57 protein-coding genes and 1 pseudogene (1 of these 58 running past the window's edge) are annotated in these 55688 nt (G+C 64.8%); 33 read left to right on the top strand and 25 right to left on the bottom strand.

From position 1 onward, the window contains the following. Both AC1DKD_RS05655 and AC1DKD_RS05650 read left to right on the top strand, forming a co-directional pair. Positions 1–798: pseudogene (locus AC1DKD_RS05655) on the top strand (aminotransferase class V-fold PLP-dependent enzyme); it begins 44 nt to the left of the window's first position. Positions 799–919: 121 nt separating this feature from the next. Continuing rightward, complete coding sequence (locus AC1DKD_RS05650) at positions 920–1594, top strand: MlaC/ttg2D family ABC transporter substrate-binding protein (protein WP_441627683.1); 675 nt, start codon at positions 920–922, stop codon at positions 1592–1594. A 40-nt stretch (positions 1595–1634) separates the two neighbouring features. Here AC1DKD_RS05650 and AC1DKD_RS05645 read toward each other — a convergent pair whose 3' ends face one another. The 5 genes from AC1DKD_RS05645 to AC1DKD_RS05625 form a co-directional block, all read right to left on the bottom strand. Beyond that, entirely contained in the window at positions 1635–3719 is a 2085-nt protein-coding gene (locus tag AC1DKD_RS05645; protein WP_441627681.1) for a putative bifunctional diguanylate cyclase/phosphodiesterase, read from the bottom strand. Between the two features lie 228 nt (positions 3720–3947). Beyond that, positions 3948–5273, bottom strand: a complete 1326-nt coding sequence (locus tag AC1DKD_RS05640) for an MFS transporter (RefSeq protein ID WP_441627679.1) — start codon at positions 5271–5273, stop codon at positions 3948–3950. Positions 5274–5377: 104 nt separating this feature from the next. Next, the gene (locus AC1DKD_RS05635; RefSeq protein WP_441627677.1) at positions 5378–5593 is read right to left on the bottom strand and encodes a DUF2783 domain-containing protein; all 216 of its coding nucleotides are present in this window, start codon (positions 5591–5593) and stop codon (positions 5378–5380) included. Positions 5594–5628: 35 nt separating this feature from the next. After that, positions 5629–7359, bottom strand: coding sequence for an FAD-dependent oxidoreductase (locus AC1DKD_RS05630; protein ID WP_441627675.1), 1731 nt, complete (start codon positions 7357–7359; stop codon positions 5629–5631). A gap of 54 nt (positions 7360–7413) precedes the next feature. Next, positions 7414–8373 carry an MBL fold metallo-hydrolase gene (locus AC1DKD_RS05625; protein WP_441627673.1) on the bottom strand — a complete coding sequence of 320 codons (960 nt, stop codon included), beginning with the start codon at positions 8371–8373 and terminating at the stop codon, positions 7414–7416. A gap of 293 nt (positions 8374–8666) precedes the next feature. On the opposite strand from AC1DKD_RS05625, the gene AC1DKD_RS05620 reads away from it, so the two are divergent. Further along, positions 8667–9461: an IclR family transcriptional regulator gene (locus AC1DKD_RS05620; RefSeq protein ID WP_441627671.1), complete on the top strand. Its 795-nt coding sequence runs from the start codon at positions 8667–8669 to the stop codon at positions 9459–9461. Further along, positions 9458–10318, top strand: a complete 861-nt coding sequence (locus AC1DKD_RS05615) for an IclR family transcriptional regulator (RefSeq protein ID WP_441627669.1) — start codon at positions 9458–9460, stop codon at positions 10316–10318. The genes AC1DKD_RS05620 and AC1DKD_RS05615 overlap by 4 nt, the downstream gene beginning before the upstream one ends. A gap of 24 nt (positions 10319–10342) precedes the next feature. On the opposite strand, the gene AC1DKD_RS05610 is transcribed toward AC1DKD_RS05615, so the two are convergent. Next, positions 10343–11332 (bottom strand): LysR family transcriptional regulator, encoded by a 990-nt coding sequence (locus AC1DKD_RS05610; protein WP_441627667.1) that lies wholly within the window; start codon positions 11330–11332, stop codon positions 10343–10345. A gap of 323 nt (positions 11333–11655) precedes the next feature. On the opposite strand from AC1DKD_RS05610, the gene AC1DKD_RS05605 reads away from it, so the two are divergent. From AC1DKD_RS05605 to AC1DKD_RS05580, 6 genes are all read left to right on the top strand, one after another. Beyond that, entirely contained in the window at positions 11656–12723 is a 1068-nt protein-coding gene (locus AC1DKD_RS05605; protein WP_477143059.1) for an aromatic ring-hydroxylating dioxygenase subunit alpha, read from the top strand. A 6-nt stretch (positions 12724–12729) separates the two neighbouring features. Continuing rightward, entirely contained in the window at positions 12730–13683 is a 954-nt protein-coding gene (locus AC1DKD_RS05600) for a PDR/VanB family oxidoreductase (RefSeq protein WP_477111327.1), read from the top strand. An 83-nt stretch (positions 13684–13766) separates the two neighbouring features. Then, the gene (locus tag AC1DKD_RS05595; RefSeq protein ID WP_441627661.1) at positions 13767–14924 is read left to right on the top strand and encodes an ABC transporter substrate-binding protein; all 1158 of its coding nucleotides are present in this window, start codon (positions 13767–13769) and stop codon (positions 14922–14924) included. 161 nt (positions 14925–15085) lie between these two features. Then, positions 15086–15898 (top strand): MetQ/NlpA family ABC transporter substrate-binding protein, encoded by an 813-nt coding sequence (locus tag AC1DKD_RS05590; protein WP_441627659.1) that lies wholly within the window; start codon positions 15086–15088, stop codon positions 15896–15898. Between the two features lie 61 nt (positions 15899–15959). Beyond that, positions 15960–16835: a methionine ABC transporter ATP-binding protein gene (locus tag AC1DKD_RS05585; protein ID WP_441627724.1), complete on the top strand. Its 876-nt coding sequence runs from the start codon at positions 15960–15962 to the stop codon at positions 16833–16835. Next, entirely contained in the window at positions 16828–17472 is a 645-nt protein-coding gene (locus AC1DKD_RS05580; RefSeq protein ID WP_441627722.1) for a methionine ABC transporter permease, read from the top strand. Before AC1DKD_RS05585 ends, AC1DKD_RS05580 begins: the two co-directional genes overlap by 8 nt. A 21-nt stretch (positions 17473–17493) precedes the next feature. Here AC1DKD_RS05580 and AC1DKD_RS05575 read toward each other — a convergent pair whose 3' ends face one another. The 3 genes from AC1DKD_RS05575 to AC1DKD_RS05565 all read right to left on the bottom strand — a co-directional run bounded on the left by AC1DKD_RS05575 (position 17494) and on the right by AC1DKD_RS05565 (position 19354). Next, positions 17494–18195, bottom strand: coding sequence for a glutathione binding-like protein (locus AC1DKD_RS05575; protein WP_441627657.1), 702 nt, complete (start codon positions 18193–18195; stop codon positions 17494–17496). A 175-nt stretch (positions 18196–18370) separates the two neighbouring features. Next, complete coding sequence (locus tag AC1DKD_RS05570; RefSeq protein ID WP_441627655.1) at positions 18371–18508, bottom strand: hypothetical protein; 138 nt, start codon at positions 18506–18508, stop codon at positions 18371–18373. A 24-nt stretch (positions 18509–18532) separates the two neighbouring features. Continuing rightward, on the bottom strand, positions 18533–19354 hold the full coding sequence (locus AC1DKD_RS05565; protein ID WP_441627653.1) for a class II aldolase/adducin family protein: 822 nt from the start codon (positions 19352–19354) through the stop codon (positions 18533–18535). Between the two features lie 185 nt (positions 19355–19539). Here AC1DKD_RS05565 and AC1DKD_RS05560 point away from each other — a divergent pair, with 185 nt between their 5' ends. Beyond that, entirely contained in the window at positions 19540–20502 is a 963-nt protein-coding gene (locus AC1DKD_RS05560) for a tripartite tricarboxylate transporter substrate binding protein (RefSeq protein WP_441627651.1), read from the top strand. Positions 20503–20602: 100 nt separating this feature from the next. After that, positions 20603–21232, top strand: coding sequence for a cysteine hydrolase family protein (locus AC1DKD_RS05555; RefSeq protein ID WP_441627649.1), 630 nt, complete (start codon positions 20603–20605; stop codon positions 21230–21232). 173 nt (positions 21233–21405) lie between these two features. Here the strand turns inward: AC1DKD_RS05555 and AC1DKD_RS05550 are convergent, their stop codons facing one another. The 3 genes from AC1DKD_RS05550 to AC1DKD_RS05540 form a co-directional block, all read right to left on the bottom strand. Further along, a complete protein-coding gene (locus tag AC1DKD_RS05550) occupies positions 21406–22413 on the bottom strand; it encodes an AraC family transcriptional regulator (RefSeq protein WP_441627647.1) in 1008 nt (335 codons plus the stop codon). Between the two features lie 164 nt (positions 22414–22577). Next, entirely contained in the window at positions 22578–23633 is a 1056-nt protein-coding gene (locus tag AC1DKD_RS05545; protein WP_441627645.1) for an alkene reductase, read from the bottom strand. Positions 23634–23721: 88 nt separating this feature from the next. Next, positions 23722–24018 carry an ArsR/SmtB family transcription factor gene (locus AC1DKD_RS05540; RefSeq protein ID WP_276291090.1) on the bottom strand — a complete coding sequence of 99 codons (297 nt, stop codon included), beginning with the start codon at positions 24016–24018 and terminating at the stop codon, positions 23722–23724. Positions 24019–24295: 277 nt separating this feature from the next. Here AC1DKD_RS05540 and AC1DKD_RS05535 point away from each other — a divergent pair, with 277 nt between their 5' ends. From AC1DKD_RS05535 to AC1DKD_RS05525, 3 genes are all read left to right on the top strand, one after another. Further along, positions 24296–25519: an MFS transporter gene (locus tag AC1DKD_RS05535; protein ID WP_441627643.1), complete on the top strand. Its 1224-nt coding sequence runs from the start codon at positions 24296–24298 to the stop codon at positions 25517–25519. A 150-nt stretch (positions 25520–25669) separates the two neighbouring features. Next, positions 25670–27247 (top strand): DUF1800 domain-containing protein, encoded by a 1578-nt coding sequence (locus AC1DKD_RS05530; RefSeq protein WP_441627641.1) that lies wholly within the window; start codon positions 25670–25672, stop codon positions 27245–27247. A gap of 30 nt (positions 27248–27277) precedes the next feature. Further along, entirely contained in the window at positions 27278–28630 is a 1353-nt protein-coding gene (locus AC1DKD_RS05525; protein WP_441627639.1) for a DUF1501 domain-containing protein, read from the top strand. 58 nt (positions 28631–28688) lie between these two features. On the opposite strand, the gene AC1DKD_RS05520 is transcribed toward AC1DKD_RS05525, so the two are convergent. Next, a complete protein-coding gene (locus tag AC1DKD_RS05520; RefSeq protein WP_441627637.1) occupies positions 28689–29273 on the bottom strand; it encodes a gamma carbonic anhydrase family protein in 585 nt (194 codons plus the stop codon). A gap of 269 nt (positions 29274–29542) precedes the next feature. On the opposite strand from AC1DKD_RS05520, the gene AC1DKD_RS05515 reads away from it, so the two are divergent. From AC1DKD_RS05515 to AC1DKD_RS05505, 3 genes are all read left to right on the top strand, one after another. Next, positions 29543–30061, top strand: a complete 519-nt coding sequence (locus AC1DKD_RS05515; protein ID WP_441627719.1) for a BON domain-containing protein — start codon at positions 29543–29545, stop codon at positions 30059–30061. A 161-nt stretch (positions 30062–30222) separates the two neighbouring features. Further along, on the top strand, positions 30223–31101 hold the full coding sequence (locus AC1DKD_RS05510) for a hypothetical protein (RefSeq protein WP_477102700.1): 879 nt from the start codon (positions 30223–30225) through the stop codon (positions 31099–31101). Between the two features lie 38 nt (positions 31102–31139). Beyond that, positions 31140–31526: a nuclear transport factor 2 family protein gene (locus AC1DKD_RS05505; protein ID WP_477143058.1), complete on the top strand. Its 387-nt coding sequence runs from the start codon at positions 31140–31142 to the stop codon at positions 31524–31526. Here the strand turns inward: AC1DKD_RS05505 and AC1DKD_RS05500 are convergent. Then, on the bottom strand, positions 31519–31914 hold the full coding sequence (locus AC1DKD_RS05500; RefSeq protein WP_477143057.1) for a PIN domain-containing protein: 396 nt from the start codon (positions 31912–31914) through the stop codon (positions 31519–31521). The two genes, AC1DKD_RS05505 and AC1DKD_RS05500, sit on opposite strands and share 8 nt — an antisense overlap. Continuing rightward, a complete protein-coding gene (locus AC1DKD_RS05495; RefSeq protein WP_276291057.1) occupies positions 31911–32156 on the bottom strand; it encodes an AbrB/MazE/SpoVT family DNA-binding domain-containing protein in 246 nt (81 codons plus the stop codon). The genes AC1DKD_RS05500 and AC1DKD_RS05495 overlap by 4 nt, the downstream gene beginning before the upstream one ends. Before the next feature lie 138 nt (positions 32157–32294). Between AC1DKD_RS05495 and AC1DKD_RS05490 the strand changes: the two genes are divergently transcribed. From AC1DKD_RS05490 to AC1DKD_RS05480, 3 genes are all read left to right on the top strand, one after another. Then, positions 32295–32789 (top strand): MarR family winged helix-turn-helix transcriptional regulator, encoded by a 495-nt coding sequence (locus AC1DKD_RS05490; RefSeq protein ID WP_441627630.1) that lies wholly within the window; start codon positions 32295–32297, stop codon positions 32787–32789. Positions 32790–32977: 188 nt separating this feature from the next. Then, positions 32978–33403: an organic hydroperoxide resistance protein gene (locus AC1DKD_RS05485; RefSeq protein ID WP_441627628.1), complete on the top strand. Its 426-nt coding sequence runs from the start codon at positions 32978–32980 to the stop codon at positions 33401–33403. A 259-nt stretch (positions 33404–33662) separates the two neighbouring features. Further along, positions 33663–34037, top strand: coding sequence for a CzcE family metal-binding protein (locus tag AC1DKD_RS05480; protein WP_441627626.1), 375 nt, complete (start codon positions 33663–33665; stop codon positions 34035–34037). Positions 34038–34175: 138 nt separating this feature from the next. On the opposite strand, the gene AC1DKD_RS05475 is transcribed toward AC1DKD_RS05480, so the two are convergent. Next, positions 34176–35252 carry a porin gene (locus tag AC1DKD_RS05475; RefSeq protein WP_441627624.1) on the bottom strand — a complete coding sequence of 359 codons (1077 nt, stop codon included), beginning with the start codon at positions 35250–35252 and terminating at the stop codon, positions 34176–34178. A 377-nt stretch (positions 35253–35629) separates the two neighbouring features. Here AC1DKD_RS05475 and AC1DKD_RS05470 point away from each other — a divergent pair, with 377 nt between their 5' ends. From AC1DKD_RS05470 to AC1DKD_RS05460, 3 genes are all read left to right on the top strand, one after another. Continuing rightward, on the top strand, positions 35630–36055 hold the full coding sequence (locus AC1DKD_RS05470; protein WP_441627622.1) for a hypothetical protein: 426 nt from the start codon (positions 35630–35632) through the stop codon (positions 36053–36055). Continuing rightward, positions 36052–37122 (top strand): FUSC family protein, encoded by a 1071-nt coding sequence (locus AC1DKD_RS05465; RefSeq protein ID WP_441627620.1) that lies wholly within the window; start codon positions 36052–36054, stop codon positions 37120–37122. The genes AC1DKD_RS05470 and AC1DKD_RS05465 overlap by 4 nt, the downstream gene beginning before the upstream one ends. Before the next feature lie 135 nt (positions 37123–37257). After that, on the top strand, positions 37258–38121 hold the full coding sequence (locus tag AC1DKD_RS05460; RefSeq protein ID WP_441627618.1) for a c-type cytochrome: 864 nt from the start codon (positions 37258–37260) through the stop codon (positions 38119–38121). A gap of 97 nt (positions 38122–38218) precedes the next feature. Here AC1DKD_RS05460 and AC1DKD_RS05455 read toward each other — a convergent pair whose 3' ends face one another. Then, a complete protein-coding gene (locus AC1DKD_RS05455; protein ID WP_441627616.1) occupies positions 38219–39754 on the bottom strand; it encodes a glucan biosynthesis protein G in 1536 nt (511 codons plus the stop codon). Positions 39755–40018: 264 nt separating this feature from the next. Between AC1DKD_RS05455 and bglX the strand changes: the two genes are divergently transcribed. Further along, on the top strand, positions 40019–42307 hold the full coding sequence (bglX, locus tag AC1DKD_RS05450; protein WP_441627717.1) for a beta-glucosidase BglX: 2289 nt from the start codon (positions 40019–40021) through the stop codon (positions 42305–42307). Between the two features lie 99 nt (positions 42308–42406). Beyond that, positions 42407–42898 carry a flavodoxin family protein gene (locus AC1DKD_RS05445; protein WP_441627614.1) on the top strand — a complete coding sequence of 164 codons (492 nt, stop codon included), beginning with the start codon at positions 42407–42409 and terminating at the stop codon, positions 42896–42898. A 268-nt stretch (positions 42899–43166) separates the two neighbouring features. On the opposite strand, the gene AC1DKD_RS05440 is transcribed toward AC1DKD_RS05445, so the two are convergent. Then, positions 43167–43970: a GntR family transcriptional regulator gene (locus AC1DKD_RS05440; RefSeq protein ID WP_477143056.1), complete on the bottom strand. Its 804-nt coding sequence runs from the start codon at positions 43968–43970 to the stop codon at positions 43167–43169. 418 nt (positions 43971–44388) lie between these two features. Here AC1DKD_RS05440 and AC1DKD_RS05435 point away from each other — a divergent pair, with 418 nt between their 5' ends. Beyond that, the gene (locus AC1DKD_RS05435; RefSeq protein WP_441627610.1) at positions 44389–44868 is read left to right on the top strand and encodes a DUF4440 domain-containing protein; all 480 of its coding nucleotides are present in this window, start codon (positions 44389–44391) and stop codon (positions 44866–44868) included. 133 nt (positions 44869–45001) lie between these two features. Here AC1DKD_RS05435 and AC1DKD_RS05430 read toward each other — a convergent pair whose 3' ends face one another. Together AC1DKD_RS05430 and AC1DKD_RS05425 are read right to left on the bottom strand one after the other, a co-directional pair. Then, entirely contained in the window at positions 45002–46093 is a 1092-nt protein-coding gene (locus AC1DKD_RS05430; RefSeq protein WP_441627608.1) for a porin, read from the bottom strand. A gap of 157 nt (positions 46094–46250) precedes the next feature. Next, positions 46251–47027: an enoyl-CoA hydratase gene (locus AC1DKD_RS05425; RefSeq protein ID WP_441627606.1), complete on the bottom strand. Its 777-nt coding sequence runs from the start codon at positions 47025–47027 to the stop codon at positions 46251–46253. A gap of 31 nt (positions 47028–47058) precedes the next feature. Between AC1DKD_RS05425 and AC1DKD_RS05420 the strand changes: the two genes are divergently transcribed. The 3 genes from AC1DKD_RS05420 to AC1DKD_RS05410 all read left to right on the top strand — a co-directional run bounded on the left by AC1DKD_RS05420 (position 47059) and on the right by AC1DKD_RS05410 (position 48125). Further along, positions 47059–47481: a hypothetical protein gene (locus AC1DKD_RS05420; protein WP_477102693.1), complete on the top strand. Its 423-nt coding sequence runs from the start codon at positions 47059–47061 to the stop codon at positions 47479–47481. Next, complete coding sequence (locus AC1DKD_RS05415) at positions 47435–47860, top strand: phasin family protein (RefSeq protein WP_045236975.1); 426 nt, start codon at positions 47435–47437, stop codon at positions 47858–47860. The genes AC1DKD_RS05420 and AC1DKD_RS05415 overlap by 47 nt, the downstream gene beginning before the upstream one ends. Positions 47861–47978: 118 nt before the next feature. Then, positions 47979–48125 carry a DUF3096 domain-containing protein gene (locus AC1DKD_RS05410; protein WP_082094789.1) on the top strand — a complete coding sequence of 49 codons (147 nt, stop codon included), beginning with the start codon at positions 47979–47981 and terminating at the stop codon, positions 48123–48125. Between the two features lie 184 nt (positions 48126–48309). Here AC1DKD_RS05410 and phaP read toward each other — a convergent pair whose 3' ends face one another. Next, on the bottom strand, positions 48310–48867 hold the full coding sequence (gene phaP / locus AC1DKD_RS05405; RefSeq protein WP_441627603.1) for a TIGR01841 family phasin: 558 nt from the start codon (positions 48865–48867) through the stop codon (positions 48310–48312). Between the two features lie 454 nt (positions 48868–49321). On the opposite strand from phaP, the gene AC1DKD_RS05400 reads away from it, so the two are divergent. Next, a complete protein-coding gene (locus tag AC1DKD_RS05400; RefSeq protein ID WP_477143055.1) occupies positions 49322–50482 on the top strand; it encodes a GNAT family N-acetyltransferase in 1161 nt (386 codons plus the stop codon). Positions 50483–50540: 58 nt separating this feature from the next. On the opposite strand, the gene AC1DKD_RS05395 is transcribed toward AC1DKD_RS05400, so the two are convergent. The 4 genes from AC1DKD_RS05395 to AC1DKD_RS05380 all read right to left on the bottom strand — a co-directional run bounded on the left by AC1DKD_RS05395 (position 50541) and on the right by AC1DKD_RS05380 (position 54243). After that, entirely contained in the window at positions 50541–50864 is a 324-nt protein-coding gene (locus tag AC1DKD_RS05395) for a putative quinol monooxygenase (protein ID WP_441627599.1), read from the bottom strand. A 44-nt stretch (positions 50865–50908) separates the two neighbouring features. After that, positions 50909–51658 (bottom strand): SDR family oxidoreductase, encoded by a 750-nt coding sequence (locus tag AC1DKD_RS05390; RefSeq protein ID WP_441627597.1) that lies wholly within the window; start codon positions 51656–51658, stop codon positions 50909–50911. Between the two features lie 252 nt (positions 51659–51910). Beyond that, positions 51911–53566 (bottom strand): acyl-CoA synthetase, encoded by a 1656-nt coding sequence (locus AC1DKD_RS05385; RefSeq protein ID WP_477143054.1) that lies wholly within the window; start codon positions 53564–53566, stop codon positions 51911–51913. Between the two features lie 509 nt (positions 53567–54075). Continuing rightward, positions 54076–54243 carry a hypothetical protein gene (locus AC1DKD_RS05380; protein ID WP_441627593.1) on the bottom strand — a complete coding sequence of 56 codons (168 nt, stop codon included), beginning with the start codon at positions 54241–54243 and terminating at the stop codon, positions 54076–54078. A gap of 209 nt (positions 54244–54452) precedes the next feature. Here AC1DKD_RS05380 and AC1DKD_RS05375 point away from each other — a divergent pair, with 209 nt between their 5' ends. Both AC1DKD_RS05375 and AC1DKD_RS05370 read left to right on the top strand, forming a co-directional pair. Then, the gene (locus AC1DKD_RS05375) at positions 54453–55007 is read left to right on the top strand and encodes a YbhB/YbcL family Raf kinase inhibitor-like protein (RefSeq protein WP_477143053.1); all 555 of its coding nucleotides are present in this window, start codon (positions 54453–54455) and stop codon (positions 55005–55007) included. A gap of 11 nt (positions 55008–55018) precedes the next feature. Continuing rightward, the gene (locus tag AC1DKD_RS05370; protein WP_477143052.1) at positions 55019–55432 is read left to right on the top strand and encodes a GNAT family N-acetyltransferase; all 414 of its coding nucleotides are present in this window, start codon (positions 55019–55021) and stop codon (positions 55430–55432) included. Positions 55433–55688: the final 256 nt, after the last annotated feature.

Raw genomic sequence — 55688 nt, 5'->3', positions numbered from 1 at the left:
GCGCCAGAGCCTGTTGCAGCCGGACCTGTGCCATCGCGAAAGCGAGTTCTTCGACCTGCAGGACGAGGCGCGCGCGCGGCTGCTCGATATCTATGAACTGGATCCGGCCGAATGGGCCGCGGTGCTGATGACGGGTTCCGGCACGGCGGCGGTGGAAAGCATGATCGCCGCGCTGGTGCCCTCGACGCACTGTGCAGCGCGCGCGATGTGAGGCTGCTGGTCGATGGCGTGAGCAGCTTCGGCGCCGAAGCGATCGATTTTGGCGGCAGCATTGCGGCGGTGGCGGCCACGGCCAACAAATGCCTGCATGGCGTGCCCGGCGCGTCTTTCGTCATTGTGCGGCGCAACGCGCTGGAGCAAGCCGCCAGCCGGACTTACTACCTGGATCTGGGGCGGCTGGCGCGGCTGCAGGACCAGCGCAATACGCCGTTCACGCCCTCCGTGCATGCCTATTACGCACTGGTGGAAGCCTTGCGCGAACTGGCGGACGAGGGCGGCTGGCGCGCCCGCCACGCGCGCTATGCGGCGCTGGCGGAACGCGCGCGCGCCGGGCTGGAGGCCCTGGGCATGCCGGCCCTGTGGGCGTCGGAGCAGTCCTCCGTGGTGCTGCGTGCCTACCGTTTGCCGGCCGGCCTGACGTACGCGCAGTTGCATGATGGCCTGAAGGAACGCGGTTTTGTCATTTACGCGGGGCAGGGCGGGCTCTCGGCGGAGCTGTTCCGTATTTCCACGATGGGGAATATCCAGCTGGATGACATCGATCGCTTGCTGCAGGGCTTTAAGGACCTGACGCAGTAATCGCGCCCCCGGCGTCATCGTCATTTGTGATCGCCATTTTGTTTTTGCGGGCAAAGCACTAGCATGGGGTAATGGATGCGGCGCAGCCGCATCCAGCCAATCCTTGCGGAGGAGCATTGCGATGCATCGCCATTTCCGCCTTGCCCTTGCCAGTTCCGGTGGCACAGCCGTTGCAGTCCTGGCTGTGCTTGTCCTCGGCGCAGCCGTGCCGGGGAGCGCCTCGGCGGCCGGCCCCGACGCGGCGCCCGCCGCCGCCGGCGTCGACCGCTCCTCGCCGGACCGCATGGTCCGCGCCGCCGTCGAAGGCGTGCTGGGCACCATCCAGGCCAATCCCGACACCCGCAGCGGCGATCTCGACAAGATCACGGCCGTGGTGCGCAAGCAGTTCCTGCCTTATACCGATTTCCGGCGCACCACGCGGCTTGCCGTGGGAAACGCTTGGCGTAACGCCTCGCCTGAGCAGCAAAAGCAACTTTACGAGCAGTTCGAGACGTTGCTCGTACGCAGCTACGCCTTGTCCCTGTCGCAAGTGCGTGATCAGGCGCTGAAGTTCCGCTATAAGCCGCCACGTACCAGCGGCAATGACGTGGTGGTGGAGACCAGCATGATCAACAAAGGGGACGAGGTGCAGATCGATTACCGCCTGCAGCGCGGCCCCGCGGGCTGGGCCATCTACGACATCAATATGAGCGGTGCCTGGCTGATCGAGATCTACCGGCAGCAGTTCGCCGACATCGTGGCGCGCAGCGGCATCGATGGCCTGGTCAAGTACCTGACGAGCCACAACGCGGCCTGAGGCTTGCTGCTGGCCTCTATGTGGTTATGCGCTTTGGCGGCTACGCGGCGTCCGCCAGCTTATCGTCGCCGGCGAGCGATGCGATCAGCGTCTCCGCCGACATCGGCCGTCCCAGCAGGAAGCCCTGTAGCGAATCGCAGCCCAGCCGCGTCAGGAATTCCTGCTGCTTGGCCGTCTCCACCCCTTCCGCGACGATGTCCAGGTTCAGCGTGCGGCCAAGCGCCACGATGGCCGAGACGATCGCCGCATCTTCCGTATCGCGGGCGAGATCCCGGATAAAGCCGCGATCGATCTTCAGCTCGCTGGCCGGGAGCCGCTTGAGGTAAAGCAGGCTGGAATAACCGGTGCCGAAGTCGTCGATCGAGATGCGCACGCCCATGTCGTGAAGCTGCTTTAGGATCTGCAGGCTGGCATCGGCGTCGCGCATCGCTGTCGATTCGGTGACTTCGAGCGTCAGACAGCCTGGCTCCAGCCCGTGCCGCGCCAGGGTATCCCGCACTGTCTTGATCAGGCTGGCATGCCGGAACTGCAGGGCCGACAGGTTGACTGCCACGCTCCAATGCGGATGGCCCGCATCGCGCCACTCCCGCATCTGCCGGCAGGCTTCGTCCAGGACCCAGTTCCCCATCGGCACGATCAGGCCGGTCTTTTCGGCCTGGGGAATGAACTGGTCCGGAGCAATCAGGCCGCGGGTGGGATGCGCCCAGCGCACCAGCGCTTCCACGCCGACCACCGGCCCGCTGGGCGCGGTGAGCTTGGGCTGGTATTGCAGGATCAGCTCCCTACGCTCCAGTGCCAGGCGCAGGTCCTGCACCAGTTGCAGCTGCTCGTGCACGTTGGCGTTCATCGACGCTTCGAAAAAGCAGATGGTATTGCGGCCCAGCGCTTTCGCGTGATACATCGCCGCGTCGGCGTTGGTCAGCAAGTCGTGCTGTAGGGTGCCGTCGCCGGGGTACATGGCAATGCCGATGCTGGTGGAGACGCGCAACTCGCGGCCGGCAACCTGGAAGGGTTCGCGAATGACCGTCAACACCTTTTCGGCGAGGGTTGCCGCGTCCGCCGGCTCGCCGACGCTGGCCAGCAGCACGAACTCGTCGCCGCCCAGCCTGGCAATGGTGTCCTGCGCGCCCACGGCGGCCCCGATGCGCCGCGCAACTTCGACCAGCAACTGGTCGCCAACGGGATGGCCATAGGCGTCGTTCACCGCCTTGAAGCCGTCCAGGTCCATGAACATCAGGGCGAAGCGGGTGGTCTTCTGCTCGGCTTCCTGGATCGCCCGGTCGAGCCGGTCTTCCAGCAGCACCCGGTTGGGCAGTTTTGTCAGGTTGTCGTGCAGCGCCAGGTAGGTCAGTTCCTGGTTGGCCTCAGCCAGCGATAGCGCCAGCATTGCGGTGCGGGCCTCCATGCGCACGTCGAGCACCGAGGTGATCAGGGCGATGGCAAGCACCGCCAGCGTGACGATGATGATCACCACTGCCAGCCATCCCGAATCCATCCCGTCGCGCGCCGCGCCGCAAACGCTGCCGAGCGGGAACTCCGCCGCCGCCATGCCGGTGTAATGCATCCCGACGATGGCAAAGCCCATGATCACCGCCGCACCCGCGCGCAGGGGCCGCACCCAGATCGACTCGCGCCGCAGGTTGAATGCGATCCACAGTGCCGCGCCGGAGGCCAGGATCGCGACCACGATGGACAGGATGAACAAGGACGGGATGTAGCGGATGCCCGGCGACATCTGCAGCGCGGCCATGCCCGTGTAGTGCATGCCGGCGATGCCCGCGCCGATGAGCAAGGCGCCACCGGCCAGGCGCCGCCACGGCAAGGTTTCCCGGCCCACGAGCCAGAGCGCAAGCGCCGACGACGCGATGGCGATCAGCAGCGAGACCCCGGTGATCGGCAGGTCGTATCCGAGCGGGATCGGCAGGTGGAATGCCAGCATGGCGATAAAGTGCATCGACCAGATGCCGATTCCCATCGCGCATGCGCCGCCGGCCAGCCACCAATATGCCGCGCGGCCCTGAGCCGTGGCAATGCGCCCTGCCATGTCAAGAGCGGTGTATGAGGCCAGGATCGCGACAAGCAGCGAGATCAGTACGAGCGAACTGTTGTGGCTGCCGGCAAGCATTGAGGCCCTTTCTCTTTCTAGACGTTGACTTTGATTTGCCTGGATTTCGCCTGATTTGCACCCGCACGGGTGCATGGTAGAGAAAGCGCCAGTTCGCCGCTCATAACGACATGTTAACTGGCAAATTTAGGTAGGGCTTGAAAAATGGGTCGCCGGGCCTGCCCGGCAGGCCCGGCGACCGGCCGGGCGCTACGCCTGCGTTGGTTTTTGTCCCGCGCCGGCCGGCGATCAGTGCCGCGGCTCGCCCCTGGGCACACCGGCCCACATGGCGACGCCGCTGGCCACCAGCAAGCCTGCCAGCAGGTACAACGCATTGTCCATGCTGCCGGTGTGCGTCTTGATCTGCCCGATGACCCAGGGGCTGACGATACCGCTCGTAATGCCGATGCTGCTGATAAAGGCAATTCCGGTGGCCGCCGTATGCGCAGGCAGGTGGCTGGGCGGCAACGACCAGAAGATCGGCAGCGCGGCAAAGATCAGCACGGCCGCGACCGACAGCAAGGCGAGCATTGCCGCGAAGCTGGGCAGATGCAGGGTCAGCAGCGCCAGTGCCAGCGCGCCACCCGACGTGCAGGCCAGGAAATGGCGATGCCGCTCGCCGCGCCGGTCGGAGTTGCGGGCGATCAGGATCAGGCCGACGGCGCCGATCGCGTTCGGGATGACGGAGTACAGGCTGATGGACATCACATCGGTAATGCCGAAATCCCGGATCATCAGGGGCATCCAGAAGCTCAGGGTGAGCGAGCCGCATGTCAGCGAAAAGTAGATGAACGCGAACAGGTAGATGCGCGGATTGCGCAGCGCCTGCATCAGCGCGCTGAAGGAGTGCGCATGCGCGGCGCTCCCGGACGGGCCGTTGTGCGCGGCGAGGAAGGCTTTTTCCTTGTCGGTGAGCCAGCTGGCCTGCTGCGGGCCATCGACCAGGCAGACCGCGGCGATGAGCCCGAGGATGATGGCGGGCGCGCCTTCGATGGCGAACATCCACTTCCAGCCGTAGAGGCCGAGCACGCCTGCCATGTCGCGCATGATCCAGCCCGAGATCAGCCCGCCCAGCACGCCCGCCACGGCAACCCCGGCAAAGAAGATGGCCATCACCGCCGCGCGCCGCCGCGCCGGGAACCAGTAGGTGAGATACAGGACGATGCCAGGGAAGAAACCCGCCTCGAATACGCCGAGCAGGAAGCGCAGCGTATAGAAATGCGTTGGGGTGGACACCATCATCATGCCGACCGAGGCGGCTCCCCACAGCAGCATGATGCGGGTGAAGGTGCGGCGCGCGCCGAAGCGGGCCAGCAGCATATTGCTGGGCACTTCGCACAGGACGTAGCCAACGTAGAAGACGGCGGCGCCCAGCCCGTACATCGCATCGCTGAAGCCCAGGTCCTGCTTCATCTGCAACTGGGCAAAGCCGATATTGATGCGGTCCAGGAAGGAGATGACGTAACAGACAAACAGGAAGGGGATGATGCGCAGCCAGATCTTTCGATAGAGCGCGTCTTCGTCGCGCACGGCAGTAGCCTGGGGCGCGATGGCCCCTGCAGAGGGATAAGTCATGGATTGTCTCCGGGAACGCGGGCGTCGATACGCCCTGGATGCCGGCGTCTTGCGCGCCTGGGCAACGAGTTGGGAGCGGCGGGCGCAGGATGCGCCCGCCGCGGTCAGGCTTGCGCGCTGCGGTCCTGCACAGCGCCTGCCCGCGCCAGTTGCATGGCCGAGAGCAGCGTGCCGTGGTCGCCGATATGATTCGCGAGCAACAGGATCAACTGCGCATTGACCGCCTGGCTCTGGCCGTCGTCGAGATCGCGGTGCATGTCGATCAGGGCTTCGTAGAAGTCGTCGGGGCGCGTCAGGTTGGGGTGTGTATTGAGTGCCATCGCTCTGTCTCCGATTCGGGATGTCGCCGGAATGCCTACGCCGCGACGGAGGCAGGGGCTTGCGCCTTTACCGCCGCCTGCATGCACGGCGCGTTGCCGGTTGCGCGGGCCAACGCCTGCCCGACGCCGGCGATGTCGGCCTGCCGCCAGCGCGCGCAGACATGCTGGTCCGGGCGGATCAGGTACAGCGTGCCGGGCCGCGCGTCGTAGCGCTGTGCGGCCAGGCCCTCGGTGTCGCGCAGTACCGTCACGCCAGGCTGCCCGGTGCAGGCTTCACCCGCGTCGACCACGACCAGCTTGAGCGGCAGCGTGCCCTGGCGCAGGCTTTGCAGGGCCCGCAGGTCGCCGGCATCGGGCGCGCCGAATACCAGCGCGGTGAACTGCCCGCCGAGTTGCGGCAGCAACCAGACCGGGCCTTGTTCCCCGGATACGGGCGCATCCACGCAGGCCGCGCCCGGCACCATGCCGCCGGCAAATTCGCCGGTGTCGGGCGTGTTGAGCGGCGAGTCGTGCAATACCGACGGCAGGGAGAGCCGTCCGCTATTGACCAGCTGCCGCGCAAACGCATGCTGCTTCGACAGGTTCAGCACGGCATCGCGGAACACTTTGCTGACGGCGCTCTTCGGCGTGATGAAATCGGTGGAGCGCGTCGAGTTGCGGATGTTCTCGTCGGCGGCGTACTCGCGCTCGCTCGCATACGTATCGAGCAGGCTGTCCGGCGCCTGGCCCTGGAGCACGAAGGCCAGCTTCCAGGCGAGGTTCTCCGCATCCTGCACGCCGCTGTTGGCGCCGCGCGCGCCGAACGGCGAGACGCCATGCGCGGAGTCGCCGGCAAACAGCACGTTGCCGTGGCGGAAGCTGTCCATGCGCAGGCAGGAGAAGGTGTAGACGCTGACCCATTCCAGCTCGAACTTTGCATCGGGCCCGAGCAGTGCCTGCACGCGCGGAATCACGCGCTCCGGCGTTTTCTCCAGCACCGGATCGGCATCCCAGCCGAGCTGGAAGTCGATGCGCCAGACGTTGTCGGGCTGGCGGTGCAGCAGTACGGACTGGTTCGGATGGAAGGGCGGATCGAACCAGAACCAGCGCTCGGTGGGGAATTCGGCTTCCATTTTCACGTCGGCGATCAGGAAGCGATCCTTGAAGGTGCGGCCCTTGCTGTCCAGGCCGAGCAGGTTGCGCAGCGGGCTGCGCGAGCCATCGGCCGCCACCACGTAGCGGCCGGTGAGCGCATAGGGGCCGTCCGGCGTATCGACGGTCAGCACCACGGCTGCATCCGGCGTGCCGGCATGGCGCTGCTCGATGCCCACCACCTTGTGCTTCCAGCGGATCTCAAGGTTGGGCAACTGGCGCGCGCGGTCGAGCAGGAAGCCCTCGACGTAGTATTGCTGCAGGTTGATGAAGGCCGGCCGTTGGTGGCCGGCTTCCGGCAGCAGGTCGAAGGTGTAGACCTGCTCGTCGCGCACGAAGACCTTGCCGACGTTCCAGCAAACGCCCTTTTCCACCATGCGCTCGCCGCAGCCGAGCCGGTCGAAGACGTCCAGCGTGCGCTTGGCGAAGCAGATTGCGCGCGACCCGTTCGACAGGGTGCAGTCATCGTCCACCAGCACGACCGGCACGCCATGCTGGGCGAGGTCGATCGCGGTGGCCAGCCCGATGGGGCCGGCGCCGACGACGATGACGGGGTGAGGATTGCCTGCCTGCTCCTGCCGTTGCTCGGGGCACGGCTGGTAATCAAATGACAGGTTCTGGTAGTCGTTGCTCATGCCTGTGTCTCCATCCACTCTACTCGGCCGTTCCATCTTTGCGGCGGCTGGTCTTCAATCCTGCAGCGCGGCCCACATTTCCTTGTCGCGCTGCGCGGTCCAGATGCGCGGGTGCTTGATGCCGCTGGCTTCGTCGAAGGCGCGCGACACGTCGAACGGCAGGCAGTGCTCGTAGATGAAGACATGGCCGAACTTCGGGTCCATCGATTTGCGCGTATGGGCCATCGCGCTCTTCAGGTCGAGGCGGTCCACCACGGCCTCCTTGCCAGCCTGGAACAGCGTGGTGACGAAGTCCTTGGTGTACTCGATGCCCTTCCTGACCTCCTCCGTGTTGGTGAGGGCAGGGCCACGGCCGGGAACCAGTTTCTCGGCGCCCAGTGCATGCAAGGCATCCAGCGTGGCCGGCCATTGCTCAAGCTGTGCATCGCCGCAGTAGCACGCGGCGTCGTATTCCACCAGGTCGCCGGAGAACAGCACCTTTTGCGAAGGCAGCCAGACCACCGTGTCGCCCTTGGTATGGCCGGAGCCCAGATGCGCGATGCGGACTTCGAGCTTGCCGAGGTACAGCGTGATTTCCCTCTCGAACACCAGCGTCGGCCAGGTCAGGCCCGGCACGGTCTCGACGCCGGCGAACAGGCGCGGGAAGCGCTCGATCTCGGACTTCATATCCGCTTCGCCGCGCTCGACGATCATTTCGTAAGTGCCGCGGCTGGCGATGACCTGCTGCGCGCCCTCGGCGAAATAGGCCGACGCGCCAAGCACGCGCACCGCGTGGTAGTGCGAGAGCACGACGTACTTGATGGGCTTGTCGGTGACCGAGCGGATCCTGGCGATCAGGTCCTGCGCCATGGCGGGCGTGGCGGTGGTGTCGACGATCAGCACGCCGTCGTCGCCGATGATCACGCCGGAGTTGGGGTCTCCCTCGGCCGTGTACGCGTAGGCGTTCTCGGAGAGTTGGGTGAAGGTGACTTTCTTGGCTTCCAGGTCGGCCTGGGATGCGAATGCCTTGCTCATGCTTGCCTCTTTCTTTTCTGCTGCGTGGGGAAAAGACGAGACAGCAGGCGCCGGGGCGGATCACTGCATAGCGGGGGACTGTCTCGCCCCGTTTTTCACTCTGTAGCTGCACCGGTATCGGGGTAAGGCCATCTTAGGAATCTCAGCGAAATTAGTCAATAACAAATAGAGTTGTTTTTGACTAATAGAATGCGAGAGCCGAATGCCGCACAGAAAACCAAGGGGAAACCCTCGGTGATGCGGGAGGCGGGGCGTCTGGTCGATTACTATCTGGGTTTTCAAGCGAGAGGCGAATGGCAAGATCAGCGGACAACACGTCGGATGCCGGTGGCGCGGAGAAAGCGCAGCGCGGCATACAGAGCGTCGAGGTCGGCGGCCGTTTCCTGCGGGCGCTGGCCGATGTCCGTGCCCCGATGACCCTGGCCGACCTCGCGGCTGCCGTGCAGATCGCGCCCGCGCAAGCACACACTTACCTCGTCAGCCTGGTGCGGCTTGGATTGATCAAGCGCGATCACTTGTCCGGGCGCTACGAGCCCGGCCCGCTGGCGCTGCAGCTCGGGATGCTGTTTCTCGACCATGATCCCGCCTACCGGGCAGCGGTGCCGCGCGTGGCCGCGCTCGCCGCGTCGTGCGGATTCAGCGTGGCGATCTGCGCCAGCGGGCCGCAGGGCCCAACCATCGTCCGCTATGCGCACGCCGGTTCGCCCTTGCACGTGAACCTGCACGTGGGCTCGGTCATGTCGCTGTCGGCAACCGCGACCGGCCGCGTGTTCTGCGCGTTTCTCCCGCCTGGGCAATGGCAGGCAATCTGGCAACAGCAGCAGCCTGGCGGCACGCCCGACGCCGCCTTCGGCGCTACCCTTGCCGCCATCCGCGAGCGTGGCATCGAGCGCAGCATCGATGCGCCGAGCCCGGCGGTCAGCAGTCTCAGCGTGCCGGTGCTCGACACCAGCGGCCGCTTGCGCCTGGCGCTGACCGTGGTCGGCTCGACCGGCGCCATCGATGTGGACTGGCGCGGCCCCGTGGCACTTGCCCTGCTCGGCACTGCGGCAGCCATCCGTGACGCCATCGCCGGTACTCCCGAATGACCCCAGCACCCACGCCAACCGACGACAGCCAGGGCGAAGCCGCCAAACCGCAGCGCGGTATCCAGTCGCTGGACAACACCGGCCAGTTGCTCGCCGCGTTGGTGGCGGCAGGGCGGCCCTTGCCGTTGCGCGATCTCGCGCGCGCGGCCGGCATGCCGCCCGCCAAGGCGTTCCCGCATCTGGTCAGCCTGCAGAAGATCGGCCTGCTGGCGCGCGATGCGGCGGGCAATTTCCTGTCCGGCCCGCTGGGCCTCGAACTCGGGCTGATCGCCTTGCAGCGGCTCTCGCCAACCCGCGAAGCCGAGCCGGAAGTGATCGAACTGGCGGGCGCGACCAGCCTGAGCGTGGCAATGGCAGTGCTCGGCCCGCTGGGGCCGACGGTAGTCCGCCTGGAAGAAGCCGCGCGGCCGCAGCACGTCAGCCTGCGGGTGGGTACTGTGCTCTCGCTGGTCAATACGGCGATCGGCCGGCTGTTCGCGGCGCACTTGCCGGAGCACGCGCTGATTGGCCTGATGGGTCAGGACGAGCTTCGGCTGGCCGGTGTGCGGAAATCGGAAGTCGTCGAAGCGGATGGCGGCGCGGGCGAAGCGCTTGCGCTAGCGTACGCGGCCCGGCTGGCGCAAATTCGCGCGCAGCGGATCGACAACGCGCTGAGCCGGCCCGTGCCCGGCATCGACACACTTGCGGCGGCCGTGTTCGACCACACCGGCAGCGTTGCGCTCGTCATCGCCCTGATTGGCACGTCGGGCAGCTTCGACAGCGGTATAGATGGCGCCACGGCCAGGACCCTGTTGCAAGCGGCGCGGCGGCTGTCGTGGCGGTTCGGCGCGATGGAACCGGCTGAGGCGGACGGCTAGGCGCCTGCGCGTTCAGGCGCGTTCTCATTGTCCCTTTGCCACGCGCCGCGACCGCTTCACCGGCGGTGGCGATGCCGCCGGTTCATCCTCCCCGACGAACACCTTGGGATAGTGTTCAAAGGTCCGCTTCACCAGCTCGCGCAGCCAGATGATTGCCGGGTCATGGTGGAAACGCGGGTGCCAATGCTGCTTGATGGCAAATTTCGGCAGCGCCACCGGCGGCTGCATGACGCGCACCGTGCCGTATCTTGCAAAGACGTTGGCGAGTTCCAGCGGCACGGTGGCAATCAGATCCGGATGCTGTTCGATCAGTAGCGGCACAACCAGGAAGTGGGGCGTGGACAGGTAGATGTTCCGCTTGATGCCGTGATCGTCGAAGGCGCTGTCGTAGGCCGCGCTGGCTCGCCCTGACAGCGTGACCACAATCTGCGGCATGCGCTGAAATTGCTCCAGCGTCAGGGCTTCGCCGATCTCGCGGTTGCGCGCGCTTACGATCGTCACGAAGGAATGCATGAACAGGCGCTGCTGGAACAGGCCCTCCGGCGCGGCGCGGATGGAGCCAAGCGCCAGGTCGGCTTCCCCGGAACCGAGCAGGCCTTCGATCTGCTGCAGCGGCACTTGCAGCGTGCGCAGCGTGCAGTGCGGTGCTTCGCGGCGCAGCCTGCTGATCAGCGGCGGCAGGAAGACCAGTTCGCCCATATCGGTCATGCACAGATTGAACGTGCGCCGCGCCGCCAGCGGGTCGAAGCGCGCCTGGGACAGGACTTGCTGTCTCACCGTCGCCATCACGCCGACGATGGCTTCGGTCAGTTCCTCCGCCTTGTGCGTGGGCATCATGCCCTCTGGCGTCTTGACGAACAACTGGTCGTCGAAGAACGCGCGCAAGCGGTTCAGGGCGTGGCTCATCGCGCTTTGCGTCAGGCCCAGTTCCTGCGCCGCCTTGGTCACGCTGCGTTCCCGCAGCATCGCGTCGAATACCGACAACAGGTTAAGGTCGAGCTCGTCTGTATGCATGGCCTACATTCCCGCTATTAGGTAGATGACGTTGACGCATGTTTGCTCCAAACCTATTCTGCAGTCAAGGACCCCGCAGATGGGTCCCGGCATACGGAGACAGACATGACGCCCCACCTGTTCGCGCATTTCCACCCGCAACCCCGCCTGCACGGGGCATCGCCCCCATCCTGATTTCCCTCCTGGTCCAGGCCACGGCACCTTAGCCCGGTCTGGCAGCTTCAATTCCTCGCCCGCGCATCGCCGGAAGGCAATGCGTGCACGGCGACGCGCGCCCCGGATTTCCACGCCGGGCGCAACGAGACTTTCCGAAGGAACGCAGCATGTTTATCAAGAACACCTGGTATGTGGCCGGCTGGGACAATGAGATCCCCGCCGAAGGCATGTTCTCCCGCACCATCATCGGTGTACCGGTGGTGATGTACCGCAAGGAAGACGGCAGCATCGTCGCGCTGGAGGACCGCTGCTGCCATCGCGGCGCGCCGCTGTCGGTCGGGCGCAGGGAAGGCGACTGCATCCGCTGCATGTACCACGGCCTGAAGTTCGACAGCGCAGGCCACTGCATCGAGGCGCCCGCGCAGGAGCGCATTCCGCCACAGGCCAAGGTGCGCAAGTTTCCAATCGCCGAGCAGCACCGCTGGATCTGGATCTGGATGGGGGATCCGGACAAGGCCGATCCGTCGCTGATCCCGGATACGCAGTGGCTGGACCACCCGGACTGGCGCAGCCAGGACGGCTATATCCACTATGACGTGAACTACCTGCTGATCTGCGACAACCTGCTGGATTTCTCGCACCTGCCGTTCGTTCACCCGACCACCCTGGGCGGGAGCGAGGACTATGCAGCCRTCAAGCCCAAGGTGGAGCGTATCGATGGCGGCGTGCGGATTACGCGCTGGGCCATCAATACCGAGGCGCCCGCATTCGCCAAAGCCGTCAAGGAATGGCCCGGGAAAGTCGACCGCTGGAATATCTACAACTTCACGATCCCGGCCATCCTGCTGATGGACTCCGGCATGTCTCCCACCGGCACGGGCGCGCCGGAGGGCGTGCGCGTCGATGCCGCGGAGTTCCGGGGTTGCCAGGCGATCACCCCGGAGACCGAGAACTCCACGCACTACTTCTTCGCCCATCCGCACAACTTTGCCATCGACAAGCCGGAGGTCACCGCGTCGATCCACCAAAGCGTGGTAACGGCGTTCGACGAGGACCGCGAGATCATCTCGGCGCAACAGCGAAGCCTCGCGCTCGAGCCGAACTTCAAGATGATGCCGTTCTCCATCGACGCGGCGCTGTCGCAGTTCCGTTGGGCCGTGAACCGCAAGATCGAAGAGGAAGCGGCAGAATCCCCGGCACCCGTTGAGAAGACGGCGATGTCCGGGGTGAGGTAGCACGGCATGCTCGAACTGATCGTATCCAGGCTGACCTCGGAGGCGGAGGGCGTTCGCGGCATCGAGTTGCGGCGTCCTTGCGGCGGTGCCTTGCCCGCCTTCACCGCGGGCGCGCATATCGATGTTCACCTGCCAGGCAATATCGTCAGGCAGTATTCGCTCTGCAACGACCCGGCCGAGACCCACCGCTACTGCCTTGGCGTCGGGCTCGCGCCGTCTTCGCGCGGAGGCTCGCAATATGTTCATGCCGGGCTAAGGGAGGGCGACCCGGTCACCGTGAGCGTGCCGCGTTCGCTGTTTGGCATCGACGCGGCTGCCACGGCGCATGTCTTTATTGCCGGCGGCATTGGCATCACGCCGGTTCTCAGCATGATTCGCTGGTGCGAAGCCAACGGCAGGCCATGGAAGCTGCTCTATTGCATGCGTTCGCGCCAGCGTGCGGCTTACCTGGATGTGTTGTCGCGATATGGCGAACGGGTGCAGCTTCATGTCGATGACGAGAGCCGGGGCGAACTGGCGGACCTGTCCGCATTTCTCGGCGCGCTGGCCGACGGCAGTCATGTGTACTGCTGCGGACCATCGCCGCTGATGGACGCGGTGGCCGCCACGGCGGAAGCGGCGGGCGTGCCACGGGCCGCCACGCACTTCGAACGGTTCAGTGCCGAGCCACGGCAAGCCAGCGCAAGGGCGGAGCAGGCATTCACGGTGATCCTGCACCGGCACGGCGGCCGCTTCATCGTTCCCGCCGGCTCCACCATTCTCGAAACCCTGGAACAGAATGGCGTGCCGCTGCCATTCGCCTGTCGCGAGGGCCTGTGCCGCAGCTGCGAAGTACCGCTCTTGTCCGGCATGGCGGACCACCGCGACCATGTGCTGGGCGATGCGGAGCGCGAGGCGAACACGGCCATCATGATTTGCGTTTCCAGGGCACTGACACCCGAGCTTGAACTGGATATCTGAGCCTGCCCGGAACGCCTCGCCGCCACCATACCCTCACCACGCGCGCCACCGAGATGGCCGCGATACACCAAGGAGACAAAGCGATGTTCCATCCCACCCGCGCACTGATGACTGTCGTGCTTGCCATGTCCGGCCTGGCCGCAGCCACCGCCCATGCCGATATCAACATCGGCGTCACCTTGTCGCTGACCGGTCCTGCGGCGTCGCTGGGCATTCCGGCGAAGAGCGCCATCGACCTTCTGCCCAAGGACGTGGCGGGGCAGAAGCTGAACTTCATTGTGCTCGATGACGCCTCGGATCCGAGCGCCAGCGTTCGCAACTTCCGGCGTCTGGTGGATGAACACAAGGTGGATGTGGTGATGGGTTCCTCGGTCACGCCATCGACCATCCCGCTGGTGGACGTTGCCGCCGAGACCAGGGTGCCGCTGATGAGCCTGGCCGCAAGCGCGAGGATCGTCGAGCCGCAAGACGAGAAGCGGCGCTGGGCATTCAAGGCAATCCAGAACGAAAGCCTGATGGTCGGCGCCACGCTTGACCACATGCGCCAGACCGGTGCGAAGACGCTGGCGTTCATGGGCTTCTCGGATGCTTACGGAGACGCGTGGCTGTCGGCGCTCCAGCCGCTGGCGGACAAGGCCGGCATCAGGCTCGTGGCGACGGAGCGCTACGTGCGCACCGACACCAGCGTGGTAGCCCAGACACTGAAGATCATCGCCGCGAAGCCGGATGCCGTTCTGGTCGCCGCGTCCGGAACGCCCGGCGCCTTGCCGCAGAAGACGCTCGCCGAGCGTGGCTACAAGGGCAAGGTCTACCAGACCTATGGCATCGCCAACCGGGACTTCCTGCGCGTGGCGGGAAAGGATGCGGAGGGTGCGATCTTTGCCGTCGGGCCGGTGCTGGTAGCCGACCAGCTTGAGCCGGACAGCCCGATGCGTCCCGTCGCGCAGGATTTCATCAAGCGATACGAGGCCGCTAACGGGCAGAACTCGGCCTCGATCTTCTCGGCCAATGTCTGGGACGCGGGCCTGGTCCTGCGCTCGGCGATTCCCGTTGCCCTCGGCAAGGCCAGGCCAGGCAGCGAAGCGTTTCGCGCTGCGCTGCGCGATGCGCTGGAGAGCACCAGCGGCGTCGTGACAACCCAGGGCGTGACGACGATGTCCAGGTCCGACCATGTTGGCTACGACAAGCGGGCGGCCGCGCTGGTGCAGATCCAGAGCGGTGCCTGGAAGTATCTGAAGTAGGGTGGCGGACGGACAAGCGGCTTTCGCCCCGGCGGCCGCATTTTCCGGATTTGCTACTGCGGTTTTATTCTTGGACCATCATGCCGCCGCTTGCCTAGACTGGCTCACCTGGCATCTCGCCAACTCAACCATTGCCAGTCCAAACTCAAGGTGAACGGCTTATGAACCTGCGCGCATTGCTTTCAACACTCCTGACCGCCACGGCGGCGCTAGCCATTGGCGCCGCCCCGGCGCTGGCTGCCGACAAGACCATCAAGGTAGGCGTGCGCGGCGGCGTGGACGAGGAGATCTGGGAGGTGGTCACACAGGTGGCCAAGAAGCAGGGCCTCAATGTGCAGCCGATCGTGATCACCGGCACCGCCAGCCCCAACGAAGCGCTGAACAACGGCGACCTCGACGCCAATGCCTTCCAGCACATCCCCTTCCTGCGCGACCAGGTGAAGCAGCGCGGCTACAAGATCGTGGCGGTGGCGGATACGCTGATCTCGCCGATCGCCTTCTACTCGCGCAAGTACAAGTCGCTGGAATCGCTGCCGCAGGGCGCGCGCCTTGGCATTCCCAACGACCCGAGCAACCAGACCCGCGCGCTGGTGATCCTGCGCGATCACGGCCTGATCAAGCTGCGCGATGGTTTCGACCCCTACACCGGCACTGCCGCGCTGGCCGACGTGACCGCCAACCCGAAGAAGCTGGACCTGGTGGAAAGCGCCTCGGTGGTGCTGGCGCGCTCGTTGCCCGACGTTGACGCCGCGGCGGTGGTCAACACCTTTGCCTACCAGGCCGGCCTGATCGCCACGCGCGACGGCATTGCCGTGGAGAAGAAGGAGCACAACCCCTACGTGAACGTCATCGCGGTACGCGAGCGCGACAAGGCCGCGCCGTGGGTGGCGCCGCTGATCAAGGCGTACCACTCGGACGAGGTGCGCAAGTTCATCCTGACCAAGTTCCAGGGCTCGGTGATTCCGGCGTTCTGAGCTTCGGATTTGCGATTTCCRATTCCCGATTGTTGTTGTTCCTGCAATTCCCAGGAGGATCCTGATCGTGTCACAGGTGCTATCGCTGCAATCCAGTCCGCCGCATATCGTCTTCGCGCATCTCGGCAAGCGCTATGCGGGCGCGCAGGCCCCGGCACTGGAGGATGTTTCCTTCACCGTGGCGCGCGGCGAGATATTCGGCATCATCGGCCGCAGCGGCGCGGGCAAGTCCACGCTGCTGCGCACCATCAATATGCTGGAGCGCCCGGGCACCGGGCAGGTTCGCGTGGATAACGTGGACGTGGGCGGACTCGATGAAAACGGCCTGGTGGCGTTGCGGCGGCGCATCGGCATGATCTTCCAGCATTTCAATCTGCTCTCGGCCAAGACCGTGTTCGAGAACGTTGCCTTGCCCTTGCGCGTGGCGGGCGTGCCGCGCGCGGAGATTGCGCCGCGCGTGATGGCGCTGCTGGAACTGGTGGGGCTGGCCGGCAAGGCGCAGGTCTATCCGGCCACACTCTCGGGCGGGCAGAAGCAGCGCGTGGGCATTGCGCGCGCGCTGGTGCACCGGCCCGAGATCCTGCTGTGCGATGAAGCCACCTCGGCGCTGGATCCCGAAACCACGGAGTCCATCCTGGCGCTGCTGCGCGACATCAATCGCCAGCTGGGCCTGACCGTGGTGCTGATTACGCACGATATGGCGGTGATCCGCCAGGCTTGCGACCGCGTGCTGGTGCTCGACCACGGCCGCGTGGTCGAACTCGGCAACGTGTGGCAGGTATTTGCCGAGCCGCAAGCCGACGCCACGCTGGCTTTGCTGCGGCCGCTGCGGCTGGAGATGCCGGCCCCGGCCGGTGCGAATTCGAATTCCAATGCGGCGTACGCGGGTGCGCGCGCCGGCCATTCCGAGGTACGCGGCTATGCTGCCCATGGTTGACAAGTACATACGCGCACTGGGCGAGACCCTGCTGATGGTGAGCAGTTCGTGCCTGGTGGTCTTCGTGGCGGGCATGGCGCTGGCGATCGTGCTGACGCTGAGCGCGCCGGGCGGCCTGCGGCCCCGGCCGCGGCTGTACCGCGCGCTGTCCGCGCTGGTCAATACCTTCCGCTCGATCCCCTTCATCATCCTGCTGGTGGCGATGCTGCCGGTGACGCGGCTGATCGTCGGCACCACCATGGGCACCTGGGCGGCGGTGGTGCCGCTGAGCGTGCACCTGATTCCCTTCTTCGCGCGCATCGCGCAGGTGAGCCTGAACGAGATCGATCCGGGCTTGATCGAGGCCGCGCGCGCCATGGGCTGCCGGCGCTGGCATATCGTGCGGCACGTGCTGCTGCCCGAGGCGCTGCCGGGTATTGTCGGCGGCGCCACGGTCAGCGTGATCGCCATGATCGGTTCTTCCGCCATGGCCGGCGCGGTGGGCGCCGGCGGCCTTGGCGACCTTGCCATCCGCTATGGCTACGAGCGCTACGAGACCGCGGTGATGTTCAACGTGATCGTTATCCTGGTGGCGCTGGTGACGCTGGTGCAGTTCGGCGGCGAACGGCTGGCACGGCGTTTCGACCACAAGCGCTGATCCGGCCAGCGCGTTCACCCGTCAGCGTACGGTCGAGGCATCCTGCCCGAACAACACGCGCTTCGACGCTTCATCGACTACCGGTGCGGTATTGATCGTCTTCGCCAGCGCGTAGGCGCGTTCGGTGGCGGGGCGCGCCCGTATGCGCGCAAACCAGTTTGCCAGATGCGGGAAGTCATCGAGGTTCTGGCGCTGCCGTTCGTGCGGCACCACCCACGGGTAGCAGGCGATATCCGCTATCGAATATTCGGCACCGCAGATGTATGCACGACCGTCTGCCAGGTGCTTGTTCAGCACACCATACAGCCGCGCCGTTTCCTTCACGTAGCGCTCGATGGCGTAGGGCAGTGGCTCGGGCGCGTATTGCACGAAGTGATGGTTCTGGCCTGCCATCGGCCCGAGCCCGCCCATCTGCCAGAACAGCCATTGCAGCGCCATGTTGCGGCCACGCAGGTCCGCCGGGATGAAGCGCCCGGTCTTGTCGGCCAGGTACAGCAGGATCGCGCCCGACTCGAAAGTGGAGACCGGCTCGCCGCCATCATCGGGCGCCTGGTCGACGATGGCCGGGATGCGGTTGTTCGGGGAGATCTTCAGGAAGGCGGGCTCGAACTGTTCGCCGCGGCTGATATTCACCGGGACCACGCGATAGGGCAGGCCAGCCTCTTCGAGGAACATCGTGATCTTGTGGCCGTTGGGGGTGGTCCAGTAGTACAGATCGATCATGTGGATGGTCCTGTTGTGCCGCATGGCAGGCACGGGGAAACGGGAGGCCTGGACGGGCTTGCATGCAGGTGGATTATAGGATCGCCTCCCTTTCCCTGCTGCGGCCGGGACCAGCCGGCGTGGACTACCGCGGTGGCTGCCGGCATGCGCAGCCCGCTTCGCCGGGCGCTACGGCTCAGTTCGTCAGCGGCGGGCACGGCGCCGGATCGCTGCGCAGCGCCGCCAGCACGCGCGGGTCGCGGCTGGCGCGCAGCAGTAGCAATAGGGCCGCCAGCCCGAGGCCGGCCAGGGTAACGGCGGAGGTCGCGGGCATGAGRCCTCTGGCGTCCGTTTGCGCTTATTGACGGTAAGACGGGTCGCTGCGGTCGAGCTGCCGTAGCAGGGCGGCCCAGTGTTTGCGCGTGACCGGTCCGCCAGCATTGTTCACCACCACGTCCGCTACCTTGCGGGCCACCGCATCCGGCGCGATCACCAGCGGCGCGCCACCGGACTGCGCGGCAAGCTGCGCGACGCAGGCACGCTCCAGCATGTGCAGTTCCTGGAAGGCTTGCGCGATGGTAGGCGCGCAAGTCAGCAGGCCGTGGTTGCGCAGGATGAAAATGTCCTTGTCGCCCAGATCCGCCACCAGCCGCGAGCGTTCGTCCAGATCGATGGCGATGCCCTCGTAATCGTGATACGCCACCCGGCCGAAGAAGCGCATGGCGTGCTGCGAGATCATCAGCAGCCCGTCGCGCTGGGCCGAGACGCCGATGCCGGCGGCGGTGTGGGTATGCAGCACGCATCCTACGTCGTGGCGCGCGCCGTGGATGGCGCTGTGGATCACGTAGCCGGCGGGGTTGATGCCAAGGCCGGTGTCGTCGCGCAGGATCCGGCCGTCGATATCGACCTTGACGAGGTTGGACGCAGTGATCTCGTCGAACGTCAGGCCATAGGCATTAATCAGGAAATGTTCGTGCGGACCGGGCACGCGCGCGGAGAAATGGGTGTAGATGTGATCGGTCCAGCGGAACTGCGCCGCCAGCCGGTAGGCCGCCGCCAGCTCCACGCGCACAGCCCATTCATCGGGCGAGACCTCGGTCTGGACAGCGGGGAAGTGCAGGGCGGGAAGGGACTGGCTGGTGTCAAGCCAGGCCAGCTGCGGTTCGGTGACGGCGTTCATGCGGCGCTCCGGCGTATGGGGATGGTGCCGCAACATCATACGGCTGCGGGTCAGGCTTGCCAACGCCGCAATCGGCATATGGAAATGCGCTGGCGGAGCTTGCGCGCGCGGCCGCCGACGCGGCATCCCGTAGAATCCGTTGCAGCGCATGCACAACACATAAAACGAAAAAACAGGAGAGCCCCTTGAAGAAGCCCATTTCCCTGATCGCTGCCGCCGCACTGACGCTGGCCGGCACGCTTGCCCATGCCGCCTACCCCGAGCGGCCCATCAAGCTGATCGTGCCTTTCCCGCCGGGACAGGCCACCGACATCTTCGCGCGCGCGCTGGCCGAGCGCCTGGGCAAGCAGCTTGGCCAGCCGATCGTCGTGGACAACCGCGCCGGTGCCGGCAGCAACCTCGGCATGGAGCTGGCTGCGCACGCCGCGCCCGATGGCTACACGCTGGTCATGGCCGGCAGTGCCATGGCGATCAACCAGACCCTGTACAAGAAGCTGAATTACAACCCGCGCCAGGATTTCCAGCCGATCTCGGGGGTGTTCTCGGTGCCGCTGGTGTTCCTTGCCACGCCGGCTTCGGGCATCGTCTCGCTGCGCGACCTGATCGCCAGGGCCAAGGCCGCACCCGGCAAGTACAGCTACGCCAGCGCCGGCGTGGGCGGTACCCAGCATCTCTCCGCCGAGATGCTCAAGGCCCAGGCCGGCATCTTCATGGTGCACATTCCCTACAAAGGCAGCGGCCCGGCGCAGGCTGACTTCCTTGGCAACCAGATCCCGCTGATGGTGGATTCGGTGACGGCGGCGCTGCCCCTGATCCAGTCAAAGAAGGCCGTGCCGCTGGCGGTGACGGTGGCCAGGCGCACGCCGCAGCTGCCCAATGTGCCCACGGTGCGCGAGGAAGGCGTTGCCGGTTTCGAGGCGCTGGGCTGGGCCATCCTGATGGCGCCCAAGGGCCTGCCGCCCGCGCTGGTGAGCCAGCTCAACGCGGAAACGGTGAAGGCCTTGCAATCGCCGGAGCTGGGAAAGTTCATCACGGACCGCGGCTCGGAACCGATGCCGATGAGCCCGGAGGAAACCGGGAAGTTCCTCGACAGCGAGATTCGCAAGTGGGGCGCGGTGGTGAAGCGTTCCGGGGCGCAGGCAGACTGAGTCGCGCGGGACCAGGAAACGGAATCCTCCGGACTTCCGATTGACGCGCTGCGAAGGGTTCCCTACTCTGGGACAGTGTCCGGCGTTCAGGAGAAGAAGGATGAGAAAAAATGCCTACCCCAAGGCGATCACCGCGCTGCTCCTGGTCGACCCGTACAACGACTTCCTGTCGGACGAAGGCAAGCTCAACCGACCCGCCCGGGCCGTGGCCGATGCCACCGGCACGGTCGGGAATATGCGCCGGGTGCTAGCCGCCGTGCGGGCGGCGGGCATCACGGTCTTCTACGTGCCGCATCACCGCGCCACGCCGGATGATTTTGCCGGATGGAAGCACCTGTCGCCCTACATGGCCGGCGCGCATCGCGTGCAGCCTTTCGCGGCAGGGTCCTGGGGTGGCGAATGGCATCCCGATTTCATGCCGCAACCGCAAGACGTCATGGCCACCGAACATTTCGGGTCCAGCGGCTTTGCCAACACCGACCTTGACCATCAGCTCCGGCGGCGTGGCATGGAGCATCTGATCGTGATCGGCATGCTGGCGAACACCTGCATCGAGACCACCGCGAAATTCGGCGCCGAGCTTGGCTACCACATCACGCTGGTAAAGGACGCGACCGCGGCGTTTTCCCCGGAAGCCATGCATGCCGCCCACGAGATCAACGGCCCGACGTATGCCCACGTGATCCTGACGACGGACGAACTGCTGCCGCAACTGCAGGCAGCGGGCTAAAAGCGCGATGCAGCGGGGGTGCTCCGGCGCAGCTATGCGACGGCGTCTCTCGCCATCCTGCGACGGCAATGCGCCATGGCCCGGACGATGTGCTCCCGGACCATGTAGATGCTGAGGCAATCGGCGACTTCAGCACGCGTCACGCCTTCCACCTTGCGTATGCCCGTGGCGTGCTACAGCGCACGCACAGGAATGCACAGCTCGCAGGTCAGCACCCCCGTGCGCCGGTCCAGCGCGGACACTGCCGAGAACCGCTCGAAGCACGGGCGCTCGTCGCATTGCATGCCGCTCGACGGCAGCCATTCCCGGGTCAGCCACATCCACGCCTCGCCGATGGTGGCAGGGGCGCCGCTGAATGGCGCCACGGCGTAGCGTCCGCCCGGCAGGACGGCGATGCTGGCCTGGCCGCCGGGCTGGAACGCTTCCGGTACCGCCACGCAGGCGTCGTAGCGGCACTTGTCCGGCGGCGTAATGCCCGGGGCGTCGTGGCCGATGCCATAACACGTCTGCTCACCCAGGCCGTTGGCATGCATCCATGGCGCGACGGCTTCGCGCCAGAACGTGCCGATCGCCGGGCCGTAGGGACCGATGTGGCGCTGGTAGGCGACACGTACCTCGGGTAGATCGATGATGCGGACTTCCATATTGCGCTCTCCATGTGCTTGGTGGGAGCCGCCATGGTCGGTGAATGCACGGCCGTCCACCTGACTGGCATTGCGCAGGACCTGATCCGGATTGCTATCCGGATTGCCATGGCGGTTGGCATGGCGCTCGCGTGCCGCCGCCATTTGCTCGGCCCGGTGTTGCGCCGCGCCAGCGCGCCAGGCCGACGGCGTGCAGCCAAACCTGAGCTTGAAGGCGCGCGCAAATGCCTCGCCTGACCCGAATCCCGTGGCCAGTGCGATTTCCAGCACCGAGGCCTCCGGTTTGCAGGACAAGTGAAATGCCGCGGATTCGAGCCGGCGCCGGCGCGCGTAGTCGCCCAGCGTCTCACCCATCCATGCCGCGAACACGCGATGAAAATGGAATCGGGAAAAATTCGCCACATCCGCCAGTTGCGCCAGGTCGAGCGCCGTGTCCAGATGCTGGTCGATATAGTCGAGCACGCGGTTCATGCGCCGCGCGTACTCTGCGCGATGGATGCGCGGCAGCGGTGGGTCGGACGGGTCGGTAGATGCCATGGCTGCGGATTATGGCATGGTGGCGATGCGCACAAACCGTCGCGGGCATGGGRAACGCCCCGCGCGAGGCGGGGCGTTTCAACCTTTCAGCCTTTCAGCCGATCGACCCTTCAGCCAGCCACGCGCGCTGTCGCACGCGAGCCAGCGCGGGCTGTCATGCCGGGTCAGGCGAGCGCGGGGTAGTCGATATAGCCTTCGGCGCCCGGATGGTAGTAGGTCGCTGGCTGCGGCGCGTTCAGCGGCGCGTCGATCTGCAGGCGGCGCGGAAGGTCGGGGTTGGCGATGAACAACTGGCCAAAGGCCACGGCATCGGCTTCGCCGGCTTGCAGCACATGCTCGGCCGTTTCCTTGGTCATCTGTTCGTTGGCGATATAGACGCCGCCGAAGGCCTTCTTCAGCGCGGGGCCGAGGCGGTTGTCGCCGAGCGCTTCACGCGAGCAGATAAAGGCGATGCCGCGCTTGCCGAGGTCGCGGGCCACATAGCCGAAGGTGGCGCCCAGGTCCGAGTCGCCCATGTCGTGGGCATCGGCGCGCGGCGCCAGGTGCACGCCCACGCGCGATGCGCCCCATACGTCGATGCAGGCGTCGGTCACTTCCAGCAGCAGGCGGGCGCGGTTCTCGATCGGGCCGCCGTAAGCGTCGGTGCGCTTGTTGGTGCTGTCCTGCAGGAACTGGTCGAGCAGGTAGCCGTTGGCGCCGTGCACTTCCACGCCGTCGAAGCCGGCGGCCTTGGCATTTTGCGCGCCGTGGCGGTAGGCCGCGACGATGCCCGGGATCTCATCGGTTTCCAGCGCGCGCGGCGTGACATACGGGCGCTTGGGGCGCACCAGGCTGACATTGCCCGCGGCCGCGATGGCGCTGGGCGCCACCGGCAGCTCGCCGTCGAGGAAGACGGGGTCGGAAATGCGGCCCACGTGCCATAGCTGCAGGAAGATGCGGCCGCCGGCGGCGTGCACGGCATCGGTCACTACCTTCCAGCCGGCCACTTGTTCGTCGGACCAGATGCCCGGGGTGTCGGCGTAGCCCACGCCTTGCGGGGTGACGGAAGTGGCTTCGCTGAGGATCAGGCCCGCCGAAGCGCGCTGCACGTAGTACTCGGCCATCAGGGCATTGGGCACGCGGCCGCCGCCCACCGCGCGCGAACGCGTCAGGGGCGCCATGATGACGCGGTTGGGAAGATCGAGGTCGCCGATACGGATCGGATCAAAGAGTGTAGGCATGGCTATTGGTCTTGGTACCGAAAAGGGTGGAGGAGGATGACGCACCATGGACTTGGTGCGGCTTCGGGCGCTTGCGCGCCGCCAGGTTTCACAGATCGCTATGCATGTGATCCAGAAAAGCCTGGATGGTCACTTCGTTGCGCTTGAAAAAAATCCATTGGCCAACCCGCTTGGACGTCACCAGGTCGGCGCGCTGCAGCGTGGCGAGATGCGCCGACACGGTGGACTGCGACAAGCCCGTGCGCGCGTCGATCAGGCCCGCGCAGACGCCCAGCTCAAGCGGGTAGTCCTGTATGGCGAAGTTCTCCTGCGGCGATTTCAGCCAGGCCAGGATATTGCGCCGCACCGGGTTTGCCAGCGCTTTGTGGATGGCGTCGATGTCGATCGGGTTTGAGTCGGAACTCGCGTCGGGGGTGGCTTCAGGGTTCACTGCTGTCACGGAAGGGATATTTGTTTCGCAGGCTGGCGAAACAAATATCTGCTTCTCACAAAATTAATATCGTGACTATACGATATGTGTCGGGACTTTGCCGGAGGGGCGAAAACATCACCAATTGGCCCCATTCCGGGAAAGGTTTTAGCGAAACCCAATCTGGTTGCTTTAAGAAACCATGAAGGTTAGACTTCACTTGGTTTTTTTACAAAACCAGATGGAGCCCGTCATGACTTTTAACCCAGGAAGCGCAGCCGCATTGCGTGCGGCAGCGCCTTCGATGCCTTCTTCGCTGGTCTGGCTGTTCGCGCTGGCTTGCGGCCTCAGCGTGGCCAACGTCTACTACGCGCAGCCCTTGCTCGATGCCATGGCGCATGAATTCGGCTTCGGCACCGGCGCGGCAGGCATCGTGGTCACAGCCACGCAGGCGGGCTGCGCGCTGGCGCTGCTGTTGCTGGTGCCCGTGGGTGACCTGGTCGACCGGCGCCGCCTGATACTGCTGCAATTGTTGTTGCTGGCGATGGCGTTGGCCCTGGTGGCCCTGGCTTCCTCGCGCGTTGCCTTGCTGGCCGGCATGCTCGCCGTGGGCTTGCTGGGCACGGCCATGACGCAAGGCCTGATCGCGTTCGCCGCCACGCTGGCCGCGCCCGCCGAACGCGGCCGCGTGGTAGGCGCGGCGCAGGGCGGCGTGGTGATCGGGTTGCTGCTGGCGCGGGCCCTGGCGGGCGTGCTGGCTGACCTGGCCGGCTGGCGTGCCGTGTATGTGGTCTCGGGCGTGCTGGCGCTGCTGATGATCGCCGTGCTGGCGCGCCGCCTGCCGCATCGGCACGGCGCGCCGTTGCGCATGAGTTATGCGCGCCTGCTGGGCTCGATGTTCACGCTGCTGGCGCACGAGCGCACGCTGCAGATCCGCGGGGTACTCGCCATGCTGATGTTCGCCGCCTTCAGCGTGTTCTGGACCGCGCTGGTGTTTCCGCTGAGCGCGCCGCCGTATTCGATGTCGCATACGGCCATCGGCGCCTTCGGGCTGGTGGGGGCGGCGGGCGCGCTGGCGGCGGCGCGTGCCGGCCACCTAGCGGATCGCGGGCTGGGCCAGGCGACGACCGGCGCTGCGCTGGTGTTGCTACTGGCCTGCTGGCTGCCGCTGGGTTTCGCGCAGCAATCGCTGTGGCTGCTGGTGGCCGGCGTCATTGTGCTGGACCTTGCCGGGCAGGCCATCCATGTCACCAACCAGAGCCTGGTGTTTCGCGTACAGCCGGAAGCGCACAGCCGGCTGGTGGGCTGTTACATGTTGTTCTATGCGCTAGGCAGCGGCGCCGGCTCGATCGCCTCGACCCACGTCTATGCGCGCGCCGGATGGTCCGGCGTGTGTGTGCTGGGCGCCGCCATCAGCGCCGCTGCGCTGGTGTTCTGGGCCCTGACCTTGCGCGCGATGCCCCGGCCGCTTGAATAGCAATCCCCCCGTTTGCGTGGTAATCCGGCAGGAACTTTCATTTTGCTTGCGGATCCAGTATGGAAATCGGGCTGATCACGTCAACCAAAACCCGCCCGCTCGCGTAAGAGCGGTGTCACCTACAGGTGTTCGAGATCAGGCAGGCTATCCATGACCTTCAGCTTTTCACGTGTGATGCCGGTGTTGCTGCTGGCTGCTGCCGCCGGCCTGCTGGGCGCGTGCGCGCAGGGCGGCGGCGCGCCGGACAGCGGCAGCGCCGCGGCGACCCTGAAACCGGCCGACCTGCACTGGCTCAACACCGTCACCTTCGGCGCCAACCAGGCCAGCATGGAACGGCTGCGCAAGCTGGGCCGCGAACGTTATCTCGATGAACAGCTCAAGGCGCCCGCCACCGATGCCGGCGAACTCGCCGCCACCATCGGCGCGCTGAGCATTGCACAGCAAAGCGGCGAGCAAAGGCTGCGCAGCGTGCGCGCCGAGCAGCAGCGCATCAATACGCTCACGGACGATGACGAAAAGCAAAAGGCGCGCGATGCGCTGAACCGCGGCGGCAACGAGGTGCTGCTCGATACCAGCCGGCGCCATCTGCTGCGCGCGCTTTACTCCACAGCGCAGTTGCGCGAGCAGATGACATGGTTCTGGATGAATCACTTCAGCGTGTACTCCGGCAAAGGCTCGATACGCTGGGTGCTGGCCGACTACGAAGACAAGGCAATACGCCCGCGTGCGCTGGGCAAGTTCCGCGACCTGCTGATGGCCACGGTGACCGCGCCGGCCATGCTGGAGTACCTGGACAACGCGCAGAGCGCGGTCGACCGCATCAACGAGAACTACGCGCGCGAGCTGATGGAATTGCATACGCTGGGCGTGTCCGGCGGCGCAAGCGGTTCGCGCTATTCGCAGCAGGACGTGCAGGAACTGGCCCGTGTGCTGACCGGACTGGGCATCAATGCCAGCGGCCAGCCGCCGAAGCTGCCGCCGCAAAAGCAGGCGCTCTACCGCGCCGATGGCGTATTCGAGTTCAATCCGGGCCGGCATGATTCCGGGCCCAAGACGCTGCTCGGCCATCGTATCGAGCCGACCGGGTTCCACGAGGTGGAGCAAGCCGTGGACATTCTCAGCCGCGAGCCCGCCACGGCGCGTTTTATCTCCTACAAGCTCGCCGCGCATTTCGTTGGTGATGCGCCGCCGCCATCGCTGGTCAACCGCATGGCGGCCACGTTCGTGCAGAGCGACGGCGATATCGCGGCGGTGCTGCGCACGCTGTTCCTGTCGCCGGAGCTGAACGCAACGCTGGCCTCGGGCAACCGCAAGTTCAAGGATCCGATGCAGTTCGTGGCCTCGTCGCTGCGGCTGGCCTACGACGGCCGCATGGTGGCCAACCTGCGCCCGGCCATCGCCTGGCTCAACCAGCTGGGCGAGCCGCTTTATGGCCGCATCACGCCGGACGGTTTCCCCGCCGCGGAAAGCGCGTGGGCCAGCTCGGGGCAGATGGTCAAGCGCTTCGAGATTGCCCGCGCGATCGGTTCCGGGCAGGCTGGCCTTTTCTCCAAGGATGATGGCAAGCCGGCCGAGCGCACCGGGTTTCCGCAACTCGGCAACCGCGTGTTTTTCGACAGCATCGAACCCACCCTCGGGCCCGCCACGCGCACCGCGATGACGCAGGCAGCTTCGCAGGCGGAGTGGAACACCATCCTGCTTTCCTCGCCCGAGTGGATGCAGGAATGAGAGGCCCTGCCCTGGATCAAGGAGCGACCCATGCAACGACGTGAATGGCTAAAGGGCGCCGGGCTGGCGGGACTGGCTGCGCTGGCACCCGGCATTGCCTCGCGCGCCTACGCGCTGCCGCAGCAGGCCGATGCGCGTTTCCTGCTGGTGTTCCTGCGCGGCGGCTACGATGCCACCAATGTGCTGGTGCCGGCAGGCAGTGATTTCTACTACGCGTCGCGTCCGAATATCGCCATCGCCAGGCCGGCTGCGCAGGGCGCCCCGGCCGATCCGCGCGCCGCGCTGTCGCTGGCGGCGGCCTTCGATGGCGGCGCGGACCGGGGCATCGACACGTGGGCGCTGCATCCCGCGCTCAAGGACAGCCTGCTGCCCTTGTGGCAGAAGCAGCAGCTTGCCTTTGTGCCCTTTGCCGGCACGGCGGACTCCTCGCGCAGCCACTTCGAGACGCAGGACAGTATCGAGGCGGGTTTGCCGCTGGCTGCGAACGGAAAGGGCAACGGCCGCGCCGATCCCTCGCTGCGCGGCACCGGCTTTCTCAACCGGCTCGCCGAGTCCATGGGCGGACGCGCCGCGCCGGTAGCCTTTACCGACGGCCTGCCGATGGTGCTCAGCGGTGCGCTCAGTGTGCCCAATGTCTCGCTCAAAGGCACCGGGCGCACGCCCTTCGACGAACGCCAGACACGCGTGCTGGCGCAGATGTACCGCGGCACGCGTTTCGAGTCGCTGATCAACGAGGGCTTCGAGCTGCGGCAGACCGTGGCGCAGGAGGCCGAGGCCATGCAACGCCGCAACAGCATGATGGCCGCGAACCTGCCCGCGCAGCCCGAGCCCGACATGGCCAGCCGCATGCAGGAAATGCAGGCGGCCAACCGGCGCGCGCTCAGCGCCAAGGGTTTCGAACTGGAAGCGCGGCGCATGGCCAGCCTGATGCGCGAGCGCTTCAACCTGGGCTTTATCGACGTGGGCGGCTGGGATACGCATGTGAACCAGGGCGGTGCGCAGGGGCAACTGGCCAACCTGCTGGACAACCTGGGGCGCGGCGTCGCCGGCTTTGCCGATGAGATCGGCCCGGTGTGGAGCAAGACCACGGTGGTGGTGGTTTCCGAGTTCGGCCGCACCTTCCGCGAGAACGGCACGCGCGGCACCGACCATGGCCACGGCACCGTGTACTGGGTGGCCGGCGGCGCGGTGCGCGGCGGGCGCATAGCCGGCGAGCAGGTGGCGGTAGAGCAGCGCACGCTGAACCAGAATCGCGACTGGCCCGTGCTCAACGAATACCGCGCCATGCTGGGCGGCCTGTTCAGGCGCCTCTACGGGCTGGACGATGCGCGCCTGGCGCATGTGTTTCCCGATACCCGCGCGGTGGATATCGGGCTGCTCTAGCCGCTTCATCCCCTGGCCGGCAGCACCGGCCGCCCGATCTTGCCCGCGATGCGGCCGGTCACGATCCAGTAGCTTCCAGCGCTGCCTGCAGCCTCTCCATTTCCGCCATCATCTCCGCCGTGAACTCCGGTCCTTCCCATGCCCGATAATCCTGCCGCGCATAGGCCAGCGCATTCTTGTAATACAAAAACGCATTGAGCCGGTTGCGCACATAGTTGTTCTGCGTGCGCGTGACCTTGCCGGGGCTGCCCATCACGATGGAATTGGGCGGAATCACGGTGCCCTCCTTGAGGAAAGCATGTCCGGCGACGATGCAGTTATCGCCGATTACGCAGCCATCCATGATGGTGGCGTTGATGCCGATCAGGCAGTTGTCGCCGATCGTGCATCCGTGGATCGTGCAGTGATGCGTGATGGAGCAATGGCTGCCGATGATGGTTGGCGAGCGGTCGCCGATATGCAGCATCGCGAAGTCCTGGATATTGGTGTAGGCGCCGATCACGATTTCCCTGCTCTCGGCGCGCGCGGCGACATGGATCCAGATTGATGCGCCCTCGTGGATGGTGATCTTGCCATAGAGGTAGGCCGATTCGTGCACGTAGGCGGTGGGATGCAAGCGCACATCGGGTCCGATGACTGCCATGACTGTCTCCTTGAATTATTCTTTTGAATGCGGAGATTGTACGTGGATGCGCTCACGCGCTTTCGCGCGGCACGCTGCGAAAGCCCAGGCTCCCCTGGCGCAAAAAGCAGGGAAACCGGGCCGAAGCGCCCGCGTTTGGCCGCACTTTCACCTGGCCGCGGCTGGTCCTATGCTATGCAGACGCAGCCGTTACCGCGGAGTCCGCCGTGCCCGTCCATCGTTCGTTTGTTTCCGTGCGGATCGCCATGATTGCGCTCGCCGGCGCCGCCATGCTGGCCTGGCCCGCGCGCGGCGGCGATAACGACAAGGAAAACCGTGGCCGCGATCCCTTCTTCCAGATCTCTTCGCGCATCGCCGGTTGCCCGGAGCCGCTCGGGCCCCGCGTGGACGAGGCGCAATGGCGGCGCGATGCCCATCACCGGATCGAAGATGGCAACCACTGCTATGTGGAAGGCCGCTGCCGCCTCGCCAATTCCTACCAGTACGAGAAGGAGATCGTGGAAAGCACGCGCCGCCGCCTGCAGTCGCTGTCGCTCGCCATGCCGGGCTGGCAGGATTCCACGCTGTGGCTCACAGTGCGGGGGCGCTGGCTGCTGGTGCAGGGCTGCGTGGGACGTGGCTTCGCGCATCAGCCGTTCATGGCGGCGCTGCGCGAGGTGGCGGATGTGGAGATCGTGATAGACCAGACCACCGACGATCCTGCGCGCGGGGTGCCTTACCCCTTGTTCGGTGACCGCCAGGGCGTGGCGGCGCCGGCCCGGCCGCAATCCGCTGGCGGGCAGAAGTAAGCACTTTCTTGCCGTGCATGGATGCTTCCGTTCCGGTGTCTGTCCCGGTTGTGGGCCGCGATGCCAAGTGCTACCTTCGGGGCATGCTGGTGGCCCGGCCGGGCCGAAATCCCTCTATCCAGGGGGATCGCCAGCGCGAGGTTTCTGGCTTGGGACAAGACATGACCGCTCACCCTTACGGGCCGACGCGCGCCTTCCGAAGACTGGGCGCGGTGTTATTTCCACTGCTGTTATGCGGGCTTCCCGATGAAGGGATGGCTCAGCAAGGGCAAACCGGCAGCGCAGCGCCCGAGGGCATCCCCGGCACCATCTGCGACGCGCCCTGGTTCCAGTCGGGGGCGCGCGCGCAGATGGAGGCCAGTGGCGACATGCCGATGTCGATCACCATGACCATCCGGCATCCTTCGATCACGGAGAAGGGCTGCAGCGCATGGCTGTCGATCCATTCCAAGTCGGCGCTGGCGGCCATGATGGGCCCGCCGGTGGTCATGGACCAGGTGCACAGGATGAGCTTTGACCGGGGCGCTACGCCCGGCGCGGTGGCCACGGTGAGCAGCCAGCGCGCCACCATCAATGCGCAGGCGCGCTATACGCGCCTGTTCGGGCAGGCCTCGTTCCAGGGCAAGGGCGTGCTGAGCTATGCGGGCCTGGCCATCAGGGAGGGCGTCGTGCTGCCTGGCGAGACCCTCAGTTCCAGCCTGGACCTGGAGATACATAGCCTGGCAACGGACGAGATGGTCACCACCATTCGGGCCCCCTCGGCCTCGGTCTCCATCGGCGAGCGCCGGGTCGGCCGCGCGCAATCCATCGAGACCGCGATGGGACGCCGCGAATGCATGCCCATCACCTATGAGAAGCGATCCTCGCTGGGGCCATTGATGATGGGAGACGACCTCATCCAGACCGAGCCGACGATCATGAACGTCACCGACTGGTACTGTCCGACCGAGGCGTTCGTGCTGCGTACGGAAGTGCGCCAGAAGGGGAAGGTCGAGCGGATCGATACGACGGCGATTGGCCTGGATGAGGATGCGCCGTGATCCGGGAAGCAAGACGCTAACGAGAGGAGTGCCCTGGTATGAATGAAGATAAGGCACTGCTGCCAGTGCTGCAGCAGCTTGAAACCGAACTACACCAGCCTGCCGCCGGCGGCGACAGGGATCGGCTGGACGTGCTGCTGCATGACAGTTTCCTGGAGATTGRCCGGTCCGGGGGCATTCACACCAAGGCCGAGACGCTCAGCGAACTGCCCCCCGAGGCCGCATCCGGCACGATATGGGCGCRGGACTTCTCGCTGCGGCAGCTCGCGCCAGACGTTGCCATGCTGAACTACCGGTCGGCGTGCCGGCGGCCGGACGGCCGGCTGGAACGGCATACCCTTCGCACTTCGATCTGGAAGCTTACCGACAAGGGCTGGCAGATGTTCTTTCACCAGGGCACGCCGACGGACCCTTTCTCTACCTGATGAGCTTCAATCCGGCTGACCTGGCCGTTTTCACGTCAAACGTGGCCGTGTATTCACATTGCGCGTCGTGGCAGGYGCGTTCTATCAAGCAGTCCGCGAAGTCGGCTGCCGAGGAGGCAAACACCCTTAGGGCTTTCCAAACTGTCTCTGACGCTTCAACGGCGAGTTCTTTCGTCCGCAGCAGCGTCTCGATAACCCGAACGATATCTTCGCGTTGCGCGTCATAGCATTTGCTCAACACCCAGACGACCTCGACCAGTACCACTTGCGTCACGTAGCCTTGCCGCTCGGTCGATAGCGACTCGATCAGGGCATTGGCTTTGGGTGACTGCACGGCATCGTCTTGCGCAAGGTAACGAACAAGTACATTGGTATCGAGGCCAATCATCGCGCCGAGGCGCCTTGCCCGGCGATGGCAGCGTTCATATCCTCCACCGAGACCGGCCGTTTCGGACTGCCAATGATGCCTTTCAGCGCCGTTACCGATTGAATGGCTGGAACGACCTCATAACGACCGGATTGCTCATTCATGATGAATTCGATCCGGTCACCTGAACCTACGCCTAACGCATTGCGCACGTCGACAGGGATGGTGACCTGCCCTTTCGAAGTGATTGTTGCTGACGTCATTGTGAGCTCTCCTGCGGAACCTGATTCCTTACTTTAGTGTAAGGATATGGAAATCTCAAGGGAATGGCAGCGGCAGCCCCTATCGACGCCCAGAAAAATAGCTTGCAATTTAATCGTGCGCGATATAAATTTCAGCCCATGGACACGAAACGCACCTCCCGGACCAAGCAAGCTGCACCTGACGCCACGCTCAGTGCCGCGTCGGCGCAGCTGCTGGACCAGCAGTTCTGCTTTTCCGTGTACGCCACGTCGCTTGCGCTGAACAAGCTGTACCGCAAGCTGCTGGCGCCGCTGGGCCTGACCTATCCGCAATACCTGGTGATGTTGGTGCTGTGGGAGGCCGATGGCCTGACCGTTTCGGAAATCGGCGCGCGGCTGCACCTGGATTCGGCCACGCTGACGCCGTTGCTCAAGCGGATGGAAGCCCAGCAACTGGTGCGGCGCGAGCGCGCCGCCGCGGATGAGCGCCAGGTCATCGTCTCGCTGACCGCCGAAGGTCGTGCGCTCAAGGAACCGGCCGAGGCCGTGCCCCGCGCGGTGCTGTGCGCTTCGGCGTGCAGCGTGGAGCAGGTCGTGGCGGTGAAGGCGGAACTGGACAAGTTGCGCGAACGGTTCGCCGAAGCAGGCGGCTGATCAGGATCGCGGTGCCAGGGCGATGCGAGCCACTGGCGCCAGGCGGGCCAGGCAGGAGGGCGGCCCGTTTTTATTGTAATTTATATAGCGTACTATTTAATAGTTAGCTATTTAATATGGAAGGCTCCCGGGCTTTCTCGAACCGCAGGCTCGACGAGCCGGCTTTATCACTTATCAGGAGTGCCATCATGTCGATCGAAAAAGTCCTCTACCGCGCTACCGCCACCGCAACCGGAGGCCGTGACGGCCGCGCGGTATCGTCTGACAACGTGCTGGACGTCAAGCTGGCCACGCCGCGCGAACTTGGCGGCGCGGGCGGCGCGGGCACCAACCCGGAACAACTGTTCGCCGCCGGCTATTCGGCCTGTTTCCTCGGCGCGCTGAAGTTCGTCGCGGCCCGCGACAAGGTGGCGCTGCCTGCCGATACCGCCATCACCGGGCAGGTTGGCATCGGTGCCATTCCCACGGGCTTTGGCATCGAGGTGGACCTGAACATCGCGCTGCCGGGGCTGGACCGTGCCGTCGCGCAGTCGCTGGTGGACAAGGCACACATCGTCTGCCCGTACTCGAATGCCACGCGCGGCAATATCGACGTACGTCTCAACCTGATCTGAGCGCGGATCCGGATTCCAGGCAGTTGGCGCGGATTCGCGCGCCAACTGCCTGGGAACCGGCCCTGCGCAATGCGCCGGCGTGCGCTTCCCTTGCGCATGGGCCGGACCGCCCGGCCGTGCGGAATCGTCGCTGGCATCACCATCACTCATGAAAAAAGCGACTTGATTTGTGTTGTATATATCATTTTTAGAATGATTGCGGCGTAGCTACACTTTTCCTACCTCCCCAACAAACAAGGGCAGGCACAAGGAAAACATAATGACCAAGAAGCAAACGCTTGCCGCCGCGCTGGCACTCTCCATCCTCGGCATCTCGTCAGCCTGGGGTGCCACGGCGCCCACGCAAGCGCCACTACCGGTTGCAATGGCCGACCGGATCGCCGCCCTGTTCGGCAGCCCCGCGGACGTGAGCACGACGACCCGCACCGTGACGCTGACGCCGGGCATGAACTACGTGAACGTGGCATCCGGGGAATCGGTGGCCTTCCGCGCCGGCAACACGACCGTCGGCTGGACCTTCCTGGAGGCGATCGGGGGAACGTCGGTCGATATGAAGACCATTTTCCCGAATGTGGCACAGGCCGGCGGTATCCGCGTGTACATCGCGCCGAGCAAGCTCTTCACCGGAGGCTGACGCCCCACCCCGAAGGCGCCAAAAAATGGCCGGCATCGCTGCCGGCCTAACGTCCTCCGACTCAGTGAACAAGCCAAGGTCGATATGATCGTTCGCTGGCGTGGCCCGCAAGCCCGCCAGCTTGTGCCGCGATGGAGGTCAGAAGCGGTGGCGCACGCCGGCCATGACGCCGGTCTGATTCTGGCCCGCCAGCGTATTCATCGCGTTGGTGACGCCGTAGGTGGCCTGCCCCTTGTTGTTCACGTAGCCGAGCAGCAGGTAGGCGTCGGTGCGCTTGGACAAGGCATAGTCCGCATTCAGCACGAACATCCACGAATCGTTGCTGTCCTTGCGGGCATCGGTGTAGTAAGCCGCACCGGTCAGGCTGAAGGCGGGCGTGATCTTGTACAGCGCGCCAAGCCAGTACAGGTTGTCCTGGCGCACCGAGGTCGCACTGGTGAGTTCGTCGCGCAGCCAGCGGTAGCCGGCGAACACCTTCGCATCGCCGAAGGCATAAGACCCGCCGATGGCGGCGCGCTTGGCCGCGGCGCCGGACGTGGCAACGGTGCTGCCCTGATACTGGTCATAGGCGACACCCACCGAGACCGGGCCGGTGGCGTACGCCACGCCACCGCCGAAATTCTTGCCGACCCGGAAGCTGCCCGGTACTTCGCCGCCGTTGGCGACGTTGCTATCGCGGCCGAAGCTGTAGAAGCCGGTTGCGATCAGGCCGCCGAACTTGCCAGTGTACTTGACGGCGTTGTCTGCGCGGCCGTTGAAGCCCTGGGTATCGACCGAGTTGAGCGAGTAGCTGCTGCCGACCGCCATCGGGTCATAGGCACCGAACAGGTCATACAAGGCATTTTGCTGGCGGCCCAGCGTGATGGCGCCAAGGTCGTTCTGCAGGCCGACATAAGCCTGGCGGCCGAACAGGCGGTTGCCCTGGCCGGACTTGCCCGTGTCGATGTCGAAGCCGCTTTCCAGTACAAAGATGCCCTTCAGGTTGTTGCCGAGATCTTCCACGCCGCGAATACCCCAGCGCGAACCGGAAAGGCCGCCGGATGTCACCCCATACAGTGCGCCGCCCCCGTTGGGGCCCTGCACATGGCTTTGGTAGCTGATGCCGGCATCGGCAATGCCGTAGAGCGTCACGCTGGAGGCAGTCTGGGCGGAGGCGATACCGGAGGCGGAGCATGCCGCGGCTGCGGCGGTCAGTGCGAGGAGCGTTTTTTTCACTATCAATCTCGGTTTTCTTGTCTGGGCGAATAAGGGTCCCTGCTGCCGGGGAGGTCATGGTCGCGATGCGAGCCGGGGACCATCCACCAATGCGGCACCGAGAGTTTGCGTCGGTAGTGTGACAACGATATGTAAACAGTTATGAAAAAATGAAGGTAACTGTTTCTTAATAAGAAATGAACGAGTTTGCGTATGGGCGCCATCCATGACATGCGCCGGGCACCTGCGCTGCCACCCGCGCGGCTGGTGCGGTTGGTCGCGGACGGGCGCCGGATGTCGGGCGCTGACGGAGCGACCGGACGCGCGCAGCCGATTTCCGTTTCTTCCCAAACCGGTAGGGATAGAATCAAGTGCTTTTTTCGACTGGAGAAAGCGCAATGAACCCTGGTGACATCGCCCGGCTCCGGGAAGGCAACGCAGAGAACCCGGCCGCTTCAGCCGCGCAGGTAATGACTTGTATCGCGATGCCTCGAACGAGCACGCTGGACGTGGTCGGGCAGGTCACACCGGGCGGCAGCGCCACGGTGCAAACACTGCCGCTTGGCTTGCGCGATCCGCCCGACGTCCGTTCGCCCTCCCATGTGGCGCTGCCGTTCCCGCCGGGCGACGGCCTCTACGGCGCGCAGCCCGACGCGGGCGATTACTACGGGGTCCAGCTCGGCGCGATGGCCGCGCGCGGCGAACGGGCGGCGCTGATCGTCAGCCTGGATGCGCCGATCGGCATGTCGTCCAATCCCTTCTTCCCGCATCTATTGCAGCGCGTGGATGAAGGCATCGCAAGTCCCGCCGCCGCGCCCAAATGACCAGCCCGCTATCCACGCACCTTCCTCCTGTGCTGCGGCGCGTGCTGCGCCCGCTGCTGGATCCGGCCCGCCGCTATCGCTACGCCCGGCAGATTCACGCTGCCAGGGTGGCGCTCGGGCTGCTGACGTCCATCGCGCTGACCACGGGGATCCACCTGCCTCACGGCGAATGGGCATCCATTACGCTGCTGGTCGTCATCGGCGGCTTGCAGCACCATGGCAACATCCGCAAGAAGGCCGCCGAGCGCGCGCTCGGCACGCTGATCGGGGCGGGGGCGGGGCTGTTGATCATCCTGCAGCAATCGTATTTCCACGCGCCCCTGCTCAGCTACGTGCTGATCGTGATCGCCTGTGCCATCTGTGCGTACCAGGCAATCGGCAAGGGCGGTTATATCGCGCTGCTCTCCGCCATTACCATCTTCATCGTCGCGGGCCACGGCGAGAACGCCGTCGCCGACGGGTTGTGGCGCGCGGCCAATGTGTTGATCGGCATCGCAATCGCGCTGCTGTTTTCCTTCGCCTTGCCCCTGCACGCCACGTACTCGTGGCGCTACAAGCTGGCCGAGGCACTGCGCAGCTGCGCGAGGATGCACACAGCCATCGCCACGGATGCAGCCCTCGACAAGGCCGAACTGCAGCGCGCCATGGTCCTGCAAGGCGGCCTGCTGGTGCAGCTGCGATCCCTGATGCCATCCGTGGCCAAGGAGATCAACGTGTCGATGGAACAGCTCGAGGCAATCCAGCACGGCATGCGGGTCAGCATCAGTCTGCTGGAAGTGCTGGCCGCCACCCGTCCGTGCTTCGACGACGAATCCAGGGCTGTCATCCAGGACTGCCTCGGCGAAGAAACGCGCCGCATCAGCGCCATGCTGATCGGCATGGCGCGCGCCCTGACGCACGGTGTCGTCGCGCGCCTGGAGCCGCGCGGCGATTCGCCACTCGAACGCATGACGGAAGCCATACCCGCGCAATGGGCCGGCTATGTATCGTTGACGCTGAGACTATCCGGCGAGTTCGATGCGTTGCGGCAGCGGCTGTCGGAGATTGCGCAGCGGTGGAATATCTGAAGCCGGTTTCTTTCGCATACACTGTGCGCTCGAACGGCGGGCGCGCGTGCGCATTTCGCGCCGCTGTTCATCCTGCTCCCGGCGCTGTCGACGGCAGGAATACCGTGCAAATTTCGCTCGCTCTGGAGAGAACGCATGAAAGCCTGGATCGCAATGGCCGTTGGCGCGCTTGGATGCGCAATGGCGTTCCTGGCAGGCCCGGCGTGCGCCGCGGACACGGCGACGCTGACCATTGCCGCCGGTACGCAACAGCGCAACTGGACGCGGGAGGCGCTGCTGAATGACCGCCGCCTGACCGACGTAACGGTGGACGACGACAACCTGAAGCACCGGCTGACGTTCAAGGCTATCCCCCTGGCGGCGCTGCTGCGCGGCATGCCGGTGACGGCCGATGCAAGCGCGACGACCGCAGCCAGCGATGGCTATATTTCCCACCTGCCGATGCGCCTGCTGCTGGCCGATAGCGTTGACGGGCCGCGCGCCTGGCTGGCGGTGGAAAATCCTGACTCGCCATGGCCGACGCTCAAGGGCCAGGACATCGGGCCGTTCCGCCTGATCTGGACAGTGCCGGCGGGCCGCGCCACCTCCGTGATCAATGAGAGTCTCTGGACGTACAGCATCGTGCGCATCGACATTACCGCTTTGCCTGCTGAGCGTTTTGCGGCAATCCGGCCCGCCGCCAGCCTGCCGGCCGGCGGAACGGTCGCGCGCGGCTTTGCGACATTCCAGCGCGTCTGCTTTTCGTGCCACTCCCTCAACCGCGTCGGCGATGCGCACCTTGGCCCCGATCTGAATGTGCCGTACAGCCCGGTCGAGTATCTGGGCGACGACAAGCTGGCCAGGCTGATTCGTGACCCGCAGTCGCTGCGCTGGTGGCCTAACGCGCGCATGTCGGCGATCGACAAGAAAACGCTGTCCGATGCGGATCTGAAGGACTTGCTTGCGTATCTCCACCATATGGCCGGACGCAAGGTGGCGGCGCCTGCCGCCGGCTCCTGACCCGGTGTCGGGCGCGCGCTCGGCGGAATGGCGAAGACCGCGGCGTGGACAAAGCATGCGGCTCGTCGCAGGCACTCATGCGCGGCGGCGATTCCGCTTATTGTCCTCCGACCGAATGTGGCGGCAGCTGGTAGCTCCACGTCTCGCTTAGCGTCTTGTCGCCGGACACCAGCGCGGCGCGCATTTCCACCACTTTCCGCGGATCCTTGACTTTGATCCGCAGATTCAGCCGCCAGCCTTTGGTGACAGGATTGGGCTCCAGCACGTTGGCGAGCAGTTCGGCGTTCTCGCTCACGCTGACCTGTGCGCTGACTTGCGTACTGGCTGGAAGGTCAGCGAGCACGGGGCCTTCGAAATCGACTACAAGGCCGGTGCTGCCATCGAGGCGGCGGATCAGGTTGGCCTGCGTGATTTCTCCTGCGGAGCGCAGCGTCTGCTTGACCCAGGCCAGATCCTTGTTGAGCAGGGCGCGCTCATTCATGGTCCAGTGCATCGTGTAATCCGCCCGCAGCGGCTGGCCCTTGGGCGGCAACTGGTCCGGCGTCCAGAAGGCGACGATGTTGTCGTTGGTCTCGTCCGGCGAGGGGATTTCCACGAGCTCGACCTTGCCCTTTCCCCAGTCGCCCTGCGGTTCGATCCAGGCGCTCGGGCGCAGGTCATAGCGGTCCTTCAGGTCTTCATAAACAGAGAACTCGCGCCCGCGCTGGAGCAGCCCGAAGCCCCTTGGATTCGTGACCTGGAAGGTGCTGATGGCGAGGTTGCGCGGGTTGTTCAGCGGCCGCCACAGCCATTCGCCATTTCCCGTGTGGATGGCGAGGCCGTTGGAGTCATGCAGGGCCGGCCGGAAGTTGTTCGGATCGCGTTGCTGGTTCGGCCCGAACAGGAACATGCTGGTCAACGGCGCAACGCCGAGCTTGGCCGGGGCCCCACGCAGAAAGATGCGCGCCTGCACCTTGAGGATCGTGTCCTCACCGGGGTAGAGATCGAAGCGGTAAGCGCCGGTGGCGCGTTGCGAGTCAAGCAGGGCGTAGAACACGAGATGCTTGTCCTGCGGATCGGGCCGAGCGATCCAGAACTCGCGGAAGGCTGGAAACTCCTCGGCTACGGGCAACCCGGTATCGATGGCCAGGCCACGACTGGACAGTCCATACACCTGGTTCTTGCCGACGACCCGGAAATAGCTGGCGCCCAGCACACTCATGATCTCGTCGAGCTTGTCGGCKCGGTTGATCGGGTAGAGCACCCGAAAGCCGGCATAGCCAAGCTTGCCGGTCGCGGACTTGTCGAACTTCAGGTCGCCGAAATTGAACCGCTCCGGGTTGTATTTGATCTCGTGGACTGCGTCACCGGCGATCTCGTTGATGCGAACCGGGCTGCTGAACTGCATGCCCTGGTGGTAGAAGCCCAGGCGGAACGGCGTGCCTGCGTCCTTCCACTCCATCGTGTCGCTTCGGGGCTGGATCTTGATGTAGTCGGCAAACTGCATCTGGCTGAACACGGGTGGCAGGTTGCTGACCGGTGCGGCATATGGCATGTCGGCCAGGGTCCTGGCGCGGGGGGTCACGTCGTCCAGGGAGAACGCGCATGCCTGGGTGCCGCACAGCAGCGCCCAGGCGGCCAAAAGCGCTGGCAAGGCGGTTTGCGTCTTGGTACGTAACGACGCGGCGATGGCGGCAGGAACCACAAGTCTCTCCAGAAAATGCACGTTAAGGAATGCTGTTGTCCCGCAAGTGCGGCGAAAGCCGCTGGTGCAGTGGCGGTAAACTGCGGATGCAATGCAGAAAGATAACGTATTTCGCTTCGCATACCTGTAGAACGGGAGGTGTGCACCATCGCGGGGCGGCTACCCTGTCGCACCGCCTGGATCCTTGGACACTTGGACAACTATCTGATGAGAATGCTCTCTTCGCTGGTCCTGTCGGCCAGCCTGGTCTGTTTGCCGGTTCTTGCCGGTCCCGCGTCGGCTTCCCCCGACGACAAGAACGCATTCATCGCCGATCTCATGAGACGGATGACGCTCGACGAGAAGGTCGGCCAGCTGCGCCTCATCAGCATCGGCGATGACATGCCGCAGCCCCAGTTGCTCAAGGAGATCGCGGCGGGCCGGGTAGGCGGCACGTTCAATTCGGTGAGGCGACAGGACAACCGGCCTATGCAGGACGCGGCAGTGACGCACAGCCGCCTGAAGATTCCCATCTTCTTCGCGTACGACGTGGTACACGGGCACCGCACCGTATTCCCGATCAGCCCGGGTCTCGCATCGAGCTGGGACATGGAGACAGTGGCGCAGAGTGCACGTGTCTCGGCGATTGAAGCCAGCGCGGATGGCCTTGACATGACCTTCGCGCCGATGCTCGACATCTCCCGAGATCCGCGCTGGGGGCGCACGTCCGAAGGATTTGGCGAGGATCCCTATCTTGTCTCGCTATGCGCCCAAGCCAGCGTCAGGGGGTTGCAGGGAACATCGCTGGCCAATGCCGACAGCGTGATGGCCGTTGTCAAGCACTTCGCGCTATACGGAGCCGTGGAAGGCGGGCGTGACTACAACACGGTCGACATGAGCCCGACCCGCATGCTCCAGGATTATCTGCCGCCGTACCGGGCGGGCGTCGATGCTGGCGCCGGCGGGGTCATGATTGCGCTGAATTCAATCAACGGCGTGCCGGCCACGTCCAACAAGTGGCTGCTGAGGGACTTGCTGCGCAAGACTTGGGGGTTCAAGGGCATCACGGTGAGCGACCATGGGGCAATCGACGAGCTGACGCTGCATGGCGTGGCAAAGGACGGGCGCGAGGCCGCCAGGCTCTCCATCCAGGCCGGCGTCGATATGAGCATGCACGACTCGGCTTACCTGGCACACTTGGCCGGGCTCGTGAAATCGGGCGAAGTGTCCGTGCGTGACGTCGACGACGCAGTGCGGGAGGTGCTGGGCGCCAAGTACGACCTGGGGCTCTTCCAGGACCCCTACCGGCGCATCGGTGTCGCAACGCAGGACCCGCCGGACGTCGACGCGGAGAGCCGCCTGCACCGGGCGGCGGCACGCGCCGCCGCGCGCAAGTCTTTGGTCCTGCTCGAGAACCGCGGCCGGACGCTGCCCCTGAAGAAGACCGGAACGATCGCGGTCATCGGGCCGCTGGCCGATGCGCCCATCGACATCATGGGAAGCTGGTCCGCGGTCGGCAAATCCCGGCAGTCGGTCACGTTGCTGCATGGCATGCGCGACGCAGTCGGCGACAAGGGCCGTGTGGTCTATGCCCGCGGCGCGAACGTGACCGACGATGCCGGCGTGGTCGGGTATCTGAACTTGATGAATTGGGACAAGCCCGAGATTGTGCAAGACAAGCGTCCGCCGGGCGACATGATTGCCGAGGCCGTAAAGGCAGCGCGCAGCGCCGATGTGATCGTGGTGGCCGTGGGCGAGTCGCGCGGCATGTCGCACGAGGCGTCGAGCCGCACGAGCCTTTCACTGCCGGGAAGCCAGGAGACCCTGCTCAAGGCGCTCAGGACGACCGGCAAGCCGCTGGTGGTGGTACTGATGAACGGCCGCCCCCTGGCGCTCAACTGGGAGAAGGAGAACGCCGATGCATTGCTCGAGACCTGGTATGCCGGCACCGAAGGCGGCCATGCTATCGCCGACGTGCTGTTCGGCGATTACAACCCGTCGGGCAAGCTGCCCATTTCCTTCCCGCGCTCGATCGGGCAGATTCCGACCTATTACAACCATCCGCGCATCGGACGCCCATTCGTACAAGGCAAGCCACGGAACTACACCTCTCAATACTTCGAGGAGCCGGCCGGCCCGCTGTACCCGTTCGGCTACGGGCTGAGTTATACGGAATTCAGCGTGTCGGACTTCACGCTGTCTAGCCGGACCATGGCGCGCAATGGCCGGATCGACGCCAGCGTGACCGTGAAGAACACCGGGCAGCGCGACGGGGAAACCGTTGTCCAGCTGTATCTCCAGGATGTCGCCGCCTCCGTGGTACGGCCGGTGAAGGAGTTGAAGGACTTCCGCAAGCTCATGCTCAAGGCCGGTGAAGAGCGCGTGGTGCATTTCAGCATAGACGAAGAGAAACTGAAGTTCTTCAACGCGAAACTCGAGTATGCCGTCGAGCCAGGCGATTTCAATGTCCAGATCGGGCTAGATTCGGAGGCGGTGCAGGTGCGGAGCTTCGTGCTCGAGTAGCATGATGGCTCGTCCGTGGCGGATGGTTTTCGGGGCGTGGTTTTGTGACGGGGGCGTGATACAGTCGGTGCGGTATCGACGGACGGCGAGTGGGAGCGAATGAAGACGCTGCTGATCATCTATCACACAATGACCGGGGGAACACAGCAGATGGCCGAGACGGCAGCCGATGCGGCGCGCATGCAGTCTGGCGTCGCAGTCAAGCTGCAGCGTGCGGCCGAGACCGGTCCGGACGATGTGCTGGCAGCCGATGGCTATCTGTTCGCGACGCCGGAGAACCTGGCTGCGATGTCCGGGATGATGAAAGACTTTTTCGATCGCTGCTACTACGCGGCACTTGACCGTGTGAATGGCCGACCGTACGTGGCCATGATCTGTGCCGGCAGCGACGGGCAGAACGCACTGCGTCAGGTCGAACGCATCGCCACTGGCTGGCGCCTCAAGTGTGTGGCGCCAGGCCTGATCATCTGTACCCATGCACAGACGCCGGAACGCATTCTGGCGCGCAAGGAGATCGGCGCGGAAGACCTTGCGCGCTGTGCCGAACTAGGTGCCGGATTGGCGGCGGGTCTAGCGCTTGGCGTGTTCTGACACCGGCTCCAGCCGCGTTCGGGCCCAGCTCGATGAGCGACCGAACCTTCCGTCTGATGCGGCCGCCTTACTTCGTTCTGGTTGGAATGTGGTTTGGGGAGATGTTCGAAGTCCATGACGTCGATGGACCCCGCAAGGCGGGTCTGCCCGCATTGTTGCTGGACATGTGCGGCAGGGCTACACACAGGTTCATTGAGCGCCTGGCCCCGGTTTCCCTGGTCACACCCCGGAACGCGCGAGGGCGGCGTCCCCGATAGCGGGGAGGTGTCTAACTCAACCCCAGCGTGAACGCCAGAAGCAGCGCATTCACGATGRGCAAGCCATAGACGATCGCCATGGACGTTGAGAGGGTCCAAGGCTGTTCATGTTGTGGCGAGGCGCGCCGATCGCGCTTGCGTTTCCACAGGCAGGCCGCGCCAATGCCGAAGGCGGCGAAGCCTGTCAGCAGGCCCGGCAATCCGACGGTGCCTGCTGGCTTGGGCATAGCTTGCCCGGATGCGATCGAGGTCGGCGAGGCCTGAAAGGAGGCAGCCGTCGGCGGTGTTGGCCCGATCGGTTGCGGGCTCTCTTGCATGGCAATCAACTGAGCCGGCGTCGCCCGATCTTCCGCGGCAGGTGCTGGCTCTTGCTTTGGCGGGACGGGCGCCGCAACGGTTGTCCCTGGCGGGACGGATCGCGATGCCGGCTTGATGCGGGCAGCATCCCGCCACCGCCACCATTGGTGGAACAGGTTATCAAGACAGCGCACGGAGCCGCAGGCATCCCTTTCGATGCGCCAGGCGCCGACGTCGGCATCGTTCGTGACGCCGGTCCGCAGCAGCCTCTGCTGCTCGGCGTAGATGCGCTCGTAGCGCATCGAGAGCTGCGGGTCATCGCAGACCAGGTGCCTGTTACGCGGGCGGTTGTCGGTCACCTGCGTACATCTTGTCCCGTTGCCGTGTGGGTCTTCGCAGCGGACCGATCCCGCGCCCGGCGCTGACTTACAGTTGATGTCGGATGCCTGCGCGCCATCGAAGGCGGACAGGCCCAAGACAACGAGCACGGCCAGGTGTCCTGTGACCCTGTTCATCATCGCTCCTCATGGCAGTGGCCACGTCGGCCTTGAGGTTCAACATAGTCGATGGTTGCGTGGGGCGGCAAGCGCGCGGTTGGCAACGCGTGCGGTAGTGCACTTCCTTCGACGTCGCATGTGATTGGTGCGGCGGCTGGCGAACAGGCGCATCGGCGTTTCCCAGCGAGATGCTCAATGCCTGACACGTTCGACAAACGCGCCGGCAAGTGCTCTATCAGTTCCCGCCGCCGCTCTCCTACTTCTGGATGATGTCTCGCCTGGGAAAACTGCACCAGAATCTGCCAGAGCCTTAACAGGGCGGGGAAATCACGAGGCGAATCGAGTTCGCGGCTGCAGCCGCGACCTTGCCGCCTGGCGCCTGCGCCACGACGGGCTTCCAACGCAACGACTGCAGGTTGCAACTCGGGAGAACGCTGCCATGAAACTATCCAGCATTGCTGTCCTGGCGCTTGCGCTCGCCGGATGCGCCACGAACCAGGGTATCCCGGGCAACGCTCAGGCATCGCGAACGGAAAGCTGCAAGGTCACGTCAGAGCAGGAGATTGCGGCGTTGTTCGATCGGTGGAACCGGTCGCTGCAAACAGGGGATCCCCACAAGGTGGTCGCCAACTATGCGGAACGCTCAATTCTTCTTCCGACGGTATCCAACAAGCCTCGCTTGACGGTCGCGGAGAGAGAGGACTATTTCAATTACTTCCTACAGGACGGTCCCTCCGGAAAGATCGACTTCCGCAGCATTGAACTGGGGTGCAATTCCGCTGTCGATTCCGGGCTTTACACGTTCACTTTCTCCCGAACCGGCGCCGTCGTTAAGGCCCGCTATACCTATACGTATCACTGGGATGGGGCGCAATGGCTGATTACAAGCCATCACTCATCGGCCATGCCGGAGAAGTAAGACGTTGGGCGCGGGTCGCAAGGCCGGAGGCCAGACGGCTTCAATCGATAAAGACTAAAAAACGCCCGCCAAAGCGGGCCAATGTCGATATGGGAGATTCGCGCCGGGCTGTCCGCAGCCCGCGCGCGGATTCTCAGAAGCGATGCCGCACGCCAACGATCGCACCGAGCTGGCTTTGCCCGGTACCCACCTGTTCGGTGGCGTTGACGAGGGTCGTGGCGCTGGGGTTGAGCGACGGCCCGAAGCCGGACAATCCCATCGCAGAGCCATCGCGGTTCTTCGCATAAGCGAGGATCGTGTAGAGGTCGGTGCGCTTGGAGAGCGCGTAGGTGCCGGACAGCACAAAGCTGTAGGGATCGGCCGACGAGTTGCGCACGTCCGTATAGTACGCAGCGCCTGTCAGCGACAGTGCCGGCGTTGCCTGGTACTGCACGCCCGCCCAGTAGAGGTTGGTGCGCAGCGAACTGGTGGTGAAGTCGCCGCTGTAATAGCGGTAGCCTGCCAGGACCTTGAGTTGCGAGAAGGCGAACGCTGCCCCCACCGCCGCGCGGCGCTCGCGATTGTCCTGTAGGGCTGCGGTGCTGCCGCGTACTTCGTCGTAGGCCATGCGCGTCGAGAACGGGCCATTGGCGTAGCCAAGGCTTGCGCTCCATTCACGGCCGGCTTTGGAGGCGCCGGGGATTTCTCCGCCGGCGGTACTGTCATAGCCCGTGCTGTAGAGCAGGCCGTAATAGATGCCGCCCGTGGTGCCCGTGAACTTGACGGAGTTGTCGGCGCGGCCGGACATCCATTTGTCGTGCATCAGCAATGAATAGCGCGTCGAGATGACCATCGGGTCGAACGCCGACGAGAAGTCGAACAGCAGGGTCTGATGGCGGCCGAGGGTCAGCGTGCCGTACGGGTTCTGCAGGCCGACGAACGCCTGGCGGCCGAACAGGCGGCCGCCCTGGTTGACCTTGCCCGTGTCCAGGTCGAATCCGTTTTCCAGCACGAACACACCTTTCAGGCCGCTGCCGAGATCTTCCGTGCCGCGCAGGCCAAAGCGGGAGGTGGAGAGATTGCCGGTGGACATCCGCACCGTGGAGGCACTGCCGCCGCCGGCGGTGGGCACGTGGCTCAGGTATTCGATACCGGCATCGACCACGCCGTAGAGCGTGATGCTGCCTTGCGCCAGCGCAGCACCGGGGATAAGCGGCAACAGCGCCAGCCATGCACGAGATTTCATTGCTTGAATTTCCTTATGATTTGCGATGGCCCAAGGGCTCGGTCATCGCGGCGGCGTCAATGTAGCCTCATAAGGACATTGTGGAAAAGGGAGCTGCCGGGACAGACTGTTCATGCTGGTGGACAGTCTTCACCCCGTCCCGGCTTCTGGCGGCGCGCTACCGCTCGCGTTGCAAAAACGCATTCATATAGCGCTGCGGTTCCCCGGTTTCGAACGCGCTGCCAAACTCCGCCACGCTGTTATTGATGGACACGTCCAGTGACGACTCTTCCCACTCGCGCAGCAGCCGCTTCTGCTGCCGTACCACGGCAGGCCCGAAACCAGCCAGCAGCGTAGCAATGCGTTCGATCTCGGCGTCCAGTTCCGCCAGCGGCACGACCTTGCTCACCAGGCCCCACGCCAGCGCTTCGCGGGCATCGGAGATTTCGCCGGTCAGCAACATCCATGCGGCGCGTGCGTTGCCGATCAGCCGGGGCATCAGCGCGGCGTGGATGACGGAGGGGATGCCCACCTTGACCTCTGGCATGCCGACGCGCGCATTGTCCGCGGCGATGCGGATATCGCAGGCCAGTGCCAGTTCCAGGCCGCCGCCGAGGCACCAGCCCGGCATGCGCGCTATCACCGGAACGGGGAAGTGGCGCAGCGCGTCGCAAAGCCCGCGCAGGCCGCTGATAAAGCGTTCGCCGCTTTCGCGGGTGAGAGCCGCCATTTCCTTGATATCGGCGCCGCCGATAAAGCCTTTTTCTCCGGCGCCTTGCACGATCAGTACGCGGATCTCGTCGCGGCTGGCCAGCTCGTTCACCGCCTGGGTCAGCGCGGCGATCACCGGCGTGCTCAGGATGTTGAGCGAGCCCGCCTCACGGATGGTGAGGCTCGCGATGCCTAGGGCGTTGATCTCCACGCCGGCGTAGTGTTTGGTATCTGCTTGGCTCATGGCTTCGTCCGTCCTGCTGCGGTCTGTTGAAATGAATGTCCTTGACGAGCTTCAGCTGGCCGGGGCGTTCCACCTTGGTGCCAGCCACGGCCTGATGATGCATGGCCTCTCCCCGGGACAGGTAGTGATAGTGCGGGCGAGTGTATCGGCGGCACCTCTGCGGAGCCAGTTCATTGTCTTGAAGGCGGTGTTCGCCGAATTCGAACGGTGGCGGGCGATTCGTGCCGGACGCAACGGCGTTCCCAAGTGCATTGCCGGGCGCCCGGCAGGCGTCGGTGCCGCAATGATCTCCAAGTGCCGTGCGGCACGCGCTACACTTGAGCTACCGCGCGGCGTTGGGATAGAAAACCCATCGGCTGGCGCGGCCGGTTTCCTGCTTCACCTACCCCCCAGCGAGGAGATGCACCATGGCTACAACGTCAAATCCGTTCACCGATTTCAGCAAGTTGCTTGAGCAGTACAAGCTACCGGGGGTCGACATGACTTCGGTGATCGAAGCGCGGCGCAAGGATATCGACGCCATCACGGAGGCCAACAAGGTCGCCTACGAAGGCATGCAGGCACTGGTGCAGAAGCAGACGGAGATACTGAGCAAGACCATGCAGGAGATCCAGGCCGCGGCCCAGAAAATGACCGCCGGCGGCAATCCGGCCGAGGCGATGGCCAAGCAGGGTGAATTCGTGCAGCAGGGTCTGCAGACGGCGTTCAATAACATGCGCGAACTGGCGGAGATGGCGCAGAAATCGCAAGCCGAGGCGCTGGCCGTGATCACCAAGCGCGCGGAGCAGAATATCGAAGAGGCGAAGAACCTGATGAAAGGCAAGGGCAAGTAAGCGCAAGCCATAAGCCCGTTGCGGACGGCCTTGCCAGTGCGGATCGCTCGCGGTCCTGCACTGGCGAGCCGCGCCGCTGTTTCATGCCTTTGCGTATATCGTTGTGGAGGGGATCCCCATGATCGCCATCACGAACGCCAGCCCGTTGATTTCGCTGATCGCGGGCATTCTTATCCTGGTCATGCCGCGGTTGCTGAACTACATCGTGGCGATCTACCTGATCGTGATCGGCCTGCTCGGGCTGTTCGGCGGGCATCTGCACTGACTACCGGTCTTCGAAGACGCTTGCGCGATCGGCAAGCTACGGCGGGCGCGCTGATCGACACCAGGCGAGCGCCGGCACATGCGATCAGGCTCAGGGCGGGACACCGGTTCCAGGCATGCTGCCGGGATCGGTGCCATGCCGACCGCGGCGCAGCGCGGTCTCCCGCACTGCGCCGCATGGATGCTTACTGCTTGGCCGTGCGGCGCGAGGCCTGCTGGGCCGCGCCGGACGCCACGGCGGTCGATGCTTCGAAGTTGGACTTGACCGTTTCAGCGGCTTGCTTCGTGGCCTTCTGCACCGATTCGTAAGTGTTGTTGGCGGCGGCAACCGTCTGCTGCAGCAGGGCGGTGAGCGCTTCCGAGCCTGCCGGCGCGTTCTTCACGAACGTGTCGACAAAGGTCTGCACGCTGCGGGTGTGCTGTTCGTACTGCGCTTCCACTGCCTTGGCGAGTTCGGCCTGCGTGCCCGAGGTAATTTCGTACACATGGCGCGCATACGCCAGTGCCTTATCTGCCGCCGGCTGCGCGAACCTGCCCTGTGCGTTGAATACGTCCTTCAGGTCGCCGCCGGACAAGGCAGCCTCGATGTTGCCCTGGCTTTCGGCAAGGGACGATTTCGCTGCCTGCAGGTTCAGCTCGGCCAGTTTCTGGAAACCGTCGAAAGCCGTATTCGTCAGCGCGAACAGGTTGGCGAAATGGGCTTTCTGGGCTTCGGCGAACTGGTCGGACGAAAAAGCGAACATGCGTGTTCTCCTGTGAATCGCCCGGCTGCCAGGCCGGCATGCACGGGATGTGATGTCGGGCGGACCGGGTCGAATATCTGATTAGGAAGGGTGGCGGTATCACTGATTTGCGCAGTGCACCATCCAAGGGCAAATTCTAGAGCCCTCTATTTGGATAGCCCCTAGGGAGATACCCGGACAAAAGCAGGATCCATGCTGTTGCTGTGCAGCAAGGTCGACTTTCGGATGCCCCCGCTTCGTGGGGGTGCTTTTGGCGGCACAGTGCCCTTGACTCTGCCAGGCATCATTGTCTTGTCAGGGTGACATCACGACCTCGGCCCGGACCAGGAGGCGGGCTCAGCAGGCCGCACCTGCGCCGCCCACGGCGGTGGCGCTGTGTTGGTGAGCGCACGTTCGATGGCAAGGCACGGCCGCTAAGATGCGGCTGTCTATTCTCTTGTCGCACGGAATCAAAATGACGACCGACGCCGTGACGCATGAGGTGATCAGTGACGTCCAGGCATTTCGCGCGCTGGAGCCGGAATGGAATGCGCTGTGGCACAAGGCAAAGGGCGAGCATTTCCAGACGTTTGCCTACTGTCACGGCAGCCTGGACGCCACCGTCGATGGCCGCAAACTGCAATGCGTGGTCGGGCGCCGGCAGGGCCGGCTCGTGGCGCTCTGGCCCCTGGTCATGTACCGCAAGCTGTGGTGGCGGTTCATACAGCCTCTGGGGCCAGACTGCAATCCGCCCCATGACATGCTTGTGGAGCCGGGCCCGGATGTGGCCGACGTGGTTGCGTCCACTTGGCGAGCCATGCTTGCCTTGGCCAGACCCGATCTGGTCTACCTGCCTCGCATCCGTAGCGGCTCCCYGCTTGACCGGTGCGCAAGCAGCAGTGGCCGCGTTGCCTGCCGGCTGGACGGGACGACCCCGGCGGTTCTGCCGCGCGAGCGGGCCGAGTGGCCCGCATATTGCCGCCCGCGCTTCGGGCGCACGCAAAAGCTGCCGGATTACCTGAGGCGCCGGATCGCGGGCCAGGGTGATGTCGCGGTCGCGATCCTCGATCACAGCGACAACCGGGCAGAGTCCCTTGTCGGCTGGCTGCGGCTCCACAAGCGGCAGTGGGCTGAGCACGGCGATATAGAGAGCGCGCGGCTGTTGTCGGACGACAGCTGGAGATTCCTGATCCGGCTGATGACGCAAGGCGGCAGGCAATCGCAGCCCTTTTGCTTTTTTGTCCTGACCCTGAACGGCATGCCGTTGGCAATCAGTCTGCTTGGGATCCGGAGCAACAGCGTCGATCTGGTCATGAATACCTACGACGCCGCGTATTCAAGGCTGTCGCCCGGCGCCCTGCTGATCGACTACTGCGTGAAGTGGGCGTTCGATAACCACTTCGATTTCAACTTCGGCACCGGCCAGCATGGCAAGCAGTCCTGCGGCACTGGTGTCACCGGCGCTACGGTCAGCCTCCATATCGTCCATACGCATTGGGGACTGGCGGGCTACAGGCTGCGGCGGGGCGCGCGCTGGGCCACCGGGGCAATGACCCGTCTGCTTGAGCGCGGCGGCCAGCGCCGTCGCCGTGGCGCGTGTGCCGGCGGGGAGACGGAGTCATCCACTTCCGGCTAGCCTTCGCCCTGTTCCCGCCGCGGCCGGCGCCCCGAAGCCAACGGATATCTCCATGCCCTTACGCGGCGGGCTTTTCGAAGGCGCGCACKGGCTTGAGAAACTCCAGCGTGCGCGTCCGCTTGAGCAGGCGCGGGAGCGCTGCCTCATAGGCACTGCGGTAAGGGCGCGCGAGGTGATGCGTTTGAAAATACTCGCGGCTGCAGGCCCAGGTCTCATACAGGATGAGCGTATCCGGATCGTCGGCCGAGCGATGCAGGAAAGTGTTGATGAAATCCGGCTCCTTGGCCATGTGCTCCAGGACGTCAAGCAGGCCGGATTCGAGTTCGTCGCGATGCTCCGGCTTGCCCGGCAGATGGACGATAAAGGCAATGGTTTCACTCATGGAAAGACTCCTTGTGCGCTAGGTACGGTCGGCTGGCTCCCGCCTTACAGTTGGCTCATGCCACCGTCGATCACGATCTCGGTGCCGACGATGAACGCCGACTCGGCCGATGAGAGGTGCAGCACGGTCGCCGCGATTTCTTTCGGGTCGCCGAAGCGGCCGAGCGGAATCTGGCTCTTGATCTGGGCCGCGGTGTTGGCCAGCGTGTCGGCATCCAGGCCGAGCTTGCCGTAGATCGGCGTGCTGACCGGACCCGGGCTGATCACGTTGACGCGTACGCCGCGCGGCAGCAGTTCGGCGGAGAGGGTCTTGGCCAGCGAGATGATGCCCGCCTTGCTGGCTGCATAAGCCGACGACGCCGGCATGCCGATATGTGCGTTGATCGAGCCGTTGAGCACGATGGAAGCGCCTTCGTTGAACAGGGGCGTCAACGCCTGGATCTGGAAGAAGGGACCCTTCACATTGGTATTGAAGGTCTGGTCCCACATGGCTTCCTCGACCTCGGGCAAGGGCGCGAACCTGGCGATGCCCGCGTTGATGAACATGGCGTCGAGCCGGATGCCCTCGTCGGTAAGACGTTGCGCGAGCGCGCGGGCCGCGGCAACGGTGCCGGCTTCGTTCTGGATGGCCAGGGCGTTGGCGCCCAGCGTGGGCCTGGCGGCTTCCAGCGTGGCTGCATCGCGGCCGGTAACAATGACGCGCGCCCCTTCCGCGGCGAACGCTTGCGCGGTCGCCAGGCCTATGCCACTGTTGCCGCCGGTGACCAGTACGGTTTTGCCTTCAAAGCGATTCATGGTGTTCTCCTGGGAACGTCTATCGGTGTGTGTGGTGCGTGAAAGCATTATGGACCGCGTAGTTCAATAATCCATGCGAAGGAGTCGATGACTTCGTTCGATGGAATTGGACGTGTTTGCGGCTTGCCGGAAGCGGTTCCGGCCACACATGGAGGCGTTCAGGAGGGGAAGGAAAGCGAGGGGGGAGCGGTGATGAAGAAAGTAGGGCGCTGCCAGGCAGCGCCCTCCCATACGTTACTGCCGCCGGCGGCGCTACGCCTGTCCTTGCGCCTCGCGCTGCCGCGCCACTTCCTGGTTGCGCAGGATGAAGCGCTGGACCTTGCCACTGGGCGTTTTCGGCAGTTCGGCCACGAACTCGATCTCGCGGGGATAGGCGTGCGCGGCAAGGCGGTTGCGCACATGCAGGCGCAGTTCTTCGGCCAGTTCCGGGCTTGGCCGGTATTGCGGGTCGAGCACGACGAAAGCCTTGATCAGTTCGGTGCGATCGGGATCGGGCTTGCCAATCACCGCAGTCTCGACCACGGCCGGATGCTCGATCAGCGCGCTCTCCACGTCGAACGGACCGACCCGGTAGCCGGAGGTGGTGATGACATCGTCGGCGCGGCCGATAAAGCTGATGCTGCCATCCGGGTTCAGCTCGGCAGTGTCGCCGGTCAGGTAGTACTTGCCGACGAATGCGCCGGTCGGTGTTTCGTGATAGCCGGCGAACCAGCACATCGGCGACTGCTCCAGGTCCAGCGCCAGCGTGCCTGGCTGGCCAGCCGGCAGCTCGCGCGCTTCATCGTCCACCACTACCACGCGATGGCCGGGGCTGGCAAAGCCGGCGGCGCCCAGATGCACCGGGTGGCGCAGCGCGTGGTGATTGCACAGCACCATGCCCAGCTCGGTCTGGCCGTAGTGATCGTGGATGGTGACGCCAAGCTCGCCGGCGAACCAGCGGATCACCTCCGGGTTGAGCGGCTCGCCCGCGCTGCTGACCGCGCGCAGCTTGCCGCGCAGGGGACCGGCCACGGCCTGCCCCGCCGCGATCAGCAGGCGATAGGCGGTAGGTGAGCCGGCCAGGTTGGTGATGCCGTATTTTTCGATCATGCGGCAGGTGCTCTCGATGCTGAACGGGCCGTCGTAGAAGGTGGTGGGATGCCCCAGCGCCAGCGGTCCGGTCACCGCGTAATACAAGCCATAGGCCCAGCCCGGATCGGCGAGATTCCAGAAGGCATCCTCGGGGCGCAGGTCTACCGCATCGCGCATATAGCCCGCGAACGCGGCGACGGCCTTGAGCGGTACCAGCAAGGGCTTGGCGGGGCCGGTGGTGCCGGAGGTGAACATCATCAGGAACGGATCGCTGCCGCTGCGCAAGACGGGTTCAAAGTCCGCGGGCTGGCGATCGAGTTCCGCCCAGAAGCTGAAGTCGCCGTGCACAAGGCCGCGGCCCTTGGCGCCACCAACGGTGAGGACTTCCGGGCAGTTCGCCACGTCCGCCAGCTTGCCGCGATTGGCGCCATCGGTGACGACGAGGCGGGCGCCCGAGGCCTGCAGCCGGTGTTCAATGGCTTTCGGCCCGAAGGCAGTGAACAGTGGCTGGTAGACCGCGCCTGCGCGCCATGTACCCAGGATGGTGACAAGCAACTCCGGCGTGCGCGGCAGCAAGCCCGCCACCCTGTCGCCCGGCCCGATGCCCTGCGCCTTCAGGAAACTGGCGAACCGGGCGGAGAGTTTTTGCAGCTGGGTGAAGGTGTAGGTCTCGCTGGTGCCGTCGCGGCTTTCCCAGAACAGCGCGATGCGTCCGGGCAGGGCATGGCGGTCGCAGCATTCAACGCAGGMGTTGAGGGCATCGAGCTTGCCGCTGAGGCGCTCCGAGATCGATGCCTCATAGGAAAAGCCGGCGATGGCCTCGGCGTAGTCGCGCATGGTGGTCTCCTGGTGTTCTTTTGTGAATGGCAGCCGTCCGTCCGGACAGGGTCTGGCGAAATTCTGGGCCACGCCGGTGCGCCCGGCAATGGCCAAAGTTCCCAGCCTGGCTGAACCCGTTTGCCAGTGGCTGCCAGTGGCGCCATGGTTCAGCACAGGGGCGGGTTGCATTGGCTGGGGTAGCCAAGCTGTGCCGAATACGTCCGGCCGCGAAGATTGTGCGCCGCCGCATCGCACAATGTGTACCGGATGATGGATCCGGTCACTGGGAAGGGAGGGCCCCCGGGCAATCGGGCAATCGGGCAATGATCGGGTAGTCGGGTGCGAGCCCCGCACGCGTGTCGACGGGGCCGCCAGGGCGGGCTAGGCAATGGCTGCGCCGGACGCAGCCTGCAAGGCATCGAATCCCGCAAGAATGCACTGAACGGACCGTTCGCGCAGCATGGCCTTCCGCGCGGCGGCTCGACGCGGATGGCCGCCGCGGCACCTGTCCCATCGCGTGGGTGGACTTACCCCACCACGTGCCAAGGCGAGACGGAGAACGCCAGCATCAGGACCGAGACGATCGCCGGCGCACCGAATTTGATCGCACGGGATTGGGCGAGTGTACCGAGCAATACATAGAGGCATACAAGGCCAATAGCGCACAAAAAAACGAGGCTTTGATAATCTTGCATGGATGTCTCCTTTAATCGTTATATTTTTAACGTTATATCTAATGACATCACCGGACGCCGTCCGGACGCATTAACTGCCTGGAGCACGATCAAGTCCATGGTAAATCCGGAATCACCGTGCTGGCAATCGCGAATGCCAGAGGGTATACGCGCAGATTAGCCGGCGCCTTGCGCATACATTCCACTCATTTCATTGACGGAGACAAAAAATGAAACTGCTTAKAACACGATTCGCGGCGCTGGCCGGCGCACTGTTTTATACCTGTGCCGGCATTGCCCATGCGGCAGGCATGCTGGTGTCTTCGGCGTCGTTTGCGGATGGCGCCACGATCCCTGTGCTGCATGGCAACAATACGAATGATTGCGGTGGCAAGGGCGTGACGYCGCAGGTGTCATGGTCGAATCTTCCCGCCGGCGCCAAGTCGGTTGCCGTGCTGCTTTCGGATCCCGATGGCGCGATGGGACTCGGCGTTTCGCATTGGGTTGCGTACAACATTGCCGCCGAGCGCGGGCAGCTCAAGGAGGGCGAGGCGCAGGCCGACGGACACGGCGCCACCGTAGGCAAGAACGTCAGGGGCGAGATGATCTATCGCGGGCCTTGTCCCACGATTGGTGATGCGCCGCACCATTACACCCTGACCGTCATTGCGACGGACCTTCCGCCCTCCGCGCTGCCGCCGGGGCTGACCAGGGAGGAACTGATGTCGGCGCTAAAGGGCCACGCGCTCGGCGGCCAGAGCGTGATCGGAAAATACAGCCGTTAGCCGCCGCGTTCATGTCCATCGTCCAGATCAGTACCGCCACCGAACAGGAAGCCCGGGATGTTGGCGCGCGCTTGCGGCGCTTTAACTACGCGGCAATCGGCGAATACGAAAGCCAGCCGGTCTGGCTTGTCGCCAGGAACGGGCAGGGTGAGGTAGTCGGCGGCCTGAACAGCTACGTCATGATGCAGTGGCTGTCGATCAACGTCCTCTGGGTCGCGGAGGAAGCGCGCGGCGCGGGGCTTGGTTCGCGCCTGCTCATCGATGCCGAGGCGCGCGCCAGGGAACTGGGTGCGCACAATGCCTGCCTGGATACGTTCGAATGGCAGGCCGCGCCGTTCTACGCCAGGCACGRCTATGCGGAGTTCGGTCGCTTGCAGGATTTTCCTGTCGGGTCATTCCGGCTCTACATGAGCAAGAAGCTCTAAGCCATCACGCCGAGCCATCACGCCGGCACCTCGCGAGAGGGCCTGGCGTGTCTCGCCGTCCTCTTCCTGAGTGACGAACTCCGGCATTCATACCGATACGCCGGGCTTTTCTTGCCCAAAAACCAAGGTTCGAAGTATCGCGGTTTCCGCCGTCTGCCGTGTGCGGTCGGGTGAGTCCCTTCGTTCACGCCGCACGAGATTTTCGCAGCACAGGCTTCGCCGTGCAAAAAAATCCCTTGAATTCCATAACTACGAC

This window comes from Cupriavidus sp. 05T313 (genome assembly GCF_056396665.1).
The sequence above is the reverse complement of the archived record's forward strand: the minus strand, read 5'-3'. Positions and strand labels throughout refer to the sequence as shown.

Coding starts and splice junctions, on each gene's coding strand:
- AC1DKD_RS05650 (WP_441627683.1), top strand. CDS start 920: ATGCATCGCCATTTCCGCCTTGCCCTTGCCAGTTCCGGTGGCACAGCC.
- AC1DKD_RS05645 (WP_441627681.1), bottom strand. CDS start 3,719: ATGCTTGCCGGCAGCCACAACAGTTCGCTCGTACTGATCTCGCTGCTT.
- AC1DKD_RS05640 (WP_441627679.1), bottom strand. CDS start 5,273: ATGACTTATCCCTCTGCAGGGGCCATCGCGCCCCAGGCTACTGCCGTG.
- AC1DKD_RS05635 (WP_441627677.1), bottom strand. CDS start 5,593: ATGGCACTCAATACACACCCCAACCTGACGCGCCCCGACGACTTCTAC.
- AC1DKD_RS05630 (WP_441627675.1), bottom strand. CDS start 7,359: ATGAGCAACGACTACCAGAACCTGTCATTTGATTACCAGCCGTGCCCC.
- AC1DKD_RS05625 (WP_441627673.1), bottom strand. CDS start 8,373: ATGAGCAAGGCATTCGCATCCCAGGCCGACCTGGAAGCCAAGAAAGTC.
- AC1DKD_RS05620 (WP_441627671.1), top strand. CDS start 8,667: ATGGCAAGATCAGCGGACAACACGTCGGATGCCGGTGGCGCGGAGAAA.
- AC1DKD_RS05615 (WP_441627669.1), top strand. CDS start 9,458: ATGACCCCAGCACCCACGCCAACCGACGACAGCCAGGGCGAAGCCGCC.
- AC1DKD_RS05610 (WP_441627667.1), bottom strand. CDS start 11,332: ATGCATACAGACGAGCTCGACCTTAACCTGTTGTCGGTATTCGACGCG.
- AC1DKD_RS05600 (WP_477111327.1), top strand. CDS start 12,730: ATGCTCGAACTGATCGTATCCAGGCTGACCTCGGAGGCGGAGGGCGTT.
- AC1DKD_RS05595 (WP_441627661.1), top strand. CDS start 13,767: ATGTTCCATCCCACCCGCGCACTGATGACTGTCGTGCTTGCCATGTCC.
- AC1DKD_RS05590 (WP_441627659.1), top strand. CDS start 15,086: ATGAACCTGCGCGCATTGCTTTCAACACTCCTGACCGCCACGGCGGCG.
- AC1DKD_RS05580 (WP_441627722.1), top strand. CDS start 16,828: ATGGTTGACAAGTACATACGCGCACTGGGCGAGACCCTGCTGATGGTG.
- AC1DKD_RS05575 (WP_441627657.1), bottom strand. CDS start 18,195: ATGATCGATCTGTACTACTGGACCACCCCCAACGGCCACAAGATCACG.
- AC1DKD_RS05570 (WP_441627655.1), bottom strand. CDS start 18,508: ATGCCCGCGACCTCCGCCGTTACCCTGGCCGGCCTCGGGCTGGCGGCC.
- AC1DKD_RS05565 (WP_441627653.1), bottom strand. CDS start 19,354: ATGAACGCCGTCACCGAACCGCAGCTGGCCTGGCTTGACACCAGCCAG.
- AC1DKD_RS05555 (WP_441627649.1), top strand. CDS start 20,603: ATGAGAAAAAATGCCTACCCCAAGGCGATCACCGCGCTGCTCCTGGTC.
- AC1DKD_RS05550 (WP_441627647.1), bottom strand. CDS start 22,413: ATGGCATCTACCGACCCGTCCGACCCACCGCTGCCGCGCATCCATCGC.
- AC1DKD_RS05545 (WP_441627645.1), bottom strand. CDS start 23,633: ATGCCTACACTCTTTGATCCGATCCGTATCGGCGACCTCGATCTTCCC.
- AC1DKD_RS05535 (WP_441627643.1), top strand. CDS start 24,296: ATGACTTTTAACCCAGGAAGCGCAGCCGCATTGCGTGCGGCAGCGCCT.
- AC1DKD_RS05530 (WP_441627641.1), top strand. CDS start 25,670: ATGACCTTCAGCTTTTCACGTGTGATGCCGGTGTTGCTGCTGGCTGCT.
- AC1DKD_RS05525 (WP_441627639.1), top strand. CDS start 27,278: ATGCAACGACGTGAATGGCTAAAGGGCGCCGGGCTGGCGGGACTGGCT.
- AC1DKD_RS05520 (WP_441627637.1), bottom strand. CDS start 29,273: ATGGCAGTCATCGGACCCGATGTGCGCTTGCATCCCACCGCCTACGTG.
- AC1DKD_RS05515 (WP_441627719.1), top strand. CDS start 29,543: ATGCTGGCCTGGCCCGCGCGCGGCGGCGATAACGACAAGGAAAACCGT.
- AC1DKD_RS05510 (WP_477102700.1), top strand. CDS start 30,223: ATGACCGCTCACCCTTACGGGCCGACGCGCGCCTTCCGAAGACTGGGC.
- AC1DKD_RS05495 (WP_276291057.1), bottom strand. CDS start 32,156: ATGACGTCAGCAACAATCACTTCGAAAGGGCAGGTCACCATCCCTGTC.
- AC1DKD_RS05490 (WP_441627630.1), top strand. CDS start 32,295: ATGGACACGAAACGCACCTCCCGGACCAAGCAAGCTGCACCTGACGCC.
- AC1DKD_RS05485 (WP_441627628.1), top strand. CDS start 32,978: ATGTCGATCGAAAAAGTCCTCTACCGCGCTACCGCCACCGCAACCGGA.
- AC1DKD_RS05480 (WP_441627626.1), top strand. CDS start 33,663: ATGACCAAGAAGCAAACGCTTGCCGCCGCGCTGGCACTCTCCATCCTC.
- AC1DKD_RS05470 (WP_441627622.1), top strand. CDS start 35,630: ATGAACCCTGGTGACATCGCCCGGCTCCGGGAAGGCAACGCAGAGAAC.
- AC1DKD_RS05465 (WP_441627620.1), top strand. CDS start 36,052: ATGACCAGCCCGCTATCCACGCACCTTCCTCCTGTGCTGCGGCGCGTG.
- AC1DKD_RS05460 (WP_441627618.1), top strand. CDS start 37,258: ATGAAAGCCTGGATCGCAATGGCCGTTGGCGCGCTTGGATGCGCAATG.
- bglX (WP_441627717.1), top strand. CDS start 40,019: ATGCTCTCTTCGCTGGTCCTGTCGGCCAGCCTGGTCTGTTTGCCGGTT.
- AC1DKD_RS05445 (WP_441627614.1), top strand. CDS start 42,407: ATGAAGACGCTGCTGATCATCTATCACACAATGACCGGGGGAACACAG.
- AC1DKD_RS05435 (WP_441627610.1), top strand. CDS start 44,389: ATGAAACTATCCAGCATTGCTGTCCTGGCGCTTGCGCTCGCCGGATGC.
- AC1DKD_RS05430 (WP_441627608.1), bottom strand. CDS start 46,093: ATGAAATCTCGTGCATGGCTGGCGCTGTTGCCGCTTATCCCCGGTGCT.
- AC1DKD_RS05425 (WP_441627606.1), bottom strand. CDS start 47,027: ATGAGCCAAGCAGATACCAAACACTACGCCGGCGTGGAGATCAACGCC.
- AC1DKD_RS05420 (WP_477102693.1), top strand. CDS start 47,059: ATGAATGTCCTTGACGAGCTTCAGCTGGCCGGGGCGTTCCACCTTGGT.
- AC1DKD_RS05415 (WP_045236975.1), top strand. CDS start 47,435: ATGGCTACAACGTCAAATCCGTTCACCGATTTCAGCAAGTTGCTTGAG.
- AC1DKD_RS05410 (WP_082094789.1), top strand. CDS start 47,979: ATGATCGCCATCACGAACGCCAGCCCGTTGATTTCGCTGATCGCGGGC.
- phaP (WP_441627603.1), bottom strand. CDS start 48,867: ATGTTCGCTTTTTCGTCCGACCAGTTCGCCGAAGCCCAGAAAGCCCAT.
- AC1DKD_RS05390 (WP_441627597.1), bottom strand. CDS start 51,658: ATGAATCGCTTTGAAGGCAAAACCGTACTGGTCACCGGCGGCAACAGT.
- AC1DKD_RS05380 (WP_441627593.1), bottom strand. CDS start 54,243: ATGCAAGATTATCAAAGCCTCGTTTTTTTGTGCGCTATTGGCCTTGTA.